Here is a 56,857-nt window from a genome sequence, read left to right on the forward strand (position 1 = left end):
TCAGTGATCGGGTGGCGGTGATGCGTGCGGGGGAGATCGTGGAGATGGGTGACAGTGACGCGGTGTATGAGTCGCCGCGGAGTGAGTACACCCGTCAGCTCCTGACCGCCGCCCCCGTCCTCGACCCCGACCAGGCGCGCGAGCTGCGCGCGGAACGGGTGCGCCAGCGCGCCGGAGGATAGGGAACCCGGGAGGGGGAGTGCCCTCTCCCGGGTTCCCTATCCCGGTAGCCTGCTCAGCCCGAAGCCATCGGTCAGAACAGCTCCCTGCGGCCCGCAAGGGAGTCGATCCACTGGTGCAGGGCGCCGCTCCAGTCGCGTCCGGCACCCTCCTGGTGGCTCACGCTGAAGCGGTGGAAGGTGTCACGGCCCTCGGAGAAGAGCAGCCCCGGCTTCTTGTCCAGCTCCAGCACCACGTCCATGCCGTGCTCGTCGGTGACCAGCGACAGCTCCAGCTCGTTCAGGCCCTGGTAGCGGCTGGGCGAGAAGAACTCGATCTCCTGGTAGAAGGGCAGCCGCTGACGGGTGCCCCGGATCTGGCCCCGCTCCAGGTCGGCCTGCTTGAAGGTGAAGCCGAGGGACAGCAGGGCGTCCAGGACCGCGGCCTGGGAGGGCAGCGGCTCGATGGCCACCGGGTCCAGGTCGCCCGGGTCGATCGCGTTGGCCACGTGCAGCCGGGTGTTCACGCCCACGTTCATGCGGTGCAGGTGACCGCCGCGGTGGAAGGTGACCGGGGTCTCCCAGGGCACGAAGAGTTCGAAGGGCACCTGGAAGCGCTGTCCGGGGGCCAGCATCACCGCGTCGCCCAGACGGACGCGGTGGAACTCCATGTCGCTGTTGACCTCGTGGTCGTCGACCTCGGTCTCGACCCGGGCCTGCAGGCCCACGGTCAGCTGTTCGACCCGCTGCTCCACGTCACCGCCCTCGATGAGGACGTGGCCCCGCAGGGAGCCGCCGGGGGCCGTCATAGATGATTCCAGGGAGGTTTCCACCGAGGCTCCGCCGAATCCGATACCGGCGAGCAGGCGCTTGAGAACCATGGAAAATCTTTCTGTTGTCGTGTCCGGCGGTGCCGGGCCGGGAGCGAGGGAGGAAGGGGGTGGCACCTGTAGGGAAGACGTCGCGCGGGCGCGTCCGGTTCCCGGTTTCTCCGGCTGGTGGGAGAGGGCTTCAGACGAGTCCGCGCAGCAGGGCGCGCAGTCCGAAGTCGAAGCGGGCCCGGGCCTCGCCCTCGTCCGGGGCGTCCTCCTCGTCCTGGTGGCGGACCTGGTGCACGACCGCGCCCACGCAGTAGGAGTGCACGGCGTCGGCGCCGCGCTGCACGTCCTGCCCCGACAGGCCCGCCTCGGTGAGCGCGCGGTGCAGGAGGGCCCGGGTGGCGGCGGTGCTGGGGGTCTGCGGGGCCCGGTGGACCAGCAGTGACAGCGCTCCGGAGAACTCCAGCAGGCGTGCGCGGTAGGCGTGCGCCCACTCGGTCAGGCGCACGTCCCAGGGGCGGGTGTCCCCGGCCTCGGCGGCCGCGGGGTCCTCGGTCTCCCCCTCCTCCCCGCCCCCGCCGGCGAGGTCGGCCGGGTCGATGGGGACGGTGCCCTGCGGCGCGGGCGAGGCCACGTAGGCGGTGATGGCGTTGAACAGCTGCTCCTTGCCGAGGGGGAAGTGGTGGTAGATGGCCATGGCCTCCACCTCCAGAGCGTCGCCCAGGCGGCGCATGGACAGGCCGCCCAGTCCGCGTCCGGCGATGATGTGCAGCGCCTCCAGGATGATGCGCTCGCGACTGAGTCCGGCGTTGTTCCTGCTCACGGTGTTCCTTTCGGGGGTGTGCGCCGTAAAGGTGGCAGATCCGGGCCCGGGGCGCCACCACCGACGCGCGGCCCGGCTCGCCAGATGATCTGCGTCACGTTTACAGTGGCTCGGAACGACGGTTCGCGGGTACGGAGCGCACACAATGGGACTTGGCAATCAGAACACGACGCAGGCGCGGCAGAGCCTGGCGGCCGACCAGGAGCTGGCCGCGAGGCTGCCCGAGCTCCTGCGGGAGGTGGCCCGGGCCCAGGAGGACCTGGACAGGTCGCACTCCCGGGGCGCACCCGTGGAGGAGCTCCACGAGCGGAGCATGGCCCTGGACACGGCGCTGACCGAGGCGATGCGGGCGGCCTACGCCAAGGAACGGGCACTGGTGGGGCTGAAGGGGTACACCGACCGCATCTACCGCCGCAAGCGGCTGGCCACCCCGCGGGTCCGGGAGGCCACGGAGACGGCCGAGCGCCTGCTGACCGCCCGGGAGACCCATCGCCTGCACGGCATCCAGCGGGTACCGCGCCAGGCCGCGTGAGCTCCTCGGCCACGGTGCGTAGCCTCGGGCCGGTACGCGCGCGGTAGGTTGGTGTCCGGTCCGGCCCAGGCCGGGCACCGCAGCAGGCGACGGTGGGGAGCGCAGTAACGGATGTCGGAGTTCATCCGCATCGATCCGACGTCGAAGGTACCGCCCTATGAGCAGATCCGGTCGATCGTGGCGATCCGGGCCGCCAACGGCGAGCTGCCGGTGGGCTACCGGTTGCCGACCGTGCGAGCCCTGGCCGGGCAGCTCTCGGTGGCGGTGAACACGGTGGCGCGTGCCTACCGCGAACTGGAACAGGCCGGGGTGGTCGAGACCCGGGGGCGCTCGGGCACCTTCGTGGCCGCCGCGGGCGACGACCAGCGCGCCGAGGCGCTGGCCGCCGCGCGCGCCTACGCCGAGGTGATCTCCCGGGTGGGCCTGGACCACGAGGAGGCCGTGGAGATCCTGCGCGCGGCGCTCAGGGGCTGAACCCGGCCCCGGAGGCCGCGCCCGGGTCGGGGCCCGCTCCCGGGCGCCGTCGCGGGGCCGCCCGCCCTCCCGGGGCGGGTGGTGGCCGTCCGTCCCTCCTGTGCGTCGCACCTTCCGGCTAGTGTCGGAGGGTGCCGCCACCCCGGGCGGCGCGGGCACCGAGGGAGGCGCCGATGGGCAAGGGATCCGGTGGACGGTCGGGAGGGCGCCCCGCGGGCGGCGCGTCCCCCGGGGGCGGGAGCGGCGGGGGTTCCGGTCGCGGCGGGCCCGGTGGCGGTACCGCGGGTTCCGGGAGGGGCGCCTCCGGCGGCGGTGCGGCCCGGCGGCCGGCCGGCCCCGCTGGCGGCGGACGACCGGGTCCGGTCCGTGACCGGCGCGGGGCGCGCCGGCGGCGCGGTTCGGGGCTGAGCGGCAACCGGCGGCGCGACGACTGGTACCACGAGGACGACAACCACGTCCGCTCCTACGCGGGCGACCGCCGCGTGCGCTCCTACGAGAGCGACAACAGCGGCCTGTACCGGGCGCGGCCCGGCGCGGTCCTGCTCCGGGTAGCCGTCGTCGCCGTCCTTCTGGGCCTGGTCGCCCTGCTGCTGTTCCTGCTCCTGCGCTGAGCGGCCCGGGCCCGGCGCGGGAGGCGGACCGTCAGCGGCGCAGGCCGACCACGGAGACGACGTAGAACAGGATCAGCCCGATCCACACCATGGGAAGCGCGCCGGGCCCGCCCACGGCGGCGGCGATGGCGGTGATGGGGACGCTGACCCCCAGGCACACCAGGGAGAGCACGAAGCGCACGGTGTTGGAGGGGGTTCCGGTCCTGGTCGGCTCCGCCGCGGCCCGCTGGGCGGCCAGATGGTGGCGGACCCGCTCGGCGATGGTGTCGTCGATCCGCTCGACCAGGGACGCGGCCACGGCCTCGTCGTACTCCGGGCCGAGTTCACGGCTGGCCCGCAGCGCCGCCGACACCTCGTCCCTCCGGGACTGGGGGGAGTTCGTCATGCTCCCCATCCTCGCACCGTTTCCGGGCCCCCACCCCTCGGGCGGCGCCGAACCAGGGGAGAATCCGGGACGAACCAGGGTTCTCCCCGGGGCGGGCCGGTCCGGGCACGCGAAAGGGCCGCTCCCGGGTGGGAGCGGCCCCGCGGACGGTTCCCGGCCGGGCCCCTCGCGCCGGCCGGTACGCGCCTGGTCCGGCTGCGCCTAGCTCGCGAAGTCCAGCAGCTGCTGGGCGCGGCTCGGGTGGCGCAGCTTGGACAGCGACTGCTTCTCCAGCTGCCGGATGCGCTCCCGGGTCAGTCCCAGGTGCTTGCCGATCTCGTCCAGCGTGCGCGGACGCCCGTCCATCAGACCGAAGCGCAGGGACATGATCGTGGCCTCGCGCGGCTCCAGGTCCGACAGCGCGTTGCGCAGCTGGTCGGCCATGAGCTGGCGGTCCACCACCTCGGAGGCCTCCGAGGCGTCCACGTCCTCGATCAGGTCGCCGATGCGGGTCTCGCCGTCCTCGCCGATGGTGGAGTCCAGGCTGATGGGCTGGCGGGTGACGCGCAGCAGCTCCTCGATCTGGGCCGGGGTCTTGTCCAGCTCCAGGGCCAGCTCCTCCGGGGTGGGCTCGCGGCCCAGCGCCTGGTGCATGTCGCGCTCCAGGCGGCTGACCTTGCTCAGCAGCTCCAGGACGTGCACGGGCAGGCGGATGGTGCGCGCCGAGTCGGCGAAACCGCGCTGGATGGCCTGGCGGATCCACCACATGGCGTAGGTGGAGAACTTGAAGCCCTTGGTGTAGTCGAACTTCTCCACGGCGCGGATCAGGCCGAGGTTGCCCTCCTGGACCACGTCGAGCAGCGACATCCCCCGGTCGCTGTACTTCTTGGCCACCGACACCACCAGGCGCAGGTTGGCCTCCAGCATGTGGGACTTGGCCCTGCGGCCGTCCTCGGCCACCCACTCCAGTTCCTCGACCTCGGCCTCGGCCATCGGGACGGACCCGTCGACCTCACCGTGCCGGCCCAGCCGGTACTCGGCGTAGAGACCGGCCTCGACCCGCTTGGCCAGGTCCACCTCCTGCTCGGCGGTGAGCAGTTGGCGGCGGCCGATGGCCTTGAGGTAGGTGTGGACCGAGTCGCCCATCGCGGGGGACTGGTCGTCGAGGTCGGCCTCCCCGGTCTCCGAAGCCTCCGGCTCGGAGGCGGCCTGGGTGGTCTCGGTCTTCTTGGTGCGTCGCGTGGAGCGGGTCTTCCTCCGGGTGGAGGGGCCCTTGCGCGTCGCGACCTTGGGTGCCTCGTTGGTCTCGGGCACCGTGGCGATGAGAGTGTCTTCCAGCACGTCGTCCTCGGCGTCAGGATCGGCCACCGGCGCGGAGTGGTCGCCCCCGTTGGCGAGCCGGACCCCGTTCTCGGTGAGTTCACGCAGGATGGATCGGCCGTCGCCAGCGGAGACTCCGGCCTCGGAGAAAGCGGTGCGCAGTTCGGAGAGGGACAGGTGTCCCTGTGAGCGCCCGCGGTCGAGCAGGTCGGCCAGGATCACGTCCGGGCTGTCACCGTGAGCGGTGTCAGCGGGGACTCCGGCGGTGGGTGCCGGAGCGGCCGGGGCAGTGCTCGTCATCGGGGCACCTCCCTCCCTTCCAAGGCGTGTGGCACGCGGCGGAGGGTTCCCGCCGACTGGACGCGCCAATATGTCCAACGTGTCGGGGAGTCAAATGTTCCCTGTCTCGATTGGATATCGGGTGATGTGGCGCGGATCACTGTGTCAGAAGTGGCCAAATGCGCCTGGCAGCGGGTAAAGGAGCGCGTCCGAAACCGGTGCCCGCAGGGCGGTGGACCCGCCGGGAGGAAGGGCGCAGGGGCAGGGGCCTGGACGAGTGGACCGATGGCTGTCGCCAACTGCGGACCTCCTTGGACGAGGGGCCGGAGGAGCGGGTACCCAGATAGACGTCGGGAAACGCGGGGAAGTTCCCCGCCCTTTGTCCTCACATGACCGTTACCGGCCGTGCGCGGGCAGGTCGGAGCCGTGTACGGCCGGGTGAGACCGCCTCCGGCGCACCGCCCGTCCCCGCGAGCCCCGGGGTGGACGGGGTGCGGACGCGCCCCAGGGTCCCATGTGTTCGGAGTGCACCGGTACACGAGCCTTGGCCGGAGGTGCTGCTGGCACTGCTGGGCGCCGCGCGGGAAGCACCGCCGGAGGACTCCGGAGGCGCTGCCGGGGCCGCGCGGGACGGCGCGGTCCAGGCGGAGGTGCCGCCCGTCCGGGGCGGCCCGGGGGAGGGGTCCTCAGGCGGAGGGACCGGGAGTCCGGTGGGACCGCCGGGCGGAGGAGCCGGGAACCGTCAGGCGGAGGCGCCGCGCAGCGCCACCAGGTCGGGTTTGCCCGAGGCCAGCATCGGCAGTGCGGAGCGCACCTCCAGCTCACGCGGGGCGGCGTAGGAGGGCAGGCGCTCGCGCACCCAGTCGCGCAGCTGTTCCAGCGACGGCGGCGCCTGCGGGTCGGCGGGCACCACGACCGCGCTCACCCGCTCGCCCCACTCGGGGTCCGGGCGGCCCACCACCACCGAGTCGGCCACCGCCGGGTGCTCCAGCAGCAGTGCGTTGACCTGGCCGGGCACCACCTTGTGCCCGCCGGTGTTGACCACCTCGTCCATTCGGCCCAGCACGCGCAGGCGGCCGTCCTCCTCCAGGCGCCCCAGGTCGTTGGTGCGCAGCCAGCGCACGCCCTCGGCGTCGGAGGCCACCGCGTCCGGATTCCCCGGGACGCCCGGCGGGAGGCGGTAGCCGCTCAGCAGCACCGGCCCCGAGAGCAGGATCCGCCCCGGCTCACCGGGCGCCTCGGACTCCACCCGCACCCGCACCCCCTCCAGCGGAACGCCGTCGTAGACGCAGCCGCCGCAGGTCTCGCTCATGCCGTAGGTGGTCAGCGCCCGGACCCCGGCCCCGCGCGCGGCGTCCAGCAGGGCGGGCTCCGCCGCGGCCCCGCCCAGCAGGACGCTGCGCAGCGGCGACAGGTCGGCTCCCGCGGCCAGCAGCCTGCGCAGCTGGGTGGGCACCAGGGACACGTGCGGGCGCAGCTCCCGGACCAGGTCCGCGAACGAGGCGGCGTCGAAGGGCGCGTGCACCGCCTCGGTGCCCGTGACCAGGGCGCGGGTCATCACCTGGATCCCCGAGATGTGTCCGGCGGGCAGCACGCACAGCCAGGCCTGGCCCGGCCCGGCGCCGATCCGCGCCACCGAGGCCCGGGCCGAGGCGCGCAGCGCCGCCGCGGACAGCTCCACACCCTTGGGCGCGCCGGTGGACCCCGAGGTGGTGATGACCAGGGCGGTGTCCGCGCCCGCCGGGACGGCGCCCGCCAGTCGGGAGGTCCCCTCGGGGGTGAGCACGGACGCGGGGCGCATCGCGGTGAGCAGGTCGCGCACGCGGGCTTCGGGGGTTCCGGCCGGGATCGGCAGCAGGGCGGGGCCGTGCCCGTCCAGTGCGCGGGCCAGCAGTTCGCCCGTCCGCTCGGGGCCCAGCCCGTGCACCGCCTGGAGGGGCCGCCCCTCCCCGTCGCCGGGGTGCGCCGCCGTCGTGTCCGCCTCGTGCTCGTCTACCACGACCGACAGGGTACGCCCGTGCCCGTCCGTCCCGGTCCGCCTGGCACAATGCGTAGGGTTGACGCTTGGACGCGGCCGTCGCGTCCGCACCGTCCCCAGTGTCCCCGTGAGGAGAAGTAGTAGCCGTGAGCAGCGTGATCGACTGGCAGCGGTCGGGCGAGTATTCCGACATCATCTACGAGACCGCGGAGGGTATCGCCAAGATCACGATCAACCGCCCCGAGCGGCACAACGCCTTCCGCCCGCAGACGCTGTTCGAGCTGCAGGACGCCTTCAACGTGGCGCGCGACGACTCCGGGATCGGCGTGATCATCTTCACCGGCGCCGGAGACCAGGCCTTCTGCTCGGGCGGCGACCAGAAGATCCGCGGCGACGACGGCTACATGGGTGACGACTCCGTGGCCCGCCAGGGCATCGGCCGCCTTAACGTGCTCGACCTGCAGATCCAGATCCGCCGCCTGCCCAAGCCGGTCATCGCCATGGTCGCGGGCTGGTCCATCGGCGGCGGCAACGTCCTCCAGGTGTGCTGCGACCTCACCATCGCCGCCGACAACGCCAAGTTCGGCCAGACCGGCCCCAAGGTCGGCTCCTTCGACGGCGGCTACGGCTCCTGGCTGCTCGCCCAGACCGTCGGCCTCAAGAAGGCCCGCGAGATCTGGTACCTGTGCCGCCAGTACAGCGCCCAGGAGGCGCTGGACATGGGCATGGTCAACACCGTCGTGCCCCTGGCCGACCTGGAGAAGGAGACCGTCGCCTGGGCGCGCGAGATGCTGGAGAAGTCCCCGCTGGCGCTGCGCATGCTCAAGGGCGCCATCAACGCCGTCAGCGACGGCGCCGCGGGCATGCAGCAGTTCGCCGGTGACGCCACCATGCTCTACTACATGAGCGAGGAGGCCCAGGAGGGCCGCGACGCCTTCAAGGAGAAGCGCCGCCCGGAGTTCGACAAGTTCCCGCGCCGCCCGTGACCGGCGCCGAACCCGGCCCGGCGGCCTCCGCCGCCGGGCGCGCCTTCTCCGTCGGCCTGCGCAACCGCTTCCGCGGCATCACCGTCCGCGAGGGGATGCTGGTGCGCGGGCCCGCGGGCTGGGGCGAGTTCTCGCCCTTCGCCGAGTACGGGCCGCGCGAGTGCGCCCGCTGGTGGGCGGCCTGCCACGAGGCGGCCCACCAGGGCTGGCCCGCCCCCGTCCGCGACCGGGTTCCGGTCAACGTCACCGTGCCCGCCGTGGACCCCGACCGCGCCCACGCGATCGTCGCCGCGGGCGGCTGCGCCACCGCCAAGGTCAAGGTGGCAGAACGCGGGCAGGACCCGGCCGAGGACCTGGCCCGCGTGGAGGCGGTGCGCGACGCCCTGGGCCCCTCGGGCCTGCTGCGGGTGGACGCCAACGGCGCCTGGGACGTCGACACCGCCGTGCGCATGGTGCGCGCGCTGGACCGTTTCGGCCTGGAGTACGTCGAGCAGCCCTGCGCCACCCTGGACGAACTCGCCGCCGTGCGCCGCCGCGTCGGGGTGCCGGTGGCCGCCGACGAGTCGGTCCGCAGGGCCGAGGACCCGCTGCGCGTGCGCGCCGCCGGGGCCGCCGACATCGTCGTGCTCAAGGTCCAGCCGCTGGGCGGGGTGCGCGCCGCGCTGCGCGTGGCCGAGGCGTGCGGCCTGCCGGTGGTGGTCTCCAGCGCCGTGGAGACCTCGGTGGGCCTGGCCGCCGGGGTGGCCCTGGCCGCCGCCCTGCCCGAGCTCCCCCACGCCTGCGGCCTGGCCACGATGCAGATGCTCACCGCCGACGTCACCGCCGACCCCCTCCTGCCCGAGGACGGTTTCCTGCCGGTGCGCCGGGTGGAGGTCGACGAGGCGAGCCTGCGCGCGGTGGAGGTCGACCCCGCCGGGTGGCGGGCCCGGGCCGCGGCGGCCCGAGCCGCCGCCGAAGGAGTCCCCGGGGCGCCCGGGGCCGGATGAGGTGCCCGCGCCACCGCCGACGGGATCCGCGGGATCCCGGCGTCGGACGAGGCGCCCCGCCGCGAACCGGATCAGGTACCCGAGTGGCGCATGGGGCGCCTGTGATCACTGGGGTGATCAGGCGGCGCGAATGTGGGGGGACCAACAGCGGGTTCGTTCGCTTCGCGGGTATAGGTGGGGGTTGACTGTAGGGACCGGGTCCACATGGTGATACTTGGTACACATTGAGACGATCGAGAGAGTTGATGAACCCGTCTACCGCCCTGGCGCGGGTCCTGGTCGACGAACTGGCCCGCTGCGGCCTGGCCGAGGCCGTCGTCGCGCCGGGGTCGCGTTCGACACCGCTCGCCCTGGCCCTGGTCGCCCATCCCGACGTCAGGGTGCACGTACGCATCGACGAGCGCTCGGCGTCCTTCCTCGCCCTCGGACTCGCCCGGGTCTCCCGGCGCCCGGTGGCGGTGGTGTGCACCTCCGGCACGGCCGCCGCCAACTTCCACCCGGCGGTCATGGAGGCCGACGAGAGCGGAGTGCCGCTGCTGGTGCTCACCGCCGACCGGCCCCCGGAACTGCGCGGCACCGGTGCCAACCAGACCGTCGACCAGATCGGTCTGTACGGTGACGCGGTGCGCATGTTCGCCGAGGTCGGCACGCCCGACCCGGTTCCGGGCATGGTCGCCTACTGGCGCTCGCTCACCTGCCGGGCGTGGGCGTCGGCCCTGGGCGGACGCCCCGGTCCGGTCCACCTCAACGTGCCCTTCCGCGACCCGCTGACCCCGGACGCCGACACCGGCCCCTGGCCCGAGCCGTTGGAGGGGCGCGGTACGGGCGGCCCGTGGATCAACCGGCCCGGACCTGCCACGGAGCCCGCGCCCTTCACGCTGCCCGACGCGGAGCGGGGCGTGATCGTGTGCGGTGACGGCGACTACGACCCGGTGCCCTTCCTGGCGCTGGCCGAGGCGACCGGCTGGCCGCTGCTGGCCGAACCCACCTCCAACGCCCGCCGGGCGGGCGCCGTCTCCACCTACCGACAGCTGTTGGCCTCCCCGAGCCTGGCCTCGGGCCCGGCTCCGGAGTTGGTGGTGAGCGTGGGCCGCCCCAACCTGTCCCGGCAGATCCTGGCCTACCTGCGCCGGGCCGAGCGGCACGTGGTGGTCACCGCGCAGACCCTCGGCGACCCGGCCGCGAACCTGCCCAACGCCTTCGCCGACCCCGCCCGCACCGCCACCGACGTGGTGGCCGCCGTCGCCGCCCCGGCGGGCCTGGACCCGTCCTCGCCCCGGCGCACCGACTGGTCGGACACCTGGTGGCGGGCCGAGTCGGCGGCGCGGACCGCCCTGGACGCGGTCCTGGACGCCGAGGAGGTGCTCAGCGAGCCCCGCCTGGCGCGCGACCTCGTCGCGCACCTGTCCGCGGGCTCCCTGCTCTTCGCCGGGTCCAGCATGCCCATCCGCGACCTGGACGCCACCATGCGCTCCCGCTGCGGTGTGCGCCTGGTCGGCAACCGGGGTGTGAGCGGGATCGACGGGACCGTCTCCACCGCGGTCGGCGCGGCCCTGGCCCACCAGGCCGACGGGGGCGGGCAGGCCTACGCCCTGCTCGGCGACCTGGCGATGCTGCACGACCAGAACGGCCTGCTCATCGGCCCGGGCGAACCCCGTCCGGACCTGGCGGTCGTGGTGGTCAACAACGACGGCGGCGGGATCTTCTCCGGTCTGGAGCAGGCCGGGCACCCCGACTTCGAGAGGGTGTTCGGCACCCCGCACGGAGTGTCCATGGAGCGGGTGGCGGCCGTGGCCGACCTGCCCTACACCCGCCTGGAGTGGGCCACCGACCTGCCCAAGGCCCTGCTGGGCGAGGGGATGCGCCTGATCGAGGTGCACACCCACCGAGCCGACAGCGCCGCGCTGCGCCGCCGGGTGCAGGCCGCCGTGGACGCCGCCCTCGACGACGTCCTCTGACCCCGAACGGGGCGAGGCCCTCCGAACCCCGCCCCGGACGGCGCCCTCCGACCACACCGCCCCGCGCGCGGTCCCGTACCCGTGGACGGGCCCGGTACCCGGAGCCGTCACACGTACGGGACCGCCGGGGGCGGTCCCTCCCGAAAGTCCGCTAGCCGCGCTCGAAGTGGCGGCGGCGCTCGAAGTCGGTGACCGAGGCCGAGAACGCGGCCAGCTCCGCGCGGGCCGCCGCCGCGTAGTGTCGCACCACGTCCGGGCCGAAGCAGGTCCGGGCCGGGGCGCTGGACTCCCAGGCCAGCACCGCCTCCTCCAGGGAGGCGGGCAGCCGGGGCAGGTCCGCCTCGGCTGCGTTGCCCCGGACGGGCTCGGGCAGCTCCAGCTCCCGGTCGACGCCGTACAGGCCCGCCGCGACGATCCCCGCCACCGCCGTGTAGGGGTTGGCGTCCCCGCCCGGCACCCGGAACTCGATCCGCGCCGAGTCCCCCGAGCCCACCACCCGCACCGGGCACGTGCGGTTGTCCAGCCCCCAGGAGACGGTGCTGGGCGCGTAGCCCAGCGGGGACAGGCGCTTGAAGGAGTTGACGTTGGGCGCCCACAGCAGCGCGAAGTCGCGCATGCACGCCAGCTGGCCCGCCACGAAGTGCTCCATCACCCGGGACATGCCGTACCGCCCCGAGCCGTCGTCGGCGAACACCGGCTCCCCGTTCCCGTCGCGCAGCGACAGGTGCACGTGGCAGGAGTTGCCCTCGCCCTCGTCGAACTTGGCCATGAAGGTCAGCGCCACCCCGGCCTGGGCGGCCAGCGCACGGGCCCCCGCCTTGTAGACCACGTGGTTGTCGCAGGTGCGCAGGGCCTCGTCGTAGCGGAACACGATCTCGTACTGGCCCGGGTGGCACTCCCCGCGCGCGGACTCCACCGTCATGCCGGTGCGCTCCATCGCGGTGCGGATGCGGCGCACGAGCGGGTCGATCTCGGCCACCTCGGGCAGCGCGTAGTCGGAGTTGAACCGGGTCGCGCTGGTCAGGCCGCGGTAGTCGGCCTCGAAGGCCTCCTGGTAGGAGTCGCGGAAGACCAGGAACTCCAGTTCGGTCCCGGCCAGGGCGTGCCAGCCGCGCTCGGCGAGCCGCTCCAGCTGGGTGCGCAGCACCTGCCGGGGCGCCACCGCCACCGGGCGCCCGTCGGCGCCGCGGGCGTCGCCGAGGACCAGCGCGGTGCCCGGGTCCCAGGGCAGGTAGCGCAGGGTGCCGGGGTCGGGCACGATCGCGAAGTCGCCGAGCCCGCCGCCCCACGGGTCGGTGGCGTAGCCCGGCCGCGACTCCATCTCCACGTCGGTGGCCAGCAGGTAGAGGCAGGCGCCGAACCCCTCCGACAGCACCCGGGAGGCGAAGTCGCGCGGGTTGAGGCGGCTGCCCTGCACCCGGCCCTGCAGGTCGGGCAGGGCCACGATGACGTCGCTGATCGCCCCGGCGGCGGCGTCGGCGCGCAGCCGCTCCAACGGGACGGGGAAGGGCGGGGGCGGCGGCGCGGGCGGCAGGGTCTCGCGCAGGGGCGGCAGGCCGTCGCCGATGAGCGGGCTCACGCGCGGCCCCCCGTCCGGTGCGGCCGCTCGGGCCGGTCCCGGGGGTCGGGCCGGTGCAGCGGGTTGGGCACCGGGGGCGCGTCCAGGTGGAACTCCGCGTCGCGCTCGGCCCGGTCGTGGTAGCCGCCGCCCAGCAGGCGCTCCCGGTTCAGGCAGACCCGCTCGAAGGCGGGCGCCAGCAGGTCGAACAGGGCGAAGCGGTCGGCCAGCTCGGGGAACCCGGCCTGGTAGCGCAGCACCTCGGCGCGCACCAGCTCCCAGAACCGCTCCTCGGGCACGCCGAGGTGCTCCTCCGCCAGCGGGGCCAGGTAGCGGAAGTGCCCCACGAACAGCGACTTGACGACGGAGGAGGTCAGTTCCGCGGCGTCGAAGCGCATCAGCACGCCCAGCGCCTCGGCGGGCAGGTCGGCGTACTCGGGCAGGTCGGTGTCCAGCAGCTTCATGTCGTCCACGAAGTCCTTGACCGCCAGCCGCACCGGCCGGTCGCGGTCGTCGTAGACCACGACGGCGTTCTCCCCGTGCGGGTTGAACGCCAGCCCGTACCGGTAGAGCAGGTGCAGCACCGGCGGCAGGACGGCGGCGAACAGCGCGCGCAGCCACTCCTGGGCGGGCAGGCCCGAGCGCTCCACGAGTTCGGCGGTCAGCGCACGCCCGTGCGCGTCCACGTGCAGCAGCGCGGCCAGGGTGCGGGCCCGCTCGCCCGGCTCCAGCAGCTCGGTGACCGGCTCGCGCCACAGCGCGCCGAGCAGCTGCCGGTGCCGGTAGGGGGCGTCGGGGATCTCCTCCAGGACCGGGTGGCGCACGGCCACCGCGGCGACCTCGCCGGGCAGCACCACCCGGCAGTGCTCGGACAGGAACGCGTCGCGCCCGCGCAGGGCGTGCACCCACCGGGTGCTGGCGGGCGCGGCCCGGCACAGCTCGGTGGGGATCCCCCGGTAGACCATCGTGTTGAGGATGGCCAGCGAGAGCTTGACGTTGAGCCGCCCGGGACGGGTGAGGTTGGTGAAGGTGCGGATGGACTGCTGGGGCAGGTAGTCGTCGTCGGCCTCGCCCAGCGGCACGATCAGGCCCTCGGCGAGTTCGGCGGCGAACAGGGGCACCACCACCTCGTCCCACTGCCAGGGGTGCACCGGCAGCCACACGAACTCCGCGGCCCGCCCGCCGCCGGAGCGCACCGCCTCCTCCAGGCGCCCGGTGAACAGGGCGGTCAGCTCCGGGCCCAGTTCGGCGGCGCGCAGGGCCTCCTGGTCCAGACCGGGAACGCCGTGGTGCTCGGCCAGGGAGCGGTGCACGGCGATCCACGGCAGGCGCAGGGGCCGCCGGGCCTCGGGCGGGTAGTGGGCGCGGTCGCGGGCGGAGAAGCCCACCCTCCCCTTGTTGGCGAAGATCCAGGGGTGGCCGCCCTGGTGCCCCTCCAGCCCGGCGTGCGGCAGGTCGGCCAGCTCGGCGCTGGTGGCGGCCGTCGCGGCCAGGCGGGCGTCGGCGCTCAGGGTCGCGGTCAGCTCCCCCACGGTGAAGGCCTCCACGGCCGGGTCCACGGCCCCGGCCGTACCCAGGTCGCGCAGCAGGGTGAAGGGCGAGGCGGGTGTGCGGGCGCCGTCGGCGGCCTCGCGCAGGACGCCGCCGGGGTCGACCCGCCAGCCGTCCATGCCGGTGCGCCGTCCGGTGAACAGGTAGGCGGCGCCGTCGTGGACGCGGACCCGCCAGCGCCCGCCGCCGGGAGCCCCCTCCGGCTCGGGGCGCAGCGCGTACTCGAAGCACAGCTCGGCGACCATCTTGGCGGTCAGGTGCTCGCTGGCGCGCCGCCAGTGCGCGGGGGTCAGCTCCGCCGGTACCGGCGGGGGCGGCGCGGCGCCGGACGCGCGGTCCGGCGCCTGGTCGTGCACCTGTTCGGGCGCCTGGTCGGGTGCGGCGGTCATCGCGGTCTCCGGGGTGGTGGTCGTGGCGGGTGCGGCGTCGGGGAGCGGAGGGCGGTTCAACGGCCGTCCCCGGCCCCGGTCCGTTCCTCGGATCGGTCTCCGGCCCGGTCCCCGGGTACGGCGAGCGGGTTGTCGACCGTGCCGTGCATGACGTCGAACTCGGCGTCGCGCTCGGCCCGTTCGTGGAACCCGCCCCCCATGAGCTGCTCGCGGTTCAGGGCGACGCGGCCCACCCGGGGGGCCAGCAGGTCGAACCAGGCGAAGCGGTCGGCGAGCTCGGGGAAGCGCGCGTGGTAGGCCAGCACCTGCTCGCGCGCCAGCGCCCACAGCCGCGCGCCGGGCAGGCCCAGCTGGCGCTCGACGATGTCGGCGAGGAAGCGCAGGTGCCCGGCGCCGATCGCGGAGAGCACCGAGTGCGCCAGCTCCTCGGGCTTCCAGCGGTGCAGCACGGCGCGCACGTGCTCGGGGATCTCGGCGTACTCGGGCAGGTCGAAGGGAAGGAGCTCCACGTCCGATCCGAAGTCCTTGAGCGCGATGCGCACGGGCGCCTCGTCCGCGTCGAAGACGAGCACGACGTTCTCCCCGTGCGGGGTGAAGGAGGCCCCGTACCGGTACAGGTAGTGCAGCACCGGCGGGAGCAGGGCGCCCAGGAAGCGGCGCAGCCACTCCTCGGCGCCCAGCCCGGAACGCTCCACCAGCTCGGCGACCAGGGCCCGGCCGTCGGCGCCCTCCAGCAGCAGGCAGGCCATGGTGCGGGCGCGCTCGCCCCCGGCCAGGTGGCGGTGGATCGGCTCGCGCCAGATGGTGCCCAGCAGCTCGTGGAAGCGGTAGGGGGCCTGCGACATCCGGTCGAAGACCGGGTGCGGGACGGTGGCCGAGGCCCGCTCGGCGAGCATGACCACCCCCGTCTCCAGGAAGAAGGGGTCGCGTTCGGCCAGGGCGCGCAGCCAGGTGCTGGTGTGCGGGGCGCACCCGGTCTGGGTGCCCGACAGCCCCCGCCACACCAGGGTGTTGCGGATCATCAGGGGCACCTTGACGTTGAGCCGGTCGGGCCGGTCCAGGTTCATCAGGGTGCGGATGGACTGGAAGGGGCGGTACCGGTCCCGGCTGAGTCCCAGGCGCACCACCCGCCCCAGAGCGATCTCGGAGGCGAAGAGCGGGGCGATGACCTCGTCCCACTGGAAGGGGTGCACCGGCAGCCACAGGTAGGCGTCCGGATCGCCGCCGCGCCCGCGCACGCGCTCGGCGAAGGCGGCCCGCTGGTCGGCGTCCAGCTCTCCGGCCAGCAGCGTGGCGCGGTCGGTCCCGGCCATCGCCTGGAAGCGGCCCAGGTCGGGGTGGACGGCGATCCACACCAGGTGGAAGGCGCCGCGCGCCTCGGGGGTGTAGCGCGCGGCGTCGGCGGCGGAGAAACCCAGACGGCCCTTGTTGACGAAGATGCACGGGTGCCCGGTCTGGTACCCCTCCAGGTCCTCGTAGGGCAGGTCGGCCAGCTCGGCCGCGGGCAGCGCGTCGGCCGTCAGGCGGGCGTCGGCGGCGTGCGTGGCCAGCAGGTCGCGCACCACCTCCGCCAGGGAGTCACCGGGCAGGCCCACGGTCTCCTGGGTGTCGGTGACGAACCGGGTGGGGTCCCACGCGGGCTCCTCGCCGCTCCCGGTACGGCGGACCAGGGAGGCGGCGTCCACGTGCCAGGAGCCGAACCCGCCCCGGCGGGCGGTGAAGGCGTAGGACGTCCCGCCGTCCGCCTCCAGGATCCAGGCGTTCGGGCCCCGCTCCGGCTCGGGCCGGGGCAGGACCATCTCCTCGTAGGCCAGCTCGCCGACCATGTGGGCGAGCAGGCGCCGGCCGGCCCGGCGCCAGACGTCGGGGTCGGTGGTGGCGCGGTCGTCGTCGCGGTCGGTGTACGCGGTCTCAGGCATGCTGTGTGTCTTCCGTCCGGTGCGCGGTCGTGGTCGGTGGGGCGGGTGCGGCGGGAGGCGTGCGCCCGGGTGGCAGGGCCAGGACGAGGGCGAGCACGCCGAACAGGGCCGCCCCGGCGGCCAGGGGCAGGCCCAGCCCGGCTCCGGCCAGGGCCGTGGCCAGCACGGGACTGACCAGGGTCGCGCCCACCCGCACGGTGGCCACGACGGAGAAGGCCGGTCCGCGGGCCCCGGTCACCTCGAACACCCGCAGGTCCAGGGCCACGTGCCCCAGGCCCAGCCCGGCGCCGAACACCACCCGCCCCAGGGCCAGCAGGGCGGGGTCGGGGGTGAGGAACTGCGCCAGCAGGCCCAGGGCGGCCACCGCGCAGGAGACCGGGAGCAGGGACCGGCCCAGCAGGGCGTGCGCCCGGTGCGCCAGGGGCAGGACCGCCAGCACCGTGACCTGCGGCAGCAGGAACAGCAGCGCCGCCGCGGTGGTGCCCGCCCCGCCGTCCTCGGCGTACAGGGTGAAGAAGGGGCGCACCACCAGGCGGGCGGTCTCGGCCGCCAGCACGGCCGTGCACACCGCCGCCAGGGCGACCAGGGCCGTACGCCCCCGCCGGGGGGCGGGGCCGGCGTTCGGGGGTTCGGAGCCGTCGGGGTCCGTGCCCCCGGGGGTGAGCGCCGGGCCGTCGGCGGAGCGGGGCAGGCGGCGGTGGCACAGCACCGCCAGCGCCACGTACAGCAGGGAGCACGCCGCGATCCCGTACCGGGGTTCGGGCAGCGCCATGATCGCGGCGCCCAGCACGGTGGCGACCACGACCCCGCCGTTGACGACGTAGGCGAACAGCGTCACGTCGCGTACGCGGTCGCGGCCGGTGCCCACGAACGCCGGATAGGCCAGCGTGAAGGCCATGGTGACCACCACCGAGGCGGCCGACAGCACCAGGAACGCGAGGTAGGAGGGCGCCGCGGCCAGCACCAGCTCCAGCACCGCCGCCACGGCCAGCGAGCCCACCACCAGCGAGCGCAGTGAGGCGCGGCGCGCGGCCAGCCCCCACAGCGGCATGGCCGCCAGGGCGGCCACCCGGCACACCCAGATGTAGGTCCCGGTGGCCGCGGGGTCGGTGACCCCGAACAGCCGCTCGAACAGCTGCGGGTAGAACGGGCTCAGCGCCACGTCCCCCACCAGGTGCAGGAGGACGACCAGCAGGTACAGGCGCCGGAAGGCCGGAGCCGTCATCGCCCCTCCCGGGACGGCGCTCCGAAGGAGGTGAACGCCGTGCGCTCCGGCAGCCGGTAGACCGTGCGCCCGGCCAGGCTGTTGAGGATGGTGGCCGCCCGCCAGGCCCCCAGGCCCAGGTCGGGCGCGCCCACTCCGTGCGTGTGGAGTTCGGCGTTCTGCACGTGGATGGGCGCGGTCAGCTCCGGGTCGGCGGCCAGCCGCAGGTCCTCACCCACCACGGGGCGGCCCCGGTCATCGGTGTGCAGCAGTTTGGCCACCGGCGCCAGGAAGCCGGGCTCGCGCTGGGCGTAGCCGGAGGCGGCGACGACCGCCTCGGTGCGCACGCTGAACTCGCGGTCCTGCTCGCGGTGGCGGAAGGTGAGTTCGTAGCCGTTCCCGTCGGCGCGCGCACCCAGCAGCTCGCACTGCGCCCGCAGGCTGGCGCCCACCGGCGCCCCGGCGATGCCGCGCTCGTAGAGCACGTCGTGGATCTCGGCGATGGTGTCGGCGCTGATGCCCTTGTACAGCTGCCACTGCGCGGGCACGACCCGGTCCTTCACCTGCTGGGGCAGGGCGTGGAAGTAGCGGGTGTAGTCAGGGGTGAAGTGCTCCAGGCCCAGCTTGGAGTACTCCATCGGCGCGAAGGCGGGGGAACGGGTCAGCCAGCGCACGTGTGCGTCGCGGTGCGCGGGCGAGCGCAGCAGGTCCAGGAACACCTCCGCGCCGGACTGCCCCGAGCCCAGCACGGTCACGTCGCCCAGCCCGGCCAGCCCCGGGGCGCGGTCGGCGTAGTCGGCGGCGTGGAAGACCCGCTCGCCGACCAGGTCGGCCAGCGGCTCGGGCAGCACCGGCTCGGTGCCGATGCCCAGCACCAGCGCCCGCCCGCGCGCGGCGGCGCGCGTGCCGTCCGCCGCGGCGTACTCCACGGTGAACACGCCGTCCTCGTGGTGCACGGCCGTGACGAGGGCGTCGAAGCGGCACGAGGGCAGCTGTCGGGCCACCCAGCGGCAGTAGTCGTCGTACTCGCGGCGGGGCACGTGGAAGTGCTCGGCGAAGTAGAAGGGGAACAGGCGGTCGTGCTCGCGCAGGTAGGACAGGAACGACCACCGGCTGGTGGGGTCCACCAGGCTGACCAGGTCGGCCAGGAAGGGCACCTGCAGGCGGGCGCCCTCCAGCAGCAGGCCCGGGTGCCAGGAGAAGGACGGGCGCGCCTCCAAAAAAAGGGGGTCCAGCCCCGGGACGGCGTCGGCCAGCGCGGCCAGGGCCAGGTTGAACGGGCCCAGTCCCACGCCCACCACGTCGTGCACGCGGTCGTCGTCGGAGCGGGAGGGCGGTACGGGGCCGGGGAGCGGGCCGGGGGCGGAGGTCAACGGGACTCCTTCAGGGCGGCGGCCTCGGCGTCGCCCGCGGCGACGACCTCGGCGAGCAGGGACGCGGTCTCGTCCGGGGTGGTGTCGGGGTTGAGCAGGGTGAGCTTGAGCCACACGCGGCCGTCGATCTGGGTGCGCCCGATCACGGCCCGGCCCTGCTCCAGCAGGCGGCGGCGCAGTCGGGCGTTGACGGCGTCGCTGTGTTCGCCCGCGTCGTAGCGGAACACGACGGTGGTCAGGGAGGGGGCGGTGGCCAGGATTAGGCGCGGGGCGGCCACCACGTGCGAGGCGGTGCGCAGGGCCAGGTCGTGGCAGGCGTCCACGAGGCGTCCCAGGCCGTCGGTGCCCAGGGCGCGCAGGGTGACGGCGATCTTGAACACGTCGGCCCGGCGGGTGGTGCGCAGGGAGTAGCCGAGCAGGCTGGGGTATCCGGCCTCCTCGTCGTCGGTCGGGTTGAGGTAGTCCACCGAGCGCGACAGCGGGGCGAACAGGGCGCGTTCGCGGGTGAGCAGGATCCCGGCCGCCACCGGCTGCCAGCCGAGCTTGTGCAGGTCCATGCTGACCGAGTCGGCCCGCTCCAGCCCGGCGAGGAACCCGCGCAGGCGCCGGGAGAACAGCAGGCCGCCGCCGTAGGCCGCGTCCACGTGCAGCCACACGCCGAACTCGCGGGCGACGCGGGCGACGGCCGCCAGGGGATCGATGCCGCCCAGGTCGGTGGTGCCCGCGGTGGCCACCACCGCGACCGGCAGGTCCCCCTCCGCGCGCAGGCGCGCCAGGGTCTCGCGCAGCGCGGCCGGACGCATCCGGTGCTGCGCGTCCACGTCCACGGTGACCACCGCGTCCTCGCCCAGGCCCAGCAGGGCGGCCGAGCGCTGCACGGAGAAGTGCGCGACCGCGCCGCACACGATCCGGGGGCGGGCGCCGCCCGCGGCCCGGGCCACGCCGTGGCGGCTGGCGTCGCGGCCGCCCTCCCCGCCCAGGGCGGAGTCGCGGGCCAGCAGCAGGGCGGTGAGGTTGGACTCGGTGCCGCCGGAGGTGACGACGCCGCCCGCGCTCTCGCCCCGGTAGCCGACCAGGTCCGCGAGTTCGGCCACGAGCTGGGTCTCCATGGCGGTGGCGGCGGGCGCCTGGTCCCAGGAGTCCAGGGACTGGTTGAGGACGGAGGCGACGGTGTCGGCGGCCACCGCCACGGCCAGCGGCGGGCAGTGCAGGTGTGCGGCGCAGCGCGGGTGGGCGGGGTCGGCGGCCCCGGTGGCCAGTACCCGGGTCAGCCTGGTCAGGACGTCCACGGCGAGCCCGCCGGCGGCGCCGGCGGGGCCCAGCGCCTCGCGGACCGCGTCGGCGACCTGCCGGGGGGTCCGGGCCGGAAGCGGTCCGCCGCGTGCGGCTCCGGCCTCGGCCAGGGCCGTGGTCGCCGCCTCGACCAGGGCGGCGACCACGGCGGGGCCGCCGGGAGCCCCCGCGAACACGTCGGCCAGCGGGGAGACCGCGTGGGGGAGCGCGGGCGGGGTCGGGGGTCCGGACACACAGGCGCCTGGAGTGACGGGGTCGACACGTGGAGTGATGGTCATGGGAAGTCGGGCTCCGGTTTCTGCCGTGGCCGGTCGCGGGCACGCGGATTCGGGGTGGGGCCGGGGCGTGCCCGGCGGGGAGGAACCTGGGGAGGGCGTCAGCGGGCCAGCGGCAGGACCAGGCAGTGGTGCGCGCGCCAGCCCTCGTGCGGGGCGAGGTCGCCCACGTGCCGCCAGCCGTTGCGCAGGAGGATGTCGCGGGCGCGGGTGTTGCCCCGGGCCACCAGCCCGGCGGCCCGCTCCTCGCGGCGTCCGGCGAGGAGGAAGGGCAGCGCGCGCTCCACGATCCCGGTGCCGCGGTAGGGGGCGTGGATGAGCGCCTCGCACATGGCGAAGGTGCGGCCCGGGCGCTCGGCGGTGACCTCGTCGGCGTCCACGCCCGGCGCCGGGGCGAGTCCGTCCCACCAGCCGGTGGTGGTGGGCAGGGTGTAGCCGTAGGCGAACCCGGCCAGCTCCCCGTCCGCCCTGCACGCGGTGAGCCTGAAGCCCGGGCGGGCGGCGCTGAAGGCCAGGCGCTCACCGAAGGGCGGGTCGCTGTGGTCGGGCAGGTGCAGGACGTCGGCGTACACCGCCTCGTAGGCCTCGACCCAGGGGGAGGGGTCGGCGAGGACCTCGGCGCCGGTGAGGTTGTCCACCCGCCAGGTGGCGGCGGGGGCGGCGGGGGATACGGGCACGGGAACTCCTTCGTCGGGGGGTGCGCACGGAAAAGCCATAATAATTAGGGCAGGCTTACCTAAGTGTGTCAAGGTCTCCGGGGGAGTGACCCGGGGCACACCGCCGCTCAGTGCGTGCGGCTGTCCACGCTCACCCGGGGAGCCGCCGGATGGCCCAGGAACGCGGGCATCGCGAACTCGTGCCCGTAGGCGCCCGCGTTGGGGAAGACCAGGACGTCACCGGCGCGCAGCGCGTCCACCCGCACGTCCCGGGCCAGCACGTCCTCGGGGGTGCACAGCTCCCCGCACACCGTCACCGAGACCCCCGCCGCCGCGGGCCGGGGGACCCCCACGGGCCACGGTCCGCCCTCCAGCACCGCGAAGTTGTGCCGGATCTCCCAGGAGGTCGGCAGCTGGAAGTGGTTGATCCCGCCCCGCACCACCGCGAAGTGCTCCCCGTAGGCCGCCTTGACGTCCGTCACCCGGGCCGCGTACCAGCCCGCGGGCGCCGCGATCCAGCGCCCCGGCTCCAGGACCACCTCCACGCCCGGGTCGGGCAGTCCGGACAGTGCGGCGCCGAACCCCGCCAGGTCGAAGTCGGCCGTGCCCTCCTCGAAGGGCACGCCCAGCCCGCCGCCCACGTCCACCAGGCGCAGGTCCACCCCGTGCTCGCGGGCGGTCTTGTCCGCCCACTCCAGGCACCAGCGCACGTAGGCGGCGTGCGCTCCGGCGTCGGTGTTGCCGCTGACCGCGTGCACGTGGAAGCCCACCACGTCCAGCCCCGGAAGGGCCAGGGCCGTGCGCACGGCCTCGGGGACCAGCGGCTCGGGGACGCCGAAGGGGCCGGGGGTACCGCCCATCACCAGGGCCCCGCTGACCGGGACGCGCTCGGGGTTGACGCGCAGGGCCACCGGCAGCACCGTGCCCGCCTCGCGGGCCGCGGCCGAGATCCGGTGCAGCTCCAGCTCGCTCTCGGCGTTGACCACCACGTCCGCGCCCCGCTCGGCGCGCAGGCGGGCCAGCCCGGACAGCAGCTCGGGGGTCTTGCCCGGCCCGCTCACCGCGATCCGCGCGCCGCCGGGGCCCGTGCGCCGTCCGCGCAGGGCCGCCAGCGAGGTGTGCGCCTCGCGCAGGGAGGCCGCCTCGAACCCGTCCACCGCCTCGGCCAGGTGGGCGAGTACCGGTTCGAAGCCGTTGGCCTTGACCGCGAAGTACACCCGCGCCCAGGAGGGCAGCGACCCGCGCAGCGTGCGGGCGCGCTCGGCGGCCAGCGCCGGGTCGTAGACGTAGCCCGAGCCGGAACCGGCCGCCAGCTCCAGGGCCGCCCGGCGCACGCGCTCGGGGATCCGTTCGGCGGGCAGGGCGGGGGCGTGGTCGAAGGAGCGGGGCGGTTCCATGGAACCCCTTCCGGGAGGGCGCGCGGGGTATGTGGTCCGGACGTCGGTGCGGGTGCGGGGCCGGGGCGGCCCCGCCCCGGGGGAGGGCCGCTAGCGCTGCGGGTCCACGCCGAAGATCTCGGCCACGTCGTCCAGCACGGCGTGCGCGGAGATCAGGCCGACACCGGACATCCAGTAGGCGTCGTCCACGTCCGTCTTGGTGCCCTCCAGCTCGCCCCACAGCGGGTTGGTGACGTAGCGCTCCTTGTCCTCGGCCACCTCACCGGCCTCGCCGTCGTCGTAGGTGGCCACCAGGATGTGGTCGGCCTCCAGGTCCATCAGGCGCTCGGGGCTGTGGTAGGTCGCGATCTCCTCGGAGTCGGTCTCCGTGTTCTCGCTGGGGGGCAGGCCCAGGTCGTCCATGATCACGCCGATGTAGGAGTTGCGGGTGTAGAGCCGCACGCCGTCGGCGTCACCGGCGAAGCGCACCACCGACACGGTGGGGAGCTCACCGTCCGTGGACTCGGCGATCTCCTCGCCGATGGCCGCGGCGCGCTCCTCGAACTCGCTCACCAGCCGGTCGGCCTCCTCGGCCATGCCCATCGCCTCGCCGGTCAGGCGCAGGTTGTCCTTCCAGGAGGCGCCGGTGGTCTCCGACATCACGGTCGGGGCGACCTCGCTGAGCTGGCCGTAGCCGTCGCCGTGGCGCACCTCGGCGGACAGGATCAGGTCCGGCTCGGCCTGGGCGACCCGCTCGGGGTCGACCTCCCACAGCAGGCCCACCGACTCGGCCTCCTCGGCGCTGCCCTTGTTCCAGTCGCTCTCGAACAGGTAGTCGGGCAGGGTGTCCTGGCCCTCGGCGATCTGGGTGAAGCCCACGACGTTTCCGCCCAGGGCGAGGGTGGCGTCCACGTAGGTGAAGTCCAGCGGCAGCACGCGCTCGGGCGCGGCCGGGATCTCGGTCTCGCCCATGGCGTGCTCGACCGTGAGGGGGAAGCCCCCGGCGGTCTCCCCTCCGGCGGCGGAGCCGGCCTCCTCCTCGGGGCCGCTCGCGCCGCAGGCGGTCACCAGGGTCAGGGATGCGGCGACGGCCAGGGGCAGGCCCGTGCGTCGCAGGTGTGCGAGGGTGTTCATGCTGGGGGCTCCCGGGAGTTGCAGGGGAAAACGGAGTCCGCGGCCACGGAAACAGCACACTTCACCAGGTGAGGTGTCGTCTCAGGCCGAGTCGTGGCAAACTTAGATCATCCGGGTGTGGCTAGGCAAACCTAAGTTAGGTCGGCCTGGCCTCTTTCATGAGTAGGGAGAACGGGTGAGGAACACGACCGGGACGCCGACGACCCCCACGGCGTCGGGGCTGGCGGCCGCCGCGGGCGACGCGGTCGCGGCCCGCCGGAGACGCAGAATCTCGGGCCTGTTCCTGCTGCTCGCGCTGCTGTGCCTGGCCACCGCCGCCAGCGTCCTGGTCGGCGCCCGCGCCCTGACCCCCGGAACCGTCTGGCTGGCCCTGACCGGTACCGCGGGCAGCGAGGCCGACATCATCGTCCACCAGATCCGCCTGCCGCGCACCGCGCTCGGCCTGCTCGCCGGGATCAGCCTGGGCCTGGGCGGCGCCCTCATGCAGGGCCACACCCGCAACCCCCTGGGCGACCCCAGCATCCTCGGCGTCACCTTCGGCGCCGCCCTGGCCGTGGTGCTGGGCATTCTGCTCTTCGGCGTCACCACCCTGTACACCCAGGCCTGGTTCGCCTTCGCGGGCGCCGCCGCGGCCACCGTGCTGGTCTACGCGATCGGATCCGTCCCCGGGCGCGGCCCCACACCCATCACCCTGGCCCTGGCCGGAACCGCGGTGAGCTGGCTGGCCTACTCACTGGTGTCCGGGCTGGTACTGCTCGACCAGACCACCATGGAGAACTTCCGGTTCTGGCGGGTGGGCTCCCTGGTGGGCCGCGACCCCTCCGTGCTCGCCCCCATGGTCGCCGTGGTCGCCGCGGGCACGCTCATGGCCCTGGCCAACGCCCGGGCCCTGAACGCGCTGGCGCTGGGCGAGGACACCGCCCGCGCCCTGGGCTTCCGGATCGGCCGGGCCCGCACCACCGGGCTGGTCGCCATCACCCTGCTCACCGGCGTCACCGTCGCCGCCTGCGGTCCCATCGCCTTCGTCGGCCTCATCGTGCCGCACATCGCCCGGGGCGTCGTGGGCGCCGACTACCGCTGGCTGCTGCCCTACTCGGCGCTCATGGGCGCGAGCCTGCTGCTGCTCGCCGACGTCCTGGGCCGCTTCCTCGCCCCGCCCGGGGAGCTCCAGGTCGGCGTGGTCCTGGCCCTGATCGGCGCACCCTTCTTCGTCCACATCGTCCGCCGCCGGAGACTCCTCGCCCTATGACCTCCACCCCCTCCCCCGACGGCGCCCGCGCGCGGGCCCTGGACCGCCTGGCCGCCGCGCGCCGGGCGGTCCGGCTCGGCCCGGTCTCGCTGCCGCTGCGGCCCCGCCTGGTAGCGGTGGGACTGGTGACCACCCTGGTCCTGCTGGTGCTGGCGCTGCTCAACCTCTCCATCGGCGCGACCTTCCTGCCCCCCGACGTGGTCTGGGCCAACATCGTGGGCACCACCTACGACGACTACTTCACCGTCTGGCGGGTGCGCATGCCGCGCCTGGTGGTGGGCATGCTCGCCGGGGCCGCGCTGGCCGCCGCGGGCGCCATCACCCAGACCATCATGCGCAACCCCCTGGCCAGCCCCGACCTGCTCGGCGTCACCCACGGCGCCAGCGCGGGCGTGGTGGGCGTGATGGCCCTCGGCGGCAGCTACGGCATCCTCAGCGGCCCGCTGGCCAGTGTCGGCGTCCCCGCTCTGGCCCTGGTCGGCGGCCTGGCCGCCGGGACCGTGTGCTACGCCCTCGCCTGGCGGGGCGGTATCGACGGGTTCCGCCTGCTGCTGGTGGGCGTGGGGGTGTCCACGGTGCTGATGAACCTCACCCTGTGGATGCTCACCCTGGGCGAGGTCAGCGACACCGGCCGCGCCATGGTCTGGATCGCGGGCAGCCTGTCCATGCGCACCTGGCAGAACGCCCTCCCGGTGGCCGTGGCCCTGGCCGTCCTGCTGCCCCTGGCCCTGGTCGCCGCCCGCACCCTGGACGCGCTCTCCTACGGCGACGACGTCGCCGCGGGCCTGGGCGTGCGCCTGGAGCGGGCCCGCACCGCCACGCTGGTGCTGGCCGTGCTCCTGGCCGCCTTCGGCACCTCGGCCGCCGGACCCATCCTCTTCGTGTCCCTGGCCTGCCCGCAGATCGCGCTGCGCCTGGCCCGCACGCCGCGCCCGCCCGTCCTGCTCTCCGCCCTCGTCGGCGCCGCCCTGACCAGCGGAGCCGACCTGCTCGCCCGCAACCTGGCCGGAGTCCAGCTCCCGGTGGGCATCGTCACCGGCTGCCTGGGCGCCCTCTACCTCATCCACCTGCTCGTCCGCGGCAACCGGAAGGCCCACGCGTGACCATCCCACACACCACCACCCGCACCGACTCCGCTCCCGCCACCGCCCCGGCCCGGCTCAGCGCGCGCGGCCTCACCCTGGCCTACGACGACCACACCGTCGTGCGGGGCCTGGACGCCGACATCGTCGAGGGCACCGTCACCTGCGTCATCGGCCCCAACGGGTGCGGCAAGTCCACCCTTCTGCGCGCCCTGGGCAGGCTCATGAAGCCCCGGGCGGGCCTGGTCGAGCTGGACGGCCGCGACATCCACCGGGTGCCCACCCGCGAGGTCGCCGAGGTGCTGGGCGTGCTGCCCCAGCAGCCGGTGGCGCCGGACGGCCTCACCGTCGCCGACCTGGTCGCCCGCGGCCGACACCCCGCCCAGCGCTGGTACCGGCAGTGGTCGGGCGAGGACCACCAGGCGGTGGCCGCGGCCCTGGAGCGGACCGGGCTGCTGGAGCTGGCGGACGCCCCCCTGCAGGAGCTGTCCGGCGGGCAGCGCCAGCGCGCGTGGATCTCCATGGTCCTGGCGCAGGGCACCGACCTGCTGCTGCTGGACGAGCCCACCACCTTCCTGGACCTGGTCCACCAGGTGGACGTCCTGGACCTGGTGCGCGAGCTGCACCGCGAGGGCGGCCGCACCATCGTCATGGTGCTGCATGACCTCAACCTCGCCGCCCGCTACGCCGACACCGTCATCACCATGCGCCAGGGCCAGGTGGTGGCCTGCGGTCCGCCCGAGCGGGTGCTCACCCCCGAGCTGTTGCGCGAGGCCTTCGACCTGGAGGCGGTCGTGGTGGAGGACCCGGTCACCGGTGGCCCCATGGTGGTTCCGGTCGGCCGCAGCGGCCGGTCCTCCTGATCCGCGTGCCCCCCGCGTGCGGAGGAGGGCGCGGACGGAAAACCGAATCGTGGGAGCAAAGCCCCATGGCGGGCGTGTTCCGGGCGTGGCGCGTAGACCGGTCGGATCCGGATAGGTCATGATCGCGACCAGTGCCGACCCTAGGTAACCGTACCGATCTCCAGCGTGAAAGCACCAGGGAATGCGCGGGATTTGTAGGCGCGTTCACCTCGGTTTCACCTGCGCGTGCGGAACCTCGGCCAAGGTCGAGACCGACCGGCGGGATCAAACCCGTCGGACCAGGACAATCCGCGCGCGCCGGAGCGACCCGTACCGTACGGAGCACGCGGAAGCAGCACGATCCCCAAGGAGAAGGTGTGCCCGAATCCGCGCCCCGCCGCCGTCCGCTGCCGTTGATCGGCGAGGTCGGAGGAGGCCGTTCCCGCGCAACGTGCAAGCTGCGCTGTGGCGACGCGTGCTTCCACCCCGCGCCCAACACGAGTGACAACGCCTACTTCGGCGACATCTTCGCCAAGGCCCTCTCCCGCCGCACCGCGCTCCGCGCCGGTGCGGCCGCCGCGGGTGTCGGAGCCCTCGGCCTGGCCGCGTTCAGCCCCGCCGCCGCCGACCCCCGCGGCGGGAACCGCCCCCACCCCGCCCCGCGCCCCACCTTCAAGAGCGTCCTCCCCAACACCGACGACAAGGTCACCATCCCCCAGGGCTACGACCAGCACGTCATCATCCGCTGGGGCGACCCCGTCCTGCCCGGCGCCCCCGAGTTCGACGTGTACAACCAGACCCCCGAGTCGCAGGCCCAGCAGTTCGGCTACAACTGCGACTACGTCGGCTTCCACCAGCTCGACGACGACCGCGCCCTGCTGTGGGTCAACCACGAGTACACCAACGAGGGCATCATGTTCCCCGGCTACACCAACGGGGCCTCGGCGACCGAGGAGCAGATCCGCATCGCGATGGCCGCCCACGGCGGCTCCATCGTGGAGCTGGAGCGCGAGGGCCGCACGGGCAAGTGGGTCGTGTCCAAGGGCGAGCGCGCCTTCAACCGCCGCATCACCGCCGACACCCCCATCCGCCTGACGGGTCCGGCCGCCGGGCACCCCCTCCTCCAGACCGCCGAGGACCCCACCGGCACCCTGGTCAGGGGCATGCTCAACAACTGCGCGGGCGGCATGACCCCGTGGGGCACCTTCCTCACCGCCGAGGAGAACTTCAACCAGTACTTCGGCGGCGCCGCCGGGACCCGGGAGACCTCCCGCTACGGCCTGGGCACCGGGCTGCCCAGCCGCCGCTGGGACCGGGTGGAGGAGCGCTTCGACCTGTCCAAGCACCCCAACGAGGCCAACCGCTTCGGCTACATCGTCGAGGTCGACCCGCTCGACCCCGGCTCCGAGCCCAGGAAGCGCACCATGCTCGGCCGCTTCAAGCACGAGGGCGCCACCACGCGCCTGGCCGAGGACGGCCGCGTGGTCGCCTACATGGGCGACGACGAGCGCTTCGACTACATGTACAAGTTCGTCAGCGCCAAGAAGTACGTCGAGGGCTCGCGGCGCCACAACCTCACCCTGCTGGACTCGGGCACCCTGTACGTGGCCCGCCTGAGCGGCAACAGCCCCGCCGAGGAGTTCGACGGCTCCGGCGCCCTGCCCTCCGACGGCGAGTTCGACGGCACCGGCGAGTGGATCCCGCTGTGCACCGACACCCAGAGCTTCGTCGACGGCTTCAGCGTCGCCGAGGTGCTCATCTACACCCGCCTGGCCGCCGACGCCGCGGGCGCCACCAAGATGGACCGCCCCGAGGACTTCGAGCCCAGCCCGGTCACCGGCAAGGTCTACCTCGCCCTGACCAACAACTCCGCCCGTGAGCCCGGCCAGGCCGACGAGCCCAACCCGCGCGGCCCCAACCGCTACGGCCACATCCTGGAGCTCGTGGAGGACGGCAACGACGCCGCGGCCACCTCCTTCTCCTGGAACGTGCCGCTGGTGTGCGGCGACCCCGAGGACGACAGCACCTACTACGCGGGCTTCGACAAGTCCAAGGTCATGCCGATCTCGGCGCCGGACAACCTGACCTTCGACGCCGACGGCAACCTGTGGATCTCCACCGACGGCCAGCCCGGCAGCCTGGGGATCAACGACGCGCTGCACGTGATGCCGGTCGAGGGCCGCTTCCGCGGCGAGCTCAAGACCTTCGCCACCGTCCCGGTGCGGGCCGAGGCCTGCGGTCCCTTCATCACCAAGGACAACAAGACGGTCTTCCTGGCCCCGCAGCACCCGGGTGACAACGGCACCTTCGACGCGCCGACCAGCACCTGGCCCGACGGCGACATGCCCCGTCCGTCCGTGGTGTGCATCTGGCACTCCAAGGGCCGCGACGTGGGCAAGTAGCCCCGGCCCCGCCCTCCCGCCCGGGAGGGAGCGACCACCGGCTCCGGCTTCCATCGTGGGGGAGGTCGGGGCCGGTTCTCCGTGTCCGGACCGGTCACGTCCGGTCCCGGCGGGTCCGAGGGGAGGCGGGCCGGGGGAGGGGCGGCCCCTCAGAGCACCTTCTCGAAGCACAGCGAGGAGGGGCAGTCGGCGTAGGCGCCGAACGGGGGTATGGGCGCGTAGCCGGAGCGGGTGTAGAAGCGCACGGCGTCGGGCTGGCGGTCGCCCGTCTCCAGGCGCAGGCACTTCCAGCCGCGCTCGCGGGCCCGGTCCTCCAGCGCCGCCAGGACCAGCGCCGCGGCGCCCGACCCGCGCCGCTCGGGCCGCACGTACATCCGCTTGACCTCGCCCGCGGCGTCGCCGAGCTCGCGCAGGCCGCCGCAGCCCACGGCCGCGCCCTCCGCGTCGCGGGCCACCACGAACACCGCGACGTCCGCGGCGGAGGGGGCCGTGCCGGGCTCGGAGTCGGGTGTGCCGTACCGTTCGGCGATCTCGGCCCGCTGAGCGGCCCGCAGGGCACGGGCGTCGGGATCGTCCCAGGCGACTTCGTCGATGTGCATGGGTGTCACGCTAGCGACGCCGTGTTTCCATCATGTGAAACCCTGCTCGGCGCCCAGATTCGCCGTAAGTACGAGGTCATCGGGTGCTGGGCCTCTCTCGTCGCACCAGCGACGTTTCCGGCCCGACCATCAGTCGGTGAGGGCCTCGCGCATCACCCGGAACTTGGACTCGGTCTCGGCCAGCTCCGCGTGCGGCTCCGAGCGCGAGACGATGCCGCACCCGGCGAAGAGCCGGGCGCGCGCCCCGTCCACGCGGGCGCTGCGCAGCGCGATGCCCCACTCGGCGTTGCCCGCGCCGTCCAGCCAGCCCACCGGACCGGCGTAGCCGCCGCGGTCCATGCCCTCGACCTCCTCGATCAGGCGCATGGCCACCGGGGTCGGGGTGCCGCCCACGGCCGCGGTGGGGTGCAGGGCGGCCACGGCCTCCAGCGCCGACACCCCGGGGGACAGGCGGGCGCGCACGGGGGTGGCCAGGTGCTGCACGTTGGCCAGCTCCAGCAGGCGGGGGCGGTCGGGCACGTCCAGTTCCTCGGTGAGCGGTTCCAGCGCGGTGCGCAGCGAGTCCACGGCCATGCGGTGTTCGTCCACGTCCTTGGCCGAGGCCAGCAGCTCCTCGCCCAGGCGCCGGTCCTCGTCGGGGTCCTGGCCGCGCGGGCGCGTTCCGGCCAGCACGAGCGAGGTGAGCTGGTCGCCCTCGCGCCGCAGCAGCAGTTCCGGGGTGGCCCCCACCATGCCGTCCACGGAGAAGGTGAAGCAGCTGGGAAAGCGCAGACGCAGCCGCTCCAGCAGCGTGCGCACGTCGATGGGGGCGTCGGCGTCGGCGAGGGCGTCGCGGGCCAGCACGGCCTTGTCGAGCCCGCCCGCGCGGATGCGCGCGACGGTGTCGGCCACGGCGGACGCCCACCGCTCCCGCGACAGCGAGCCCCCGCTCCAGGAGACCGGGCCCACGGGTCTGGGCTCGGGCGCGGGGTGCAGCAGCTCGGGCGGGTGGGCGCCGGGCTCGTCGGCCACGGTGGTCAGCCAGGTGCGTCCGCCGCGCCGTCCCAGGAGCACGCGCGGCACCGCCAGCGAGGAGCCCGGGGAGGTGGGGGCGAAGGTGAAGGTGCCGAAGGCCACCAGGCCGGTGCCGGGCAGGCCGACCCCGTCCTCGACCTCGGCGTGCTCGCGCAGGCAGTCCAGCCAGCGGGCCGCCTCGGTGAAGCGGGTGGTGTCGGTGGGCTCGGCGCCGGCGGGTGCGCCGCCCAGGTCCAGCCGCGCGGCCCGGCCCCAGCCCACGATCCCCTCGTCCCCCGTCAGCCAGGCCAACGGCGATCCCGCGGGCAGGTGGCGGACCAGACTGCCGGTGAGGTCACGCAGGGCGACGGTGCGGACGAACAGCTTGGGCGGGCTCAGGGCGGCGTTCACGGTCTCCGAGTCTAGGACCTCGTCTGGGGCGGTGTGTCCGGATCCTCCGAGGTGGCGACGTTGCGGGGAGCACCGTGCCCGGGGATCCGCATTGTGCCCGACGTGTCGGCATCGGCGCATAGGGGGTGTTCGTGGAGGTACGGGGTGTTCTGTCGGGGCGCCGTGGTTGACAGGCGCGGTCCACAGCGGTGGCCGCCGGGCGCGCCGGTGTCCCGTGCGGCCTTTCCGGGAGTGTGCTCGGGGCGTGCGCGGAGGGCGGTCCGCCGTCCTCCGCCCGTCCCCGGCCGGGTCCGGGGGCGGGCGCCCTCCCTTACCCTGGTTCGCGGCGCGGCGCCGGGGTTGAGGGCGGTGCGCGGCACCCCGCTGAGGAGGACCAGAACCATGCACGTGGCACGTGCCCTGCCGCGCACCGCGGCCCGGTGGGCGGCGACGGCGGTCGCGGTCACCGCCCTGTCGACGGCCTGCGCCCTCCAGGGTGCCGACTCCCCGGACGGGCGGGAACCGGGCGCGTCCGCCGGCCCCTGCCAGGAGCAGGCGGACCGGCACCGGATGCGCGGGGCCTGGCTGACCACCGTGCGCAACATCGACTGGCCCTCCGAACCGGGCCTGCCGGCCGACGAGCAGCGCGCCGAACTCGACGCCTACCTGGACGACGCCGCGGCCCTGGGCCTCAACGCCGTGTTCCTGCACGTGCGCCCCACCGCCGACGCGGTCTACGCCTCCGAACTGGAGCCGTGGGCCCGCTACCTCACGGGCGAGCAGGGCGGCGACCCGGGCTACGACCCGCTGGAGTACGCCGTGGCCGGGGCGCACGAGCGCGGCCTGGAGCTGCACGCCTGGTTCAACCCCTACCGGGTCGGCTTCCAGGACCCCGACGTGGAGAGCCTGGTCCCGGAGCACCCCGCCCGGCGCAACCCGGACTGGATGGTGCGCTACGGCGACGAGGCCTACCTCGACCCGGGCAACCCCGAGGTCCGGGCATGGGTGACCGGCGTCATCATGGACGTGGTCGAGCGCTACGACGTCGACGGCGTGCACTTCGACGACTTCTTCTACCCCTACCCCAAGGCGGGGGAGGAGTTCGACGACGACGCCACGTGGCGGGAGCACGGCGACGGCTTCGACGACCGCGACGGCTGGCGCCGCGACAACGTCAACCGGCTCGTCGCGGGCGTGCACGAGCGGATCCAGGAGACCAAGCCCTGGGTGCGCTTCGGCATCTCCCCGTTCGGCATCTGGCGCAACGACACCAGCGACCCCACCGGTTCGGCCACCTCGGGCCTGGAGTCCTACTCGGCCCAGCACGCCGACACCCGCGCCTGGATCCGGGAGGGGACGGTCGACTACGTCGCGCCGCAGCTGTACTGGCACCGCGGCTTCGACACCGCCGACTACGAGGTGCTGGCCGACTGGTGGTCGGCGGAGGTGGAGGGCACCGGCGTGGACCTGTACATCGGCCAGGCCGCCTACCGGGTGGGCGAGGACGGCTGGACCGGCCGGGACGCGCTCAGCGCCCAGCTCGACTACTCCGGCGCCCTCCCCGGGGTCGGCGGCGACGTCTACTTCTCCATCAAGAACCTGCGCACACAGGCCGCCGACGCCTACGCCGCGCTCTCCGCCGCGCACTACGGCCAGCCCGCCCTGCCGCCGCGCGCCCAGGCGCCCGGGGAGCGGGGGCCGCTGGCGGGCGCGGTCGGCGACGTCACCGCCCGCGACGCCGACGGCCGCGTCGACGTCGCCTGGGAGGAGGCCGAGGGCGCCCGCTTCTACGCCGTCTACCGGCTGCCCGCGGACCTCGCCCGGACCGCGTCCGGCCCCGGGGAGGCGCGGTGCGCCGCCCTGGCCTCCGCCGACCTCGTGGGCGTCACCGGGCGCACGGAGCTGTCCGACACCGCTCCGCTGGACGGGGGCGCCGGGTACGTGGTCACCGCGCTGGACGACTACCGCGCCGAGGGACCGCCCAGCGCCGTCGCCGACGTGCGCCGCTGAGGGGTCCGCGCCGGAGGCGGTCCGGCCGACGGTCGGGCGGGCTCCCGATCGGCCCCGGTTCCCGCTGGACCCTGATCGGCCGTGGTTCCCGGCCGACACCGCTTCCGGGGCGCCGCCCGGAGCGCCCGCGTGGGGCCTCTTCGTCGCAACGTCCAGCCTTCACTCGTAGGAAGGCGGCATGTGCCAGCCGATAGTCTATTTCCGGCTAGCTTGTGCGGGAGCTAGGTTGGTGCCATGCCGACCTTCCAGATCAGTGAGGCCGCCGACCTGCTCGGCGTCAGCGCCGACACCGTCCGGCGGTGGGTGGACTCCGGACGCCTGGCCGCCACCCGCGACGGGTCCGGTCGGCGCCTGCTCGACGGCGCCGACCTCGCCGCGTTCATGCGCGCCGGGGCCGACGAGGACCCCGGCCGCGGCGTCTCCTCGGCCCGCAACCGCTTCCGCGGCCTCGTCACCGAGGTCGTCCGCGACCGGGTGATGGCCAGCGTGGAGATCCAGGCCGGTCCGCACCGCGTGGTCTCCCTGATGAGCCGGGAGGCCGCCGACGAACTCGGACTGCGGGTGGGCACCGTCGCCACGGCGGTCGTCAAGTCCACCAACGTCGTCGTCGAGACCGCCGGGGGCGGCCATGCGTGAGTCGGCCCGGCGGTCGCTGTGCGTCCTGGCGGCGGTCGCGCTCGGCGCCACCGCCTGCGCGGCCGGGGAGGAGCGGGAGCGGCTGCACGTCTTCGCCGCCGCCTCGCTCACCGACGTCTTCACCGGCCTGGCCGAGGGGTTCGAGGACGCCCACCCGGGGACGGAGGTGACCCTCAACTTCGCGGGCAGCGGCGACCTGGCCGTGCAGATCACCTCCGGAGCCCCCGCCGACGTCTTCGCCGCCGCCGACACCGCCACGATGGCGCGGGTAGCCGGGGAGGGCGGCGTGGACCCCGCCTGGGCCGCCGAGCACGGCGAGCGGGGCGCGGTCTTCGCCACCAACACCCTGCGCATCGCCGTGCCCCCGAACAACCCCGCCGGGGTCGGCGGCCTGGCCGACCTGGCGGAGGAGGACGTCGCGGTCGCCCTGTGCGCCGAGGAGGTCCCCTGCGGGGCGGCCTCCCGCACCGCCACGGACGCCGCCGGGGTCGAGGTCACCCCCGTCACCTACGAGGAGGACGTGCGCGCCGTCCTGACCAAGGTGGAACTCGGCGAGGTCGACGCCGGGCTCGTCTACGCCACCGACGTCGCCGCCGCCGGGGACCGCGTCCGGGGCCTGGAGTTCCCCGAGGCCGACACGGCGGTCAACGCCTACCCCATCGCCGTCCTGGCCGGGGCCGCCGACCCCGGCCTCGCCGCCGCCTGGGTGGACCTGGTCCGCTCGGAGGCGGGGCGGGACGCCCTGGCCGCGGCCGGGTTCGGTGCCCCGTGACCCGCGGCCCCCGGCCGCGGGAGAACCCCGCCGCCTCCGCGGGGAGGGCACGGCGCGTGCGCTCCGGACGCTCGCCCTGGATCCTCGTCCTACCCGCGCTCACCGGCCTGGCCCTCCTGGTGCTGCCCCTGACCGGCCTGGTCGTGCGCGCCCCCTGGTCCACCATGGGAGAGCGCCTCGGCGACCCCGCCGTGCTGACCGCCCTGGGGCTGTCGCTGTCCACCGCCACCGCCGCCACCGCCTGCTCCCTGCTGCTGGGGGTGCCGCTGGCCTGGCTGCTGGCCCGCACCGAGTTCCCCGGCCGCCGCCTCGTGCGCGCCCTGGTCACGGTGCCCCTGGTGATGCCTCCCGTGGTCGGCGGCGTCGCGCTGCTGCTGGTGCTGGGCCGCAACGGGATCCTCGGCCGCCACCTGGACGCCTGGTTCGGGGTCACCGTCCCCTTCACCCCCGCCGCCGTCGTCCTGGCCCAGGTCTTCGTCGCCATGCCGTTCCTGGTGATCAGCGTGGAGGGCGCGCTGCGCGGCGCGGACCGCCGCTACGAGGAGGCCGCCGCCACCCTGGGCGCCAGCCGGGCCGCCGTCTTCACCCGCGTCACCCTGCCCATGGTGCTGCCGGGCGTCGGGGCGGGCGCCGCCCTGTGCTGGGCGCGGGCCCTGGGCGAGTTCGGGGCCACCATCACCTTCGCCGGGAACTTCCCCGGCACCACCCAGACCATGCCGCTGGCGGTGTACGTGGCCATGCGGCACGATCCCGAGGCGGCCGTCGTGCTCAGCCTCATCCTGCTACTGGTGTGCCTGGCGGTCCTGGCCGCCCTGCGCGAGAGGTGGACGAACACCTGATGGCCCCGCCCGACGCACCCCGCACCCCGGGCCCGGACCGGTCCCCGCCACCCGTGCTCGACGCCCGCCTGCGCCTGGAGCGGGACGGTTTCGGCCTGGACGTGGACCTGGAGGTCGGGCCGGGGGAGATCCTCGCCCTGCTGGGCCCCAACGGCGCGGGCAAGTCCACGGTCCTGCGCGCCCTGGCCGGTCTGGTACCCCTCACCGGCGGCCACGTGCGCCTGGACGGGCGCGAGGAGACCGCCACCCCCGTGGAGCGCCGCCCCGTCGGCGTGGTCTTCCAGGACTACCTGCTCTTCCCGCACATGAGCGCCCTGGACAACGTCGCCTTCGGTCCGCGCCGCCAGGGCCTGTCCCGGGCCGGGGCGCGCGAGCGGGCCTCCGCGCTGCTCGCCCACATGGGCCTGTCCGAGTACGCCCGCGTCCGCCCCCGACGGCTCTCCGGCGGCCAGGCCCAGCGGGTGGCGCTGGCCCGCGCCCTGGCCGTGCGCCCGCGCCTGCTGCTGCTGGACGAACCGATGGCCGCCCTGGACGCCAGCACCCGCATCGACGTACGGGCCCGGCTGCGCTCCCTGCTGGAGGGGTTCGACGGCGCCACGGTGCTGGTCACCCACGATCCGCTCGACGCCATGGTGCTGGCCGACCGGATCGCGGTGGTCGAGGGCGGCCGCGTGGTCCAGCAGGGGCCGCCCGCCGACGTGGCCCGGCGCCCGCGCACGGCCTACGTGGCGCGGCTGGTGGGGCTGAACCTGTTCCGGGGCACCGCCGAGGGCACCACCGTCACCCTGGACCCGGCCGCTCCCGCCGTTTCCGCTGGCACCGGCGCTCCTCCGCCGGAGGACGCCGGGGCCGCCCGGGTGGAGGTGCACGAGGCGCACCACGGTCCCGCCCTGGTGGCCTTCCCGCCGCGCGCGGTGGCGCTCTACCCTCGGCGTCCGCAGGGCAGCCCGCGCAACGCCTGGCACCTGACGGTGGAGGGCACGGAGCGGTTCGGCGACCAGGTGCGGGTGCACCTGGCGGGGCGGCCCTCCCTGGCCGCCGACATCAGTCCGGCGGCCCTGGCCGAGCTGGGCCTGACCCGCGGGGACCGGGTATGGGCCCAGGTCAAGGCCGCCGAGGTGGAGTGCTATCCGGGCTGAGACGCGGTCCCAAAGCGATGAAAAGCCGCATAAACCTACCCAGTGACAGCAGATAAAACCAGTCCTGGAAAACCTGTGCACATCTGGATATCTCCCCCTGCCGCTGGGGAGACTGTTAGGACACCTGGCGACGACAGTCCTTCCCCCAGCGGCTGAGGAGGGTGCCATGTCCCTGAGAGAGCACGAGAGAAGAATCCTCGAGGAGATCGAGCGCCAGCTCAGCGAGGAGGAGCCGGAGCTTGCCGGACGCATGGAGTCCTTCGGTTCGGGGGACCCCGACGCTCCGGTGGACCCCGGACTGACCAGCTGGAAGCCGTGGGTGGCGTGCGGCCTCATCGCCGCGGTCACCGCGGGCCTGCTGGTGCTGCTCTTCGTGCTGACCCCGAGTACCCCGCAGCCCGCCACGCCCGTGCCCACCGGGACCTCGGAGACCACCGGCGGCACGGTGCCCGATCCCGACCCCGTGGACGCCGACCCGGCCGAGTCCGTCGGTTCCCCCTGACCGGAACCGGGACCCCTTCGCCGGGCCGCACCCACCCGCGACACGCGAGGGCGGGCGGTGCGCACCGAGACCCGGTACGCACCGCCCGCCGTCGTGTCCCGGGACCGCCGGAGCTCTCGATCCGCCTCCCCGGACACGGGCGGGCGCCCCGGAGAGCGTGCGTCCGCAGCGACCGCGGACGGCGCCGGCACACCGCGCTCCGGAGCCGCCGACCCCGGAGCGGTCTCAGGAGCCGTAGCCCAGGATCTGGGTCCAGTAGGTGCTCCTGTCGGTGACCACCACGCCCACACCGGTCTCCTTGACGTCGCAGTTCGTGAGGCTGTTGCCGGGGCCCGTGTGCCGGGTCCAGGCCTTCACGGCCTCCTCGGCGGTCTCGAAGCCGCTGGCCACGATCTCGCCCGCGGTGCGGGAGTAGCCCTTGCCGTGGGCGCGGTCCCGGGCCGAGCTCCCCGGGAAGAAGCCCGTCATGGAGACCGACCCGTCGCGGGCCAGGCTGTGGCTGTGCTCACGGGCCGCCTCGGCCAGTCGTGTGTCGACCTTGAGCGCTGTGCACCCGGCCTTCGACCGCTCCTTGTTCACCAGGCGCACGACGGCTGCCTCGGCCTCGGGCCAGGGGTCGCCGTACCCGGTCAGGTCGCCCCACGGCGAGGGCACGTCCGTTCCGAGCGGGGGCGGGGCCGCCCCGGGCGCGGTGACGGACGCCGGGGCGCCGGTTTCCCCGAACACGTCGGGGTCGGCTGCCGCCGCCGACGCACCGGTGCAGCACAGGGCCAGCACCGTCGCCGCGAGAACGGATCCTCGCACCAAGCGCTTTCGCATGTCTTCTTCCCTCTCCTGCGCGGGAACCCCCTCCTCGGGCCGTGCCCGCGCACACCAGGGGCGGACGGCCCGCGGGCCGCCCGCCCCGAAACTCACTCGGCCGCGCTGCTGGTCCGGTCCACCGTGGCGCCCTTGTCCGTGGCGGTGTAGGTCACGTACTCGTAGGTGACCCCGCCGTCCTCGTCCACGTGGCTGCGGACCACGGTCATGGTGGCGCCCCTGGCGTTGGCGGCGCCGAAGTCGTGGTGGAAGCTCGCGTCGGCCATCGCGACCGAGGGCGCGCCCAGTGCCAGGCCGCACGCCACGGCGGTCAGGGACAGGCCTCGTCGTAGTAGGGCCATCGGTCCTTCCCCCTTCTCGGAACGGTAGGACAACGCCTGTCGGGCGCGGCGGCCCGGTCGGCCACCGCGCCCGACAGGACCGGTGCGCCTAGTACGCGGCGCTGAACACGTTGTGGGAGGCGGCGCCGTGGGGGCCCGCCCAGCTGGAGTTCTTGTGGTAGAAGGAGCCGCCACCCCAGTGGTCGCCGTCCTTGCCCTTGCCGTCACCACCGCCGTGGCGGTGGCCGTGCCCGTCGAAGGCGGCCGCCGTCACGCTGTGGTTGGCGGCGCCGTGGACGCCGGCGGCGGTGGCCTCGGCGCCGAAGAAGCTGTCGGCCATGGCCGCGGCCGGGGCGCCGAAGGCGAGAGCCGGGACGGCGACGGCGGCGAAGGCGATCCGGGTGAGAGACTTGCGGTTCATCCTGTGTCCTTTCGAGGCGGACCAGCGCTCTGCCGGTCCGATGGCGCGGGTCCCCCCATCTCGACCCTCGGGGGAACCGTTCACCTGGCGCCATCCGTACATCTGCCCCCGAGTGACATGTTATTAACTCTTAGTATTAGTCAAATAACTCAAAGTAATAATTGGTCGTTTTGGGGCTGCTTTTCCCCGCTCACAGTGGCCCCGACGACGGAAACGGCGACAATGCCCTCCGTCCAGCGTGGCCCCGCCGGGGAGGCGCGGCCCCCGGAAAGCCGACGGCGCGCACCAGCCGGGCTGGTGCGCGCCGTCGTTCGGCCCCGCGGGCGGGCTCAGAGGGCGTTGGTGAACTTGGCGGCCAGCGGAGCGGCCACGGCCGAGCCCCCGCCCCCGCCCTCGACCACGACGGCGAAGGCCACGTCGCCCTTGAAACCGATCATCCACGCGTGGCTGGGCAGCTCACCGTTCTCGTCGGCGTCCTCGGCGGTGCCGTACTCGGCCGTGCCCGTCTTGCCGTACACCTCGCCCTGGAAGGGCACGTCCTTGGCGGTGCCCTCGGTGACGACCGCGCGCATCATCGTGCGCAGCGCGTCGGCGTTGGCGACGGCCCGCGGCTCGGGCAGGCCCTCCCGCACGGGGTCGGTCACCAGCACCGGGTGGCGCCAGGAGCCGTCGGCCACCGCGGCGGGCACCGTGGCCATGTGCAGCGGGGAGGTGAGCACCTGGCCCTGGCCGATGCTCTGGGCGCCCAACAGGACGTTGCCGTCCGGCGTGGGGAAGGACGGCTCGAAGGTGGGCACGCCGATGTCCAGCGGCGCGTTCATGCCGAACTGCTCGGCGCTGGCCCGCAGCGCGTCCGGGCTGAGCCGGTCGACGACCTGTTGCACCAGGGCGGTGTTGCAGGAGGTGGCGAAGGCCTCGGTCACCGACTGGGCGCCGTACTCCGCGCCCCCCGCGTTGCGGAAGTTCCAGCCGCCCGGGTCGAACTCCTTGGGGCAGTCCATGACGGTGTCCATGGTCATGCCGCTGTCCAGCAGGGCGCTGTAGGAGACGACCTTGAGCGTCGAACCGGGTTCGTACTGTCCCTCGAAGGCCCGGTTGAACCCGCCGGGCACGTTCACCGCGGCCAGGACCTCCCCGGTCGAGGCGCGCACGGCCACCATGCCCGCGGGCTTGGCGGAGTCGATGATCGCGTTGGCCGCCGCGTTGTGCACGGCCATGTCGATGCTGGTGACGATGTCCTCGCCGTCGGAGCCGTCCAGGGAGGCGACGGTGTTCTCCTCGGTGGCCTCCAGGGAGTCGGGGTCCTCGGCCTGGGCCGCGTCGACCATGAGGATGGTCGTGGCGGCCTCACCCGCCAGGCGCTCCTCGTAGGTGCTCTGGAGGCCGCCCACGCCCACGGTGTCGCCGACGCTGTAGGCCGGCCCGAGCCGTTCGACGTCCTCCTCGGTGGCCTCGCCCAGGGAGCCCACGATCATCTGCAGCGAACCGGAGACGTCGGGGGTGTCCAGCCGGGTGCCGTCGGCGGCCAGGATCCGACCGCGCTCGCCCCACACGGTGGTGCGGACCAGGACCTGGCCCTCGCCCAGCCCGGGGTAGGCGACCTCGGGGGAGAAGTCCACCCACCACTCGCCGTCCTCGCGCACCAGCGGGAGCTCGCCCTCCCAGCCCCAGTCGCCGGCGTTGGCCAGGTCCACGGTCACCTCGTAGGAGGCGCTGCCGCTGCCGCCCTCGGTGCTCGGCGCGGTGATCTCCACGTCGATCGACTCCACACCCAGGCCGGCGTCGATACCGCTCATGACCCCGGCGGCGTCGCCGCCGGTGGTCACCGCGGCCAGGCGATCGTAGTCCTGGGCCTCCCAGGCGGCCTCGTACTCGGCGGTGGTCTCCTCGGGCTGGGGCAGCGTCAGGACGTACCAGGACGCCGCGCCGCCCACGAGCAGGAGCACCACCACGGCGGAGACCAGGCCGATCACCAGTCCCCGCCGCGACGCGCGCCGGGGCGGGGGAGCGTCGTCGTAGTAGTCGTCTTCCGGGTGGTCGGGGTCGTCCGGGCCGCCGGGGCCCGAGTCGCCGTGGTAGAGGTACGCGTAGTCCTCCCGGGGGCGCTGGCCGGGGGCGGCCCCGTCCTCGGGCGCCTCGTGGGAGTAGCGGGGTTCCTGTTCGTGGGGGGCCTCGCGGGGATGGGAGGCCGCACCCGGGTCCGGGTAGGAGGGTGTGCCCGGGTAGGGGGTGTCGCCCCACTGGTAGGGCTCCCCGTGGTAGGGGTCGTCCTGTCGGGGGCCCTCGTCCCAGGCCTCCCCGTGTCCGCTCGGTACTTCCGGGCCGGGCCGGTCCCAGTCCCGGGTTCCGGCCTCCGCGGCCGACTGCCGGTCCTGGCCGGGGGCCTCCTGCCACGAGTCCTGGTCGGGGGTCTCCTGCCACGGGTCCGGAACGGGGGCCTCGGATCCGGTACCGCTCCAGCCTCCGGAGGGCCCCTGCGCCGAGGGGTAGGGGGTGTCCCAGTCCTCGGACGGGGCCTGGCCCGCGCGGTCGGCGTCCCAGGAGTTCCCCGGGGTGTCCGAGGTGTCGCGGGGGGCGTCCCAGGGGTCCCGCGGGGTCTCCCAGGACTCGACGGGGGCGTCACGGGAGTCCCTCGGCGCGCCCCAGGAGTCGTTCGGAGTCTCCCGGGGTTCGTCGGAGGCGCTCCAGGGCTGGCCGGGAGCGTCCCAGGACCCACGGGAGGTGTCCCAGGAGTCCTGCGGGGTGCCCGAGGAGGTGTCCGGGGCGCCCCAGGAGCCGCCCGGGTTCTCGCGTGAAGCCGCCGGATCCTCCCAGGGCCTCCCCGGGGTGTCCCAGGAGTCGGAGGAGCCGCGGGTACCCGCCCCGTGCCGGGGCCCGCCCCATGTCCCGCCTCCGGAGGAGGACTCCCCGCCCGCGGGAGCGGACTGGTCGCGGGGCGCGTCGTGCGCGGGTGCCGCTGGCGCGGAGGGCCCGTAGCCGCCGAAGCCCCCCGTGTCGGTCCGTGCCGGGCCCGGGGGGCGCTGGGGGATGCGGTAGGGGTTCTCGGGGCGCGGGGCGCGCGCCGCCGTCTCGTCCGACTCTTCGGGCGGCCCGGAGGAATCCGGCTGCCGGGGGGACCGTTCGTCCACGCCTGACCGTCCTTTGCTGGGTGTGCGGTGAATACCAGAATGCCCCGCTCCCACCTCGGTGGGAGCGGGGCACGAGGATGAGGGTCGGCATGGCGGTCGCCTCTCGGCGCGGGGCACAACGGGGCTCCTGGCCGTACGGTCCCCGCCCGGAGGCGGGGCCGCACGCGGTATTCCGCGAAGGCAATAGTTGAGGCCCGGGGGACACTTGCTACCACACCGACCAACAGTGACTCTAACCCATCGGACCCGGCCGTTGTTCCGCCGTCCGGGGACGGGGCGCATGCGCAATCTCACGCCGCGCGGACGGACCGGCGGGGAATACGGTGGCCGGTCCCGCAGAGGGGCGCGGGACCGGCCGGGAAGCTCGCGCGCCCTACCGCTCCTGGCGTGCGATGCTGGTCTGCTCCTCGCGGGAGAGCAGTTTCAGGCGCTTGCGTCCACGCTCGGCGCCCAGCTCCTCCTCGCGGGCCTCGATCCGCTGCCAGCCCTCCCAGGTGGTGTACCGCACCCCGCGCGCCTCCAGCAGGGCGCGGAAGGCGGTGGGGTCGGGCTCGGCGGCCGGGGTGAACGACCCGCGGTCGGCGACCAGGTTGGTCACCGTCTCCAGGGCGTCGCCCTTGGTGTGGCCGATGAGGCCGACGGGGCCGCGCTTGATCCACCCGGTGGCGTACACGCCGTCCATGGGCTGCTCGTCCAGGTCCAGGACCCGGCCAGCGGCGTTGGGGACGACCCCGCGCTCCTCGTCGAAGGGCAGGTCGGCCAGGGGAGAGCCCAGGTAGCCGATGGCGCGGTAGACGGCCTGCACCTCGTGGTCGACGTACTCGCCGGTGCCCCGGACGCTGCCGTCGCCGGTCAGCTCCATGCGCTCGGTGCGCAGGCCCGTGACGCGGTCCTCGCCCAGCACGGCCACCGGGCTGTGCAGGAAGTGCAGGTGCAGACGGCGCTCGGCGCCGCGCGGGTCGCGGATCGCCCAGTTCTGCAGGACCTTGACGTTGGTCTTGACCTGGTTGGACTCCTCGCAGGCCTGGAGGCTGCCCTCGTCCATGTCGAAGTCCTCGGGGTAGACGATGACCTCGACGCCGGGCTGCTTGTCCAGCTCGCGCAGCTCCATCGGCGTGGCCTTGCACTGGGCGATGCCGCGGCGGGCGAAGACGTGCACGTCCGTGATCTGCTTGGCGCGCAGACCCTCGTACACGTTGTCGGTGATGTCGGTGTCCATCAGGTCCTCGGCGCTCTTGGCCAGGATGCGGGCCACGTCGACGGCCACGTTGCCCGCGCCGATCACGGCGACGCTGGTGCCCTCGACGTGCCAGGACGGGGAGACGTCGGGGTGGGAGTCGTACCAGAAGACGAAGTCGGCGGCGCCGTGGCTGCCGGGCAGGTCGATGCCGGGGATGTCCAGCGGCCGGTCGCGGTCGCTGCCGGTGGCGAAGACGACAGCGTCGTAGTGGTGGCGCAGGTCCTCCAGCTTCAGGTCCACGCCGTACTCGACGTTGCCGTAGAAGGTGATCTCCGGCTTGTCCAGGATCTTGTGCAGTGCTCCCTGGATCTGCTTGATCCGGGGGTGGTCCGGGGCCACGCCGTAGCGGACCAGGCCGTAGGGGGAGGGCAGCTTGTCCAGGATGTCGATGCTGACAGACGTGCCGCACGCGGACAGGGTCTCGTCCTTGGTGAGCAGGTCCGCGGCGTAGATGCCCGCCGGGCCCGCACCCACGATTCCCACTCGCAGTGGTCGCGTCATCGCACAGCTCCAAGTCTTCGCGCCAGAGTCGGACGCCATCAAAAGGTAAGGCTTGCCTAATCTATCCGGTGTCGGCACCGGGAAAACCTACTATAAAGGTGGAGAATTGCCGGGGCGGTGCCAGGGGCTCTCGGCGCCCCCGAAAACCGGTCCGGAGCGGCCCTCCCAGGCGGGAGCGGGTCCGTGGCCCCCGGCAGGCGTGCCGTAGGGGCCTCCAACCAGGGGTCAACGCCCGGTCAGCGGTGCTTGAGTTCCGATCGGGCTGTGGGGAAAGTCACCACGCGGTCACGGGTCCGCGGCGGGCCCGGGGCCCCAGCGGCCGCGCGCCTCCGCTCCCGGGCGCGGCCCGGGCGCGGAGGCCGGGGCGCTGGCTCACCCCTGGTCGAGCTCGGCCTTGACCGAGGCGGCGAACCGGGCCACCCGCTCCTGGCCGGACAGCGCGGCGATGGCGTCCATGACGGCGTCCGTGGCCGCGCGGCGCGGGCGCGCCCGGTGCGCCTGGCCCCGCCACTCCGACAGGTCCACCGGCGCGCCGAAGCGCACCCCCACGCGGTTGAGGGAGGGCACCCTGCGGCCGTGGGGGAGGATGCGGTCGGTTCCGGCCAACGCCACGGGCACCACGGGGGCGCCCGTGGTCAGCGCCAGCCAGGCCAGCCCGGTCTGCCCCCGGTAGAGGCGCCCGTCGGGTGAGCGCGTGCCCTCCGGGAAGATCCCGAAGACCTCGCCGCCCTCCAGCACCTTGAGGCTGTTGTCCATGGCCTCCTGGGCGCTCTGGCCCGGGCGGCGGTCCACCGACAGCTGACCGATGGCCCGCAGGGCCCGGGTGAACAGCCGCCGGGGCAGGGTCCCCTCGTCGAAGAGCTCCTGCTTGGCGATGAAGCGCACCGGCCGGGGGCAGGCCACGCCGATGAAGAGGGGGTCGATCAGCGCCAGGTGGTTGGCGGCCAGGATCACCGGTCCGCTACGGGGGACGTGGTGGGCGCCCTCCACCCTCTGGGGCCACACCAGGCGCGTGGCGGGCGCGATGACGGTCTTGGCGGCTCCGTACAGTGACACTGGTCGGCTCTTCTCGCTGGTGGCGGGGGACGGGCGGGTGGCCTCCGAGCTTATCGGGGCCGGGCGGTGCCCGTCGTGGCCACGGGTCGGCGGAAGCCGCTCCCGCCGGAGGGCCGGGGGAGAGGGCCGGGGGAGATTGTCCCCCGGGGCCCTGCCGTGCCACAGGTCACAGCCGCTAGAGTTTGGTCTAGACCTCTGGCGCAGGTCAGGGGTCCCACCCGGACGCGTGAGCGAGGAAGAACAGCCATGCCGAAACTGGTCGACGTCAGCCACCAGATCACCGACGGGATGACCACCTTTCCGGGTCTTCCGGAACCGGCCGTCGAGGAGAGCACCTCGGTCGCGGGCGGTGTCCCCGGCCGCGACACCAGCACCGGGCGCGTGGCCATGGTCGGCGCCACCGGTACCTACGTGGAGATGCCCGCCCACCGTTACCGCGACGGCGCCGACCTCGCCGACCTGGACCTGGACCGGGTGGCCGACCTGCCCGGCGTGGTCGTGGACGCCTCCGGGCGGATCGGGCCGGAGGCCTTCTCCGGCCTGGACGTGCGCGGACGCGCCGTCCTGGTGCGCACCGGCTGGGACCGGCACTGGCGGACCGAGGCCTACGGCCAGGCCGAGCACCCGTACCTGACCGAGGCGGCCGCCAAGGCCCTCGTCGACGGCGGGGCCACCCTGGTGGGCACCGACTCGGTCGGCGTGGACGACACCGCGCCCGTCACCGAGGGCGCCCGGCCCGCGCTGGCCGTCCTGCTCGCCGCCGGGATCCCCGTGGTCTCGCACCTGTGCCTGCTCGACCAGCTCCCCCAGGAGGGCTTCACCTTCTTCGCGGTCCCCGCCAAGGTCCGCGGCATGGCCGCCTTCCCGGTGCGGGCCTTCGCCCTCACCGACTGACCCCGCGGCCGGGGAGGCCGGGGAGGGGGTGGCCCGCGGTCACAGGTCGGCGTCCACGTCCCCCTGGGCCCGGCGCCGCTCGCGCTGGGCCCGGCGCTCGGCCTCCTGCCGGGCGGCGCGCTCGTCCTGGGCCACGGCGCTGGTCATCGCGCTGGACAGCGCCCGCAGCTCCATGTTGATCCGGGGGTAGGCGGGCAGCCGGGGCAGGGCCCCCATGCGCGGGGTGCGCCGCTCCTCCAACGAGGAGATCAGCTCGCGGAAGGCCAGGTCCACCCGTTGCAGGGTGATGATGCCCGTCGGCTCGGGCTTGTCCCGGGCCAGCGCCGACAGCGCCAGGTAGCCGGTGCGCTGGGTGGCCACCACCACCGGCCACAGCGGCAGGGTGGAGGAGGCGCGCGGGGCGTCCCCGATCGCGCTGTCGTAGACCCCGCGCAGGTTCACCAGGGCCGCCCGCATGTCCCGGCGCAGCCGGTAGCGGCGCTCCGGGCTGATCTCCACGTCCTGGTCCAGCACCTCCAGAATGCACTCGCGCGCGGTCCGCAGGACGCTGACGATGGCCTGGGGCAGCCGGGTGGCCGAGGCGCGGCGCCACAGCAGCACCGAGCCGAGCAGCCCGAAGACCGAGCCCACGACGGTGTCGATGATCCGGGACTGGGCCAGGTCGGTGATGGGCTCGGGGGCGGCGGTGAAGGACAGCAGCAGCGCCATCGGCGTCACCATCACCGAGGCGTAGAAGAAGTTGCGGCCCACCACCAGCTGGGTCAGGCCCTGGAAGAGGCCGGCGAGCACGATCACCACGGACAGCGGCGGGTGCAGGGCGATCACCGCGGCGCCGAGGAACACCCCCACCATGGTGCCCAGCGACCGCTGCAGGGCCCGGTTCATGGTCAGCACCACGCTGCCCGCCTGCAGCACGGCGGTGGTGGTCAGCCCGATCCAGTAGTAGTTGTCCAGGCCCATCCACAGGCCGAAGGCGCCCGCCGCGGTCACCGTGATCCACATGCGCAGCGCCGTGGGCCGCACCAGCGAGTCCCGCCCCAGGCTGGAGCGCAGCGCGTCCCACAGCGCCGGATAGCGCTGGTCGTGCAGCGTCGCCGCACGCTCGTCGTCCTCGTGGGAGGTGCGGCGCACCGCCTGGGCCGCTCGGGCCAGCTGGCCGTACAGCCTGGACTCCAGGGAGCGCGGGCGCAGGCCCCTGCGCAGCTCGTCGAGTTCTTCGGGGTCGGGGGCCCGGGAGGGGGCGGCCACGGCCGACGCCATGCGGTCGGCGAAGTCGGCGGCCTCTCCCGGCAGCCGGGCGGGGCGGGCCATGCACACCTGGGTGGTGACCAGGTGCACGTCCGAGACCCAGCGCAGCAGGGAGCGCAGCCGGGCCGCCTCCGGCGTGGTGCGGTAGCCGCGGGTCTGGGCGAGCAGCACGATCCGCCAGGCCTCGGCCACCGCCACCGAGGCCTCGTGCTGGGCGTGGTCCAGGTCGGGGGTGCCCACGGCCCGCAGCAGGGCGGCCAGCTGGCGGTAGGCCGCGGCCACGGCGCGGTACTCGGGGTGGCGGGCGCGCACGGGGGCGCCGGACATGGAGACCGCCCAGCCGATCGCCGCGCCGACCGCGGCCACCCCGGCGTGGAAGGGCACGTCGGCGACGCCGCCCGGGGCGATGGTGGAGATCGCGCCGACCAGCACGAAGAACAGCGGGCCCGGCCGGTCCACCCGCCAGGCGGCGCACACCCAGGTGGCGATCCCGGCGGTCAGCCCGATGGAGACCACGGGCGCCCAGGGTGCCAGGGCAGCGGCCAGGGAGCCCAGGGCCACGCTGGCCACGAACCCCAGTCCGACCAGGGCCAGGGCGGCCGACCGGTAGGCGTAGGGCGTCTTCTTCTCGTACAGGACCGTCATCGAGCCCAGGGCGGCCAGCGTGCCCACCTCGGAGCCGAACGCCCACGTGGCCAGGGCGAAGGACAGGGACATGGACAGGGCCGCCTGGACCGCGGTGGTCCACGCCCAGGCGCCGGACTGCAGGCCGAACAGGGCTTTGAGGTCGACCCGCGGCCGGGGGCGCTCGCCCACCCGGACGCGTTCGGCGCCTTCGCCCGGGGAACCACCCGGGTCCATCGGCCCGGTGTCTCCAGTGGTTCCCAGATCTCGCACGATTTCCATCCTAGAAGGGGACGAAACAGACAGGCTCCATGTCTGGGCGGGATCACGCCCGGGTGACGGAGGTCTCGGACCCTCCGGCCCCCTCCGGCTCCCCGGGCGCCCCGGCGCGTTCCAGTGCCCGTTCCGCGCGTGCGGCGCGCTCCAGCGCCCGGTCGCGGGCCTCCTCGGCCACCGCCAGGCGCGCGGCGGCGGCCTCCCTGGACTCGGCCAGGGTGGTCTCGGCGTTCCTGCGCTGGGACTCCAGCGCGGCGTGGAGCCGTTCCAGCTCCGCGGTCAGGCGTTCGCGCTCGGCCGCGGCCGCGGCGCGGTCCGACTCCAGGCGCTCGCGAGCCCGCTCCAGTTCGGCGTCGAAGCGCTCGCGCTCGGCGGCCAGGGTCCGCTCGGCCCGGTCCGCCCGCTCCTCGGCGCGTTCGGCCCGGTCGCGGGCGCCCGTCGCGGCCAGGGCCGCCTCCTCGCACCGGCGGGCGTGCTCGGCGGCCTCCGCTCGCAGCCCGTCGGCCTCGGCACGGGCGTGCTGGAGGCGCCGGGAGGCCTCGGCCCGCTCGTGTTCGCGCTCCTCCCGGGCCCGTGCGGCCTGCTCGGCGATCCGGCGTTCGGCGGCGGCCAGGCCCGCGTTGGCCTCGGCCACGGCGGCGTCGCGCTCCAGCAGCGCCTGCTCGGCCTCCGCACGCCGGAGGTCGCGCTCGGCCTCGGCCGCGTCCCGGGCGGCCAGGGCCTCCTCGGCCATGCGCTCGGCCTCCTGCGTGGCGGCCACGGCGGAGGCGGCGGCGTCCTCGGCCACCCGGCGGGCGTGCTCGGCCTCGCGGCGGCGGTTCTCCGCCTCCAGACGGGCTCCGTCGGCCTCGGCGGCGTGCCGGGCCCCGGCCAGGCGGGCCGCCTCCACCTGCGCTTCGGCCGCGGCCGGATCGGTCATGGTGGCGAAGGCCTCCGTGGCCGCCCGCAGGGTCTCGGTGAGCTGTTCGCTCTGCACGGCGAAGCGGGTGAGCAGGTCGTCGGCGCGCAGGCGGGCGGCGGTGACGGGTTCGGCGGGCGGTACCGCCTCGGGGGGCACCGGGTCCTCGCCCTCCCGGGCGGCCCGGGTCCGCTCCTCGGCCTCCTGGGCCTGGCGCTGGCGTTCCTTCCAGGCCCGCCAGCGGGTGTGCTCGGGCAGATCGCAGTACTGGGGCGGACGACCGGGGGAGGAGGCGCGGGGCACAGGCCGGTCGCAGCCGGGGAAGTTGCAGGTGTTGGAGTCGGAGGCCACGGGGTGAGCGTAGCGGTTCGTCCGCTCCGGGCGCGGGGGTGTGTCGCGCGGAGCGGACGAGCCCTGCGCGGGGGCCGGGGCGCCGCCGCACGGCACGGGGGCCGGCGGTCAGAGGGGTGGGATCCGGGCGCGCGGGAGGCGGAACCCGTTGCCCTGCGGCCCGGCCGGGACGTGCCAGCCCTCGTCGACGGGTCTGGCGCCGCGGGCGAGCAGCCGCTCCGGTTCGGCGCCCCGGTCGCGGTCGGCGGTGCCGAGGACCAGTTCACCGGTGCGGCATGCCGTGCCGGTCAGTGTACGGAGACGGCCCCGGGGGCGGGGCGGCGCCGCCCCGCCCCCGGGGCCGGGGCCGTTCTCGGTACGCGCGGTCGGGCCGAACGCCTCAGTCGTGGGCGCCGAAGCCGTCCACGCGGCAGACCATCGTGGTCACGAAGGGGCGGAAGCCCTCCTGCTCCAGGAAGCGGATGTCCTCGGAGGCCGTGGCCAGGGCGGAGAACTCGATCTCGCGCACCCCCATGCTGGCCAGCTGGCGGCGCACCTCCTCCAGGAGCTTGGAGCCCACACCGGTGCCGGTGTACTCGGGGTCGATGGCGAAGGTCTGCACGACCCCGACCCGCTCGCCGCGGTCCCAGCTGCCCTGGGCGTTCTCGCGGACGGTGACCATGGCGTACCCGGCCAGGTCGTCTCCGTTCTCGGCCAGGATCGCCATGGTGTCGGGGTCGGCGAGCCAGGCGACGTACTGGGCCCGGCGCCTGCGCCAGGACTCGTCCAGGCTCACGGCGCTGATGATGTCGCTCAGGTGCGGAGCGGTCACCGTGTGCTGCTGGTGGAGGGCACCCCACAGGTCCGCGAGTTCCTCCACCTCGTGTGCGCCCAGGTAGCGGAAGCGCAGCACGCCCACGTCGGTCGGCTGAGGTTTGGTCATCAGCGAATTTTGCATGTTCTTCTCACCCGTTCCAGCAGCATTGGGTGCTGATCCCCCGACGGTCCCCGATTCCAGGACCCTTGATTGAGCTGTGGAACCGACTGTACGTGCCGGTACCAGTCGGGGTGGGTGTGACACAGGGAAAGACTTGCGCGAGATATCTTCAGGGAAAGAACGGTGAATCTTTCTCGCGGCTTTCCCGGTGGGTGTGGCGTGCCTCTCCCACTGCGGGGAGTGTGCAGGGAATCACTCCCCTAACCGGGGCAACGGAGGCGAAACCACCAGGAAACCAGTCCGTACTGGCATAAGTTGGTGGGCATGATCGACGTTCGGCGGCTGCAGCTCCTCCAGGCACTCGAGCACCACCACACGGTCGCCGCGACCGCGGAGGCGCTCAACGTGACCCCTTCGGCGGTCTCCCAGCAGCTCTCGGCACTGGCCAAGGAAACCGGCGTCCCGCTCGTCGAACGCAACGGCCGCCGCTTCCTGCTCACCGGGGCCGCCCGCGTGCTGCTCCAGCGCGCCCCCGTGATCTTCGCCGAGATGGAGAGGGCCAGCGCCGACCTGGCCGAGTACGCCCGGGGCGACCGCGGCGTCATCCGGGTCGGTTCCTTCGCCACCGGCATCAGCGACCTCATCGCCCCCGCCCTGGCGCGGCTGCGCACCAGCCACCCCGGCTGGTCCTTCGAGGTCGTGCAGGCCGAACCGGAGCAGAGCGCCGAGATGGTGCGTTCGGGGCGTCTGGACGTGGCCCTGACCATGTCCACCGCCCACCTGCCCGCCACCGGCGACCCCGACTTCCGCACCGACCCGGTGATGGTCGAGCTCTTCGACGCGATCCTGCCCTACCAGCACCCCCTGGCCGCCCGGACCAGCCTCCACCTGGGCGACGACCTCGCCGACCAGGACTGGATCCTGTCCGCGCCCGGCACCGCCTGGCACGAGTGCGTGTCCGGTGCCGCCCACCAGGCGGGCTTCCAGCCGCGCGTGGTGCACACCGTCGACGACTTCAGCGCCGTCTTCGCCCTGGTGCAGGCCGGCCTGGGCGTCGCGCTGATGCCCCGCCTGGCCTGGACCGGTCTGAACACCCCCCGGATCGTGGTGCGCGGCGTGCGCCAGAGCGCGCGGCGGCACATCATCGCCCTCTCCCGCGCCGGGGCCACCCCGGAGCCGCTGCTCACCGCGGTCCGCGAGGCCGCAAGCAAGGTCCCGGTCCCCTCCGTGGGCCCCTTCGCCATCGCGGGGTAGTCCGCCTCAGGGCGAATCCGGGAAGGCGGGCACGTCGTCCAGCACGTCCTGTGCGGCCCGGTGCAGGTAGCGGGCCACCACCCTGATCGGTTTCCACGCCCAGCCGCCGGTGCGGCCCGCCAGGTACACCCGGCGGACCCCGCCGATCTCGCCCACGGGCGCGTGCGCGACGCCGCGCCGGGTCACCGCCGACAGCCGCGGCACGATCCCCACCCCCACGCCCTCCGCGGCCAGCCGCTCGAACAGCTCCAGGTTGTCGATGCGGTGCACGATGCGGGGGGTGAACCCCGCGTCGGCGCACATGCGCCGCACCAGCGCCTCCTCGTCGCCGCGGTAGGGGCTTGCGACCCACGCGGCGTCGGCCAGCTCACGCAGCCGCCGCCGGGTCAGCGTGCGGCTGTCGGCGCCCTCCGAGGGCTGGACGAGCAGCAGGTCCTCGCTGCCGATCGGGTGCACCGTCAGCGTTCCCGGGAAAACCCGGGGGAGGAGGCTGTACTGGTACACCACCCCCAGGTCGGCTCCGCCGTCCTGCAGGAGGTCGAGCGCGTGCTCGGACTCGTACTCGGTCAGGTGGATCTCGATCCCCGGGTGGTCGCGCCGCAGCCGCCGCAGCGCGGGCAGCACCAGGGGCGCCGCCGAGGTGTACATCACCAGCTCGACGCGGCCCACGGGGTCGCCCTCCCCGTCGAACTCCGCCCGCGCGGCCTCCACCCGTGCCAGGATGTCCACCGCGTGCTCGGCCAGCCGCTTCCCGGCCGGGGTCAGGCGCACCCGCCGCCCGTCCGGGGCCAGCAGCGGGACACCGGCCTCCCGCTCCAGGACGGCGAAGTGCTTGGAGACCGCCGAGGTGCTCATGCCCGTGACCTCGGACACCGCGGCCATGGTGCCCAGACGTTCCAGTTCGACGAGGAGGCGCAGCCGGGTGAAATCCATCCACCAAAACTACACGGTCCATCAACCCATGGTCCGTGGACAGAAATAAACGCGGTCGGTCCAATGGTCGGGTGATCCGCTTTCCCTCTCTCCCGCAGCGCCGTGCCCGCGCGGGCGTCCCGGCGCCCCTCATGCTGCTCATCGGCATGTTCACCCTGCACACCGGCAGCGCCCTGGCGGTGACCGCCTTCGCCCAGGCGGCTCCGGCCACCGTCACCTGGCTCCGGCTCAGCTGGGCCGCGGCCCTGTTGCTGGCCTTCGGCGGGCGCTCCCTGTGGCGCGCCGTGCGCGCGGCGTCGGCGCGTGAACTGGGAGCAGTGGTGATCCTGGGCACAGCGAGCGCGGGGATGATGCTGTTCTACTCCGAGGCGACGGCGCGGATCGAGCTCGGCACCGCCACCTCGATCGAGTTCCTCGGCACCCTCGTGGTGGCCGTGGCCGCCATGCGCCGCCGCCGCGAGCTCGTGTGGATCCTCGCCGCCGTGGCGGGCGTGCTGTGCCTGACCCGGCCCTGGCAGGGCGAGCTCGACCTGGCGGGGGTCGGCTTCGCCCTGGCCGGGGCCCTGTGCGTGGTCGGCTACATCGTGCTGACCCAGAGGGTGGGCGCCGGGTTCGGCGCGGTGCACGGCCTGGCCCTGACCATGACCGTGGGCGCCGTGGTCAGCGCCCCGCTGGGCGCCCCGGCCGTGATCGCGGCCCCCGACCCGGACCTGATCGCGTTCACACTGCTCATCGCGCTCCTCTTCCCGATGGTGCCGTTCCTGCTGGAGATGGTCGTCCTGCAGCGGATGAGCCGCACCGCCTACAGCACCTTCTCCAGCCTGGAGCCCGCGGTGGCCCTGGTGATGGGTCTGGTGGTCATCGGCCAGGCGCCCGCCGTCGTGCAGGTCGTGGGCATGGCCCTGGTGGTGGTCGCGGGGGCGGGCGCGGCCCGGGGCGACCGGGCCCGCCGGCCCTCCGCGGCCGACCGGGCGCGGGTTCGGGCCGACCGGGCCGTGGCGGCGTCCCGTTGACGACCGCGAGTAGAGCTCCTTTACCCCACAAGCAGAAGCTCCTTTGCCCGGGAGGCGGCGCGAGGGTCATCAGCGAGTCCGAGGCGCGCACCACGACGACCCCCGCGGGGGTGGTGACGGGCCCGGCGGGGCCCAGACAGGGCAGCCGTCAGCTGAGCACCTGGAGGGCGCGGACGGAACCCGGCTCGGCCCCGACCGAGGCGATGTCGCGCAGCGCCCGTACGCGTCGCCCGAACGCCGCCCGCGTCACCAACCTCTCAGGTCAGTACAGCTAGCACCCGAAGACGGAGGAGCCAGCACGAGGGTGACGGTGTACGCACCCACCCGGGCGGCCCTCCTCCCCGGGAACGGCGGCGCGGGGGCCTCCCGGGATGCACTAGCTTGGTGCGAATCATGGCCGCGAAAACTGATCTCGAACTCCTGCGTGCCTACGAGCCCGTGCTCATGTGCACCGAGGGGGAGCTCTTCTTCCCCACCGACGTGGACGCCTACGTACGCAACTGCAGCCTGTGGATAGAGGAGCCGGGCGGACGCGAACGCGTCATCGTCCCGGTCGGGGAACTCACCCTGGACCGCCTCTCCCAGGCCGAGGAGGAGTGGCCCCACCGCCACAAGCACCTGCGCTTCGTCCAGGAGGAGACCCTCCGCGAGGAGGCCAGGCGCTACCGGGGCGTGGCCCGCACCGTCATCCCCAAGAGCGGCCGCCTGGCCGCCGTCGGCGTGCTGGGCCGCGTCCTGGACATCCTCATGAAGCTGTCCCTGCTCATCCGCGGCGCGGTCCCCGGCGGTGTCACCTTCGCGGCGGTGACCCGCTACCGCGAGCGGGTGGACAACGGAGGCGCCACCTACTACGGCCGGGTCACCCGCGAGGGCGGCTACACCATCCTCCAGTACTGGTTCTTCTACGCGATGAACGACTGGCGGACCATCTACGGCGGCGTCAACGACCACGAGGCCGACTGGGAGCGCGTCACCGTCTACCTGGTGGAGAACTCCGACGGCACCACCCGGCCGGTCTGGGTCGGGGCCTCCTCGCACGAGTACCACGGCGACGACCTGCGCCGCAGCTGGGCCGACCCCGGCCTGCACCGGGACGGCGACCACCCCGTGGTCTACGTCGGCGCGGGCTCGCACTCCCACCAGATGCTGCCCGGCGACTACCTCATCCAGGTCGACCCCGCCTTCCTGCGCGGGCCCATCCGCGCCTGGCGGCGCCTGACCCACCGCATCTTCCGCGCCGACAGCGCCCTGAACCGGCACGGCATCGGCGTCCCCTTCGTCGACTACGCGCGCGGCGACGGCATCCGCCTGGGCCCCGGCGGCGACCGCGAGTGGACCGCCGTCCTCATCGACGACGACACCCCCTGGATCAAGGGCTTCCGCGGCCTGTGGGGACGCGACACCGGCGACTTCTTCGACGGCGAGCGCGCGCCCAGCGGGCCCCGCTACGAACGCGACGGCACCATCCGCCGCTCCTGGGCCGACCCGCTGGCCTGGGTCGGCCTGCAGAAGGTCGCCCCCACCGAGTCCGCCGCCCGCGCCGAGCTGCGCTCGCACGTCAAGGGCCTGGACGACCGCCTGCGCGCCCTGGACGCCGAGATCCTCAGCCGCCGCGACCGCCTGCGCCAGCTCGACTCGGCGCGCATGGTGCTCAACCGCGAGGCCCACTCCCGCCCGCTCGCCCGCGAGTACGCCGAGCGCGTCGCGGCCCTGGAGATGGAGCTGGGCGAGGTCTACGAACGCCGCGTGCTGACCGCCGACGAGCGCGACGCCCACCTGCGCGCCCTGGCCAGCGACACGCCCCTGGTGCCCGAGCCCACCGGCCACCTCAAGGCACCGCACCTGCCCTACTCCTCGGGAACCCAGCGCTCCACCCGCTTCCTGCACCTGTGGGTGGCGCTGAGCACCCCGCTGCTGCTGCTCTCGCTGGCCCTGCCGCTGTTCCTGCTCAACGGCCAGCAGACCCTCTACGCGATGATCGGCGTCGTCGTGGCCTTCGCCGCGATCGACTCCGTGGCCCGGCGCAAGTTCGTCCAGTACCTCATCGGCCTGGCGGTCATCGCGGTGGTGGTCGGACTCGCCGTGGGGATCGTGGCCGCGTTCATCGTCAACTGGCGCATCGCCATCACCGTGCCCATCGCCGTGATCGTGGTGCTGCTGCTCGTGGTGAACATCCGCGACCTGCTGCGCCGCTGACCCTGGCCCCGGGCGGGCGGGGGCGGCACGATGGGTCCATGAGCGACGCCCTGTTCGGGAGCCCGCCCGTGGAGGTGGCGCCCGGCGCCGTCCACCTCCCCGGGTGGCTCGACGAGGACACCCAGGCGGACCTGGTCCGCCGCTGCCGCGCCTGGGCGCGCGGACCCGCCGGGATGCGCAGGCACACCATGCCGCGCGGCGGGGTGATGAGCGTGCGGATGCTCAGTCTGGGCTGGCACTGGCAGCCCTACTCCTACGCGCGGACCCTGCCCGACGGCACGCCCGTGCGCCCCTTCCCCGGGGTGCTCGGCGACCTGGCCGCCCGCGCGGTGGAGGCCGCCTACGGCGCCCCGCCCGACACCGACCCCTACGACGTGGCGCTGGTCAACTTCTACGACGCCGGGGCGCGCATGGGCATGCACCAGGACCGCGACGAGGCCTCCCGCGCCCCCGTGGTCTCCCTGAGCCTGGGCGACGCCTGCGTGTTCCGCTTCGGCAACACCGAGACCCGCACCCGCCCGTACACCGACGTCGAACTGCGCAGCGGGGACCTGTTCGTCTTCGGCGGCCCCTCGCGGATGGCCTACCACGGGGTGCCCCGCACCAGGCCCGGTACCGCTCCGCCCGCCCTGGGCCTGGACGGACGGCTCAACATCACCATCCGGGCCTCCGGTCTGAGCGGCTGACGCCGTCCGGCCCGGCGTGTCGGGGCAGGGGTGCCTGGGCCGTGGGCCGGAAGCGAGACACGACCGTCCCCTGGGCATGACCACTGGCAGACGGCCGCCCGCGCGGGCGGCGCGGCACTCCGAGGAGGGCAAGCATGAACCAACCCCCGCCCGAACGCGTCATGGCGCTCGGCCACCGCCGGGCGGCGCTGGCGGACCGGGCCGCACCCGGACCCGTGCGTGCCGTGACCTACCGCGACGGACACCGGACGGGGGAGGCGGCCACCCTCGCCGAGGCCCGCCGCGCGGTCGGCGGGGAGACCGGAACCGTGGTCTGGATCAGCATGACCGCGCCCGACCGGGACCAGCTCACCGAGCTCGCCCGCCTCTTCGACCTGCCCGCGCTGGCCCTGGAGGACGCCATCGTCGCCCACCAGCGCCCCAAGGCCGAGGTCTACCACGGCGTCCTCTTCCTCGTCCTGCGCCCGGCCCGCTACGACGAGGCGGGCGAGACCGTGGAGGTCGACGAGGTCCACGTCTTCGCCGGACACGGCTTCGTGGTCACCATCGGCCACACCGACCAGGTGGACTTCGAGGAGGTCCGGGACCTGCTGGAGTCCGAGCCCCGCGCCCT

General features: G+C 74.4%; 48 protein-coding genes and 1 pseudogene (1 of these 49 cut by a window edge). 23 read left to right on the forward strand and 26 right to left on the reverse strand.

From position 1 onward, the window contains the following. Nucleotides 1-182: pseudogene (locus tag FYW95_RS21840) on the forward strand (ABC transporter ATP-binding protein); the annotation flags it as partial. A gap of 71 nt (nucleotides 183-253) precedes the next feature. Here FYW95_RS21840 and FYW95_RS21845 read toward each other — a convergent pair. Both FYW95_RS21845 and FYW95_RS21850 read right to left on the reverse strand, forming a co-directional pair. Beyond that, nucleotides 254-1,039: a sporulation protein gene (locus FYW95_RS21845; protein WP_159945231.1), complete on the reverse strand. Its 786-nt coding sequence runs from the start codon at nucleotides 1,037-1,039 to the stop codon at nucleotides 254-256. Nucleotides 1,040-1,169: 130 nt separating this feature from the next. Then, complete coding sequence (locus tag FYW95_RS21850) at nucleotides 1,170-1,799, reverse strand: TetR/AcrR family transcriptional regulator (RefSeq protein WP_159945230.1); 630 nt, start codon at nucleotides 1,797-1,799, stop codon at nucleotides 1,170-1,172. Nucleotides 1,800-1,944: 145 nt separating this feature from the next. Between FYW95_RS21850 and FYW95_RS21855 the strand changes: the two genes are divergently transcribed. The 3 genes from FYW95_RS21855 (at nucleotide 1,945) to FYW95_RS21865 (ending at nucleotide 3,416) form a co-directional block, all read left to right on the forward strand. Then, nucleotides 1,945-2,331: a hypothetical protein gene (locus tag FYW95_RS21855; RefSeq protein ID WP_159945229.1), complete on the forward strand. Its 387-nt coding sequence runs from the start codon at nucleotides 1,945-1,947 to the stop codon at nucleotides 2,329-2,331. Between the two features lie 111 nt (nucleotides 2,332-2,442). Beyond that, on the forward strand, nucleotides 2,443-2,805 hold the full coding sequence (locus tag FYW95_RS21860; protein ID WP_159945228.1) for a GntR family transcriptional regulator: 363 nt from the start codon (nucleotides 2,443-2,445) through the stop codon (nucleotides 2,803-2,805). 173 nt (nucleotides 2,806-2,978) lie between these two features. Further along, nucleotides 2,979-3,416, forward strand: coding sequence for a hypothetical protein (locus FYW95_RS21865; RefSeq protein ID WP_201294981.1), 438 nt, complete (start codon nucleotides 2,979-2,981; stop codon nucleotides 3,414-3,416). A 31-nt stretch (nucleotides 3,417-3,447) separates the two neighbouring features. On the opposite strand, the gene FYW95_RS21870 is transcribed toward FYW95_RS21865, so the two are convergent. The 3 genes from FYW95_RS21870 to FYW95_RS21880 form a co-directional block, all read right to left on the reverse strand. After that, on the reverse strand, nucleotides 3,448-3,810 hold the full coding sequence (locus FYW95_RS21870) for a hypothetical protein (protein WP_159945226.1): 363 nt from the start codon (nucleotides 3,808-3,810) through the stop codon (nucleotides 3,448-3,450). Nucleotides 3,811-4,002: 192 nt separating this feature from the next. Further along, the gene (locus FYW95_RS21875) at nucleotides 4,003-5,400 is read right to left on the reverse strand and encodes an RNA polymerase sigma factor (protein ID WP_159945225.1); all 1,398 of its coding nucleotides are present in this window, start codon (nucleotides 5,398-5,400) and stop codon (nucleotides 4,003-4,005) included. Between the two features lie 721 nt (nucleotides 5,401-6,121). After that, entirely contained in the window at nucleotides 6,122-7,297 is a 1,176-nt protein-coding gene (locus FYW95_RS21880; RefSeq protein ID WP_201294984.1) for an AMP-binding protein, read from the reverse strand. Nucleotides 7,298-7,503: 206 nt separating this feature from the next. Between FYW95_RS21880 and menB the strand changes: the two genes are divergently transcribed. From menB to menD, 3 genes are all read left to right on the forward strand, one after another. After that, a complete protein-coding gene (gene menB / locus FYW95_RS21885; RefSeq protein WP_159945224.1) occupies nucleotides 7,504-8,343 on the forward strand; it encodes a 1,4-dihydroxy-2-naphthoyl-CoA synthase in 840 nt (279 codons plus the stop codon). Next, nucleotides 8,340-9,329 carry an o-succinylbenzoate synthase gene (locus FYW95_RS21890; RefSeq protein ID WP_159945223.1) on the forward strand — a complete coding sequence of 330 codons (990 nt, stop codon included), beginning with the start codon at nucleotides 8,340-8,342 and terminating at the stop codon, nucleotides 9,327-9,329. Before menB ends, FYW95_RS21890 begins: the two co-directional genes overlap by 4 nt. Before the next feature lie 245 nt (nucleotides 9,330-9,574). Then, a complete protein-coding gene (menD, locus tag FYW95_RS21895) occupies nucleotides 9,575-11,287 on the forward strand; it encodes a 2-succinyl-5-enolpyruvyl-6-hydroxy-3-cyclohexene-1-carboxylic-acid synthase (RefSeq protein ID WP_159945222.1) in 1,713 nt (570 codons plus the stop codon). 151 nt (nucleotides 11,288-11,438) lie between these two features. Here menD and FYW95_RS21900 read toward each other — a convergent pair whose 3' ends face one another. The 9 genes from FYW95_RS21900 to FYW95_RS21940 form a co-directional block, all read right to left on the reverse strand. Then, a complete protein-coding gene (locus FYW95_RS21900; RefSeq protein ID WP_160050705.1) occupies nucleotides 11,439-12,866 on the reverse strand; it encodes a glutamine synthetase family protein in 1,428 nt (475 codons plus the stop codon). Next, the gene (locus tag FYW95_RS21905; RefSeq protein ID WP_236568087.1) at nucleotides 12,863-14,845 is read right to left on the reverse strand and encodes an IucA/IucC family protein; all 1,983 of its coding nucleotides are present in this window, start codon (nucleotides 14,843-14,845) and stop codon (nucleotides 12,863-12,865) included. The genes FYW95_RS21900 and FYW95_RS21905 overlap by 4 nt, the downstream gene beginning before the upstream one ends. After that, nucleotides 14,842-16,704 carry an IucA/IucC family protein gene (locus FYW95_RS21910; RefSeq protein WP_159945220.1) on the reverse strand — a complete coding sequence of 621 codons (1,863 nt, stop codon included), beginning with the start codon at nucleotides 16,702-16,704 and terminating at the stop codon, nucleotides 14,842-14,844. Before FYW95_RS21910 ends, FYW95_RS21905 begins: the two co-directional genes overlap by 4 nt. Continuing rightward, on the reverse strand, nucleotides 16,697-17,929 hold the full coding sequence (locus tag FYW95_RS21915; RefSeq protein ID WP_159945219.1) for an MFS transporter: 1,233 nt from the start codon (nucleotides 17,927-17,929) through the stop codon (nucleotides 16,697-16,699). The genes FYW95_RS21910 and FYW95_RS21915 overlap by 8 nt, the downstream gene beginning before the upstream one ends. Continuing rightward, entirely contained in the window at nucleotides 17,926-19,281 is a 1,356-nt protein-coding gene (locus FYW95_RS21920; RefSeq protein WP_159945218.1) for a lysine N(6)-hydroxylase/L-ornithine N(5)-oxygenase family protein, read from the reverse strand. Before FYW95_RS21920 ends, FYW95_RS21915 begins: the two co-directional genes overlap by 4 nt. Continuing rightward, nucleotides 19,278-20,852 (reverse strand): pyridoxal phosphate-dependent decarboxylase family protein, encoded by a 1,575-nt coding sequence (locus FYW95_RS21925; protein ID WP_160050706.1) that lies wholly within the window; start codon nucleotides 20,850-20,852, stop codon nucleotides 19,278-19,280. Before FYW95_RS21925 ends, FYW95_RS21920 begins: the two co-directional genes overlap by 4 nt. A gap of 98 nt (nucleotides 20,853-20,950) precedes the next feature. After that, nucleotides 20,951-21,526 carry a GNAT family N-acetyltransferase gene (locus FYW95_RS21930; RefSeq protein ID WP_160050707.1) on the reverse strand — a complete coding sequence of 192 codons (576 nt, stop codon included), beginning with the start codon at nucleotides 21,524-21,526 and terminating at the stop codon, nucleotides 20,951-20,953. Nucleotides 21,527-21,633: 107 nt separating this feature from the next. Continuing rightward, nucleotides 21,634-22,902, reverse strand: coding sequence for an alanine racemase (locus FYW95_RS21935; protein ID WP_159945215.1), 1,269 nt, complete (start codon nucleotides 22,900-22,902; stop codon nucleotides 21,634-21,636). Nucleotides 22,903-22,992: 90 nt separating this feature from the next. After that, nucleotides 22,993-24,015: an ABC transporter substrate-binding protein gene (locus FYW95_RS21940; protein ID WP_159945214.1), complete on the reverse strand. Its 1,023-nt coding sequence runs from the start codon at nucleotides 24,013-24,015 to the stop codon at nucleotides 22,993-22,995. 175 nt (nucleotides 24,016-24,190) lie between these two features. On the opposite strand from FYW95_RS21940, the gene FYW95_RS21945 reads away from it, so the two are divergent. From FYW95_RS21945 to FYW95_RS21960, 4 genes are all read left to right on the forward strand, one after another. Next, nucleotides 24,191-25,264, forward strand: coding sequence for a FecCD family ABC transporter permease (locus FYW95_RS21945; RefSeq protein ID WP_159945213.1), 1,074 nt, complete (start codon nucleotides 24,191-24,193; stop codon nucleotides 25,262-25,264). Beyond that, entirely contained in the window at nucleotides 25,261-26,367 is a 1,107-nt protein-coding gene (locus tag FYW95_RS21950) for a FecCD family ABC transporter permease (RefSeq protein ID WP_159945212.1), read from the forward strand. Before FYW95_RS21945 ends, FYW95_RS21950 begins: the two co-directional genes overlap by 4 nt. Further along, nucleotides 26,364-27,209: an ABC transporter ATP-binding protein gene (locus FYW95_RS21955; RefSeq protein ID WP_201294982.1), complete on the forward strand. Its 846-nt coding sequence runs from the start codon at nucleotides 26,364-26,366 to the stop codon at nucleotides 27,207-27,209. Before FYW95_RS21950 ends, FYW95_RS21955 begins: the two co-directional genes overlap by 4 nt. Nucleotides 27,210-27,565: 356 nt before the next feature. Further along, a complete protein-coding gene (locus FYW95_RS21960; protein ID WP_159945211.1) occupies nucleotides 27,566-29,590 on the forward strand; it encodes a PhoX family protein in 2,025 nt (674 codons plus the stop codon). A 149-nt stretch (nucleotides 29,591-29,739) separates the two neighbouring features. Here FYW95_RS21960 and FYW95_RS21965 read toward each other — a convergent pair whose 3' ends face one another. Next, entirely contained in the window at nucleotides 29,740-30,189 is a 450-nt protein-coding gene (locus FYW95_RS21965) for a GNAT family N-acetyltransferase (protein ID WP_159945210.1), read from the reverse strand. Nucleotides 30,190-30,318: 129 nt separating this feature from the next. Continuing rightward, nucleotides 30,319-31,593: an isochorismate synthase gene (locus FYW95_RS21970; protein ID WP_159945209.1), complete on the reverse strand. Its 1,275-nt coding sequence runs from the start codon at nucleotides 31,591-31,593 to the stop codon at nucleotides 30,319-30,321. 381 nt (nucleotides 31,594-31,974) lie between these two features. Between FYW95_RS21970 and FYW95_RS21975 the strand changes: the two genes are divergently transcribed. The 6 genes from FYW95_RS21975 to FYW95_RS22000 all read left to right on the forward strand — a co-directional run bounded on the left by FYW95_RS21975 (nucleotide 31,975) and on the right by FYW95_RS22000 (nucleotide 37,470). Further along, complete coding sequence (locus FYW95_RS21975) at nucleotides 31,975-33,582, forward strand: glycoside hydrolase family 10-like protein (protein ID WP_159945208.1); 1,608 nt, start codon at nucleotides 31,975-31,977, stop codon at nucleotides 33,580-33,582. 234 nt (nucleotides 33,583-33,816) lie between these two features. Further along, a complete protein-coding gene (locus FYW95_RS21980) occupies nucleotides 33,817-34,218 on the forward strand; it encodes a TOBE domain-containing protein (RefSeq protein ID WP_159945207.1) in 402 nt (133 codons plus the stop codon). Beyond that, nucleotides 34,211-34,990, forward strand: a complete 780-nt coding sequence (gene modA / locus FYW95_RS21985) for a molybdate ABC transporter substrate-binding protein (protein WP_159945206.1) — start codon at nucleotides 34,211-34,213, stop codon at nucleotides 34,988-34,990. Before FYW95_RS21980 ends, modA begins: the two co-directional genes overlap by 8 nt. Nucleotides 34,991-35,046: 56 nt before the next feature. After that, nucleotides 35,047-35,829, forward strand: coding sequence for an ABC transporter permease (locus FYW95_RS21990; protein ID WP_236568086.1), 783 nt, complete (start codon nucleotides 35,047-35,049; stop codon nucleotides 35,827-35,829). Next, nucleotides 35,829-36,968: an ABC transporter ATP-binding protein gene (locus FYW95_RS21995; RefSeq protein WP_159945204.1), complete on the forward strand. Its 1,140-nt coding sequence runs from the start codon at nucleotides 35,829-35,831 to the stop codon at nucleotides 36,966-36,968. Before FYW95_RS21990 ends, FYW95_RS21995 begins: the two co-directional genes overlap by 1 nt. Before the next feature lie 166 nt (nucleotides 36,969-37,134). Then, nucleotides 37,135-37,470: a DUF3040 domain-containing protein gene (locus tag FYW95_RS22000; RefSeq protein WP_159945203.1), complete on the forward strand. Its 336-nt coding sequence runs from the start codon at nucleotides 37,135-37,137 to the stop codon at nucleotides 37,468-37,470. A 225-nt stretch (nucleotides 37,471-37,695) separates the two neighbouring features. Here the strand turns inward: FYW95_RS22000 and FYW95_RS22005 are convergent, their stop codons facing one another. The 6 genes from FYW95_RS22005 to FYW95_RS22030 form a co-directional block, all read right to left on the reverse strand. Beyond that, nucleotides 37,696-38,289: a CAP domain-containing protein gene (locus FYW95_RS22005; protein ID WP_159945202.1), complete on the reverse strand. Its 594-nt coding sequence runs from the start codon at nucleotides 38,287-38,289 to the stop codon at nucleotides 37,696-37,698. Nucleotides 38,290-38,381: 92 nt separating this feature from the next. Then, the gene (locus FYW95_RS22010) at nucleotides 38,382-38,630 is read right to left on the reverse strand and encodes a hypothetical protein (protein ID WP_159945201.1); all 249 of its coding nucleotides are present in this window, start codon (nucleotides 38,628-38,630) and stop codon (nucleotides 38,382-38,384) included. Between the two features lie 88 nt (nucleotides 38,631-38,718). Next, a complete protein-coding gene (locus FYW95_RS22015) occupies nucleotides 38,719-39,030 on the reverse strand; it encodes a hypothetical protein (protein WP_159945200.1) in 312 nt (103 codons plus the stop codon). A gap of 329 nt (nucleotides 39,031-39,359) precedes the next feature. Beyond that, the gene (locus FYW95_RS22020; RefSeq protein WP_236572273.1) at nucleotides 39,360-42,158 is read right to left on the reverse strand and encodes a penicillin-binding transpeptidase domain-containing protein; all 2,799 of its coding nucleotides are present in this window, start codon (nucleotides 42,156-42,158) and stop codon (nucleotides 39,360-39,362) included. 373 nt (nucleotides 42,159-42,531) lie between these two features. Continuing rightward, nucleotides 42,532-43,881, reverse strand: a complete 1,350-nt coding sequence (locus FYW95_RS22025) for an FAD-dependent oxidoreductase (RefSeq protein WP_159945232.1) — start codon at nucleotides 43,879-43,881, stop codon at nucleotides 42,532-42,534. Between the two features lie 390 nt (nucleotides 43,882-44,271). Continuing rightward, nucleotides 44,272-44,955 carry a lysophospholipid acyltransferase family protein gene (locus FYW95_RS22030; RefSeq protein ID WP_159945198.1) on the reverse strand — a complete coding sequence of 228 codons (684 nt, stop codon included), beginning with the start codon at nucleotides 44,953-44,955 and terminating at the stop codon, nucleotides 44,272-44,274. A gap of 246 nt (nucleotides 44,956-45,201) precedes the next feature. On the opposite strand from FYW95_RS22030, the gene FYW95_RS22035 reads away from it, so the two are divergent. Further along, nucleotides 45,202-45,849 (forward strand): cyclase family protein, encoded by a 648-nt coding sequence (locus FYW95_RS22035; protein WP_159945197.1) that lies wholly within the window; start codon nucleotides 45,202-45,204, stop codon nucleotides 45,847-45,849. Nucleotides 45,850-45,888: 39 nt separating this feature from the next. Here the strand turns inward: FYW95_RS22035 and FYW95_RS22040 are convergent, their stop codons facing one another. From FYW95_RS22040 to FYW95_RS22050, 3 genes are all read right to left on the reverse strand, one after another. Beyond that, on the reverse strand, nucleotides 45,889-47,958 hold the full coding sequence (locus FYW95_RS22040) for an FUSC family protein (protein WP_201294985.1): 2,070 nt from the start codon (nucleotides 47,956-47,958) through the stop codon (nucleotides 45,889-45,891). Between the two features lie 88 nt (nucleotides 47,959-48,046). Further along, a complete protein-coding gene (locus FYW95_RS22045) occupies nucleotides 48,047-49,246 on the reverse strand; it encodes a coiled-coil domain-containing protein (RefSeq protein WP_159945195.1) in 1,200 nt (399 codons plus the stop codon). 379 nt (nucleotides 49,247-49,625) lie between these two features. Beyond that, nucleotides 49,626-50,168 carry a GNAT family N-acetyltransferase gene (locus tag FYW95_RS22050; protein WP_159945194.1) on the reverse strand — a complete coding sequence of 181 codons (543 nt, stop codon included), beginning with the start codon at nucleotides 50,166-50,168 and terminating at the stop codon, nucleotides 49,626-49,628. Between the two features lie 318 nt (nucleotides 50,169-50,486). Between FYW95_RS22050 and FYW95_RS22055 the strand changes: the two genes are divergently transcribed. Continuing rightward, nucleotides 50,487-51,416 carry a LysR family transcriptional regulator gene (locus FYW95_RS22055; RefSeq protein WP_159945193.1) on the forward strand — a complete coding sequence of 310 codons (930 nt, stop codon included), beginning with the start codon at nucleotides 50,487-50,489 and terminating at the stop codon, nucleotides 51,414-51,416. 6 nt (nucleotides 51,417-51,422) lie between these two features. On the opposite strand, the gene FYW95_RS22060 is transcribed toward FYW95_RS22055, so the two are convergent. Next, complete coding sequence (locus FYW95_RS22060) at nucleotides 51,423-52,349, reverse strand: LysR family transcriptional regulator (protein ID WP_159945192.1); 927 nt, start codon at nucleotides 52,347-52,349, stop codon at nucleotides 51,423-51,425. A 131-nt stretch (nucleotides 52,350-52,480) separates the two neighbouring features. Here FYW95_RS22060 and FYW95_RS22065 point away from each other — a divergent pair, with 131 nt between their 5' ends. From FYW95_RS22065 to FYW95_RS22080, 4 genes are all read left to right on the forward strand, one after another. Next, complete coding sequence (locus tag FYW95_RS22065) at nucleotides 52,481-53,362, forward strand: EamA family transporter (RefSeq protein WP_201294986.1); 882 nt, start codon at nucleotides 52,481-52,483, stop codon at nucleotides 53,360-53,362. 393 nt (nucleotides 53,363-53,755) lie between these two features. Beyond that, entirely contained in the window at nucleotides 53,756-55,558 is a 1,803-nt protein-coding gene (locus tag FYW95_RS22070; protein ID WP_159945190.1) for an NPP1 family protein, read from the forward strand. Between the two features lie 38 nt (nucleotides 55,559-55,596). Further along, nucleotides 55,597-56,244, forward strand: a complete 648-nt coding sequence (locus tag FYW95_RS22075; RefSeq protein WP_159945189.1) for an alpha-ketoglutarate-dependent dioxygenase AlkB family protein — start codon at nucleotides 55,597-55,599, stop codon at nucleotides 56,242-56,244. A gap of 134 nt (nucleotides 56,245-56,378) precedes the next feature. Beyond that, on the forward strand, nucleotides 56,379-56,857 hold the 5' portion of the coding sequence (locus tag FYW95_RS22080; RefSeq protein WP_159945188.1) for a magnesium and cobalt transport protein CorA. It continues 640 nt past the right edge of the window; only the first 479 of its 1,119 coding nucleotides appear in the window; its start codon is at nucleotides 56,379-56,381; its stop codon lies off the right edge, out of view.

This window comes from Nocardiopsis sp. FR4, from assembly GCF_009830945.1.
GTDB lineage: Bacteria > Actinomycetota > Actinomycetes > Streptosporangiales > Streptosporangiaceae > Nocardiopsis.

Bases quoted from the DNA above. Each gene is read 5' to 3' on its own strand.
- FYW95_RS21845 (WP_159945231.1), bottom strand. From the start codon at position 1,039: ATGGTTCTCAAGCGCCTGCTCGCCGGTATCGGATTCGGCGGAGCCTCG.
- FYW95_RS21855 (WP_159945229.1), top strand. From the start codon at position 1,945: ATGGGACTTGGCAATCAGAACACGACGCAGGCGCGGCAGAGCCTGGCG.
- FYW95_RS21860 (WP_159945228.1), top strand. From the start codon at position 2,443: ATGTCGGAGTTCATCCGCATCGATCCGACGTCGAAGGTACCGCCCTAT.
- FYW95_RS21865 (WP_201294981.1), top strand. From the start codon at position 2,979: ATGGGCAAGGGATCCGGTGGACGGTCGGGAGGGCGCCCCGCGGGCGGC.
- FYW95_RS21870 (WP_159945226.1), bottom strand. From the start codon at position 3,810: ATGGGGAGCATGACGAACTCCCCCCAGTCCCGGAGGGACGAGGTGTCG.
- FYW95_RS21875 (WP_159945225.1), bottom strand. From the start codon at position 5,400: ATGACGAGCACTGCCCCGGCCGCTCCGGCACCCACCGCCGGAGTCCCC.
- menD (WP_159945222.1), top strand. From the start codon at position 9,575: ATGAACCCGTCTACCGCCCTGGCGCGGGTCCTGGTCGACGAACTGGCC.
- FYW95_RS21910 (WP_159945220.1), bottom strand. From the start codon at position 16,704: ATGCCTGAGACCGCGTACACCGACCGCGACGACGACCGCGCCACCACC.
- FYW95_RS21915 (WP_159945219.1), bottom strand. From the start codon at position 17,929: ATGACGGCTCCGGCCTTCCGGCGCCTGTACCTGCTGGTCGTCCTCCTG.
- FYW95_RS21925 (WP_160050706.1), bottom strand. From the start codon at position 20,852: ATGACCATCACTCCACGTGTCGACCCCGTCACTCCAGGCGCCTGTGTG.
- FYW95_RS21935 (WP_159945215.1), bottom strand. From the start codon at position 22,902: ATGGAACCGCCCCGCTCCTTCGACCACGCCCCCGCCCTGCCCGCCGAA.
- FYW95_RS21940 (WP_159945214.1), bottom strand. From the start codon at position 24,015: ATGAACACCCTCGCACACCTGCGACGCACGGGCCTGCCCCTGGCCGTC.
- FYW95_RS21950 (WP_159945212.1), top strand. From the start codon at position 25,261: ATGACCTCCACCCCCTCCCCCGACGGCGCCCGCGCGCGGGCCCTGGAC.
- FYW95_RS21965 (WP_159945210.1), bottom strand. From the start codon at position 30,189: ATGCACATCGACGAAGTCGCCTGGGACGATCCCGACGCCCGTGCCCTG.
- FYW95_RS21975 (WP_159945208.1), top strand. From the start codon at position 31,975: ATGCACGTGGCACGTGCCCTGCCGCGCACCGCGGCCCGGTGGGCGGCG.
- FYW95_RS21980 (WP_159945207.1), top strand. From the start codon at position 33,817: ATGCCGACCTTCCAGATCAGTGAGGCCGCCGACCTGCTCGGCGTCAGC.
- modA (WP_159945206.1), top strand. From the start codon at position 34,211: ATGCGTGAGTCGGCCCGGCGGTCGCTGTGCGTCCTGGCGGCGGTCGCG.
- FYW95_RS21995 (WP_159945204.1), top strand. From the start codon at position 35,829: ATGGCCCCGCCCGACGCACCCCGCACCCCGGGCCCGGACCGGTCCCCG.
- FYW95_RS22000 (WP_159945203.1), top strand. From the start codon at position 37,135: ATGTCCCTGAGAGAGCACGAGAGAAGAATCCTCGAGGAGATCGAGCGC.
- FYW95_RS22005 (WP_159945202.1), bottom strand. From the start codon at position 38,289: ATGCGAAAGCGCTTGGTGCGAGGATCCGTTCTCGCGGCGACGGTGCTG.
- FYW95_RS22010 (WP_159945201.1), bottom strand. From the start codon at position 38,630: ATGGCCCTACTACGACGAGGCCTGTCCCTGACCGCCGTGGCGTGCGGC.
- FYW95_RS22015 (WP_159945200.1), bottom strand. From the start codon at position 39,030: ATGAACCGCAAGTCTCTCACCCGGATCGCCTTCGCCGCCGTCGCCGTC.
- FYW95_RS22035 (WP_159945197.1), top strand. From the start codon at position 45,202: ATGCCGAAACTGGTCGACGTCAGCCACCAGATCACCGACGGGATGACC.
- FYW95_RS22040 (WP_201294985.1), bottom strand. From the start codon at position 47,958: ATGGACCCGGGTGGTTCCCCGGGCGAAGGCGCCGAACGCGTCCGGGTG.
- FYW95_RS22050 (WP_159945194.1), bottom strand. From the start codon at position 50,168: ATGACCAAACCTCAGCCGACCGACGTGGGCGTGCTGCGCTTCCGCTAC.
- FYW95_RS22055 (WP_159945193.1), top strand. From the start codon at position 50,487: ATGATCGACGTTCGGCGGCTGCAGCTCCTCCAGGCACTCGAGCACCAC.
- FYW95_RS22060 (WP_159945192.1), bottom strand. From the start codon at position 52,349: ATGGATTTCACCCGGCTGCGCCTCCTCGTCGAACTGGAACGTCTGGGC.
- FYW95_RS22065 (WP_201294986.1), top strand. From the start codon at position 52,481: ATGCTGCTCATCGGCATGTTCACCCTGCACACCGGCAGCGCCCTGGCG.
- FYW95_RS22070 (WP_159945190.1), top strand. From the start codon at position 53,756: ATGGCCGCGAAAACTGATCTCGAACTCCTGCGTGCCTACGAGCCCGTG.
- FYW95_RS22075 (WP_159945189.1), top strand. From the start codon at position 55,597: ATGAGCGACGCCCTGTTCGGGAGCCCGCCCGTGGAGGTGGCGCCCGGC.